Annotated in this window: 56 protein-coding genes, 1 tRNA gene and 1 pseudogene (1 of these 58 running past the window's edge); 35 read left to right on the top strand and 23 right to left on the bottom strand. The window is 53.4% G+C overall.

All coding sequences use genetic code 11. From position 1 onward, the window contains the following. Positions 1-185, top strand: partial view of a hypothetical protein gene (locus RC73_RS14670; RefSeq protein ID WP_039035346.1) — the 3' end only. It extends 247 nt beyond the left edge of the window; the window shows 185 of its 432 coding nt (coding positions 248-432); its start codon lies off the left edge, out of view; the stop codon is at positions 183-185. 163 nt (positions 186-348) lie between these two features. Here the strand turns inward: RC73_RS14670 and RC73_RS14665 are convergent, their stop codons facing one another. Next, entirely contained in the window at positions 349-1206 is an 858-nt protein-coding gene (locus RC73_RS14665) for a 23S rRNA (adenine(2030)-N(6))-methyltransferase RlmJ (RefSeq protein ID WP_039035345.1), read from the bottom strand. 152 nt (positions 1207-1358) lie between these two features. On the opposite strand from RC73_RS14665, the gene RC73_RS14660 reads away from it, so the two are divergent. From RC73_RS14660 to RC73_RS14650, 3 genes are all read left to right on the top strand, one after another. Further along, positions 1359-2096, top strand: coding sequence for a class I SAM-dependent methyltransferase (locus RC73_RS14660; protein WP_152608451.1), 738 nt, complete (start codon positions 1359-1361; stop codon positions 2094-2096). A 57-nt stretch (positions 2097-2153) separates the two neighbouring features. Then, positions 2154-2681 (top strand): DUF2937 family protein, encoded by a 528-nt coding sequence (locus RC73_RS14655; protein WP_235370014.1) that lies wholly within the window; start codon positions 2154-2156, stop codon positions 2679-2681. Between the two features lie 81 nt (positions 2682-2762). Next, entirely contained in the window at positions 2763-3236 is a 474-nt protein-coding gene (locus RC73_RS14650) for a peroxiredoxin (protein WP_039035343.1), read from the top strand. A gap of 7 nt (positions 3237-3243) precedes the next feature. Here the strand turns inward: RC73_RS14650 and RC73_RS14645 are convergent, their stop codons facing one another. The 6 genes from RC73_RS14645 to modA all read right to left on the bottom strand — a co-directional run bounded on the left by RC73_RS14645 (position 3244) and on the right by modA (position 9982). Continuing rightward, positions 3244-5169 (bottom strand): methyl-accepting chemotaxis protein, encoded by a 1926-nt coding sequence (locus RC73_RS14645; RefSeq protein WP_039035342.1) that lies wholly within the window; start codon positions 5167-5169, stop codon positions 3244-3246. Between the two features lie 80 nt (positions 5170-5249). After that, positions 5250-6566, bottom strand: a complete 1317-nt coding sequence (gene envZ / locus RC73_RS14640; protein ID WP_028780858.1) for a two-component system sensor histidine kinase EnvZ — start codon at positions 6564-6566, stop codon at positions 5250-5252. Beyond that, positions 6563-7288, bottom strand: a complete 726-nt coding sequence (gene ompR / locus RC73_RS14635; RefSeq protein ID WP_025010803.1) for an osmolarity response regulator transcription factor OmpR — start codon at positions 7286-7288, stop codon at positions 6563-6565. Before ompR ends, envZ begins: the two co-directional genes overlap by 4 nt. A gap of 135 nt (positions 7289-7423) precedes the next feature. Continuing rightward, the gene (gene modC, locus RC73_RS14630; protein WP_039035341.1) at positions 7424-8512 is read right to left on the bottom strand and encodes a molybdenum ABC transporter ATP-binding protein ModC; all 1089 of its coding nucleotides are present in this window, start codon (positions 8510-8512) and stop codon (positions 7424-7426) included. Further along, on the bottom strand, positions 8506-9198 hold the full coding sequence (gene modB, locus RC73_RS14625; protein ID WP_028780857.1) for a molybdate ABC transporter permease subunit: 693 nt from the start codon (positions 9196-9198) through the stop codon (positions 8506-8508). Before modB ends, modC begins: the two co-directional genes overlap by 7 nt. Positions 9199-9214: 16 nt before the next feature. Next, entirely contained in the window at positions 9215-9982 is a 768-nt protein-coding gene (modA, locus tag RC73_RS14620; RefSeq protein ID WP_039035340.1) for a molybdate ABC transporter substrate-binding protein, read from the bottom strand. A gap of 160 nt (positions 9983-10142) precedes the next feature. Here modA and RC73_RS14615 point away from each other — a divergent pair, with 160 nt between their 5' ends. The 4 genes from RC73_RS14615 (at position 10143) to RC73_RS14600 (ending at position 12225) form a co-directional block, all read left to right on the top strand. Next, positions 10143-10928 (top strand): TOBE domain-containing protein, encoded by a 786-nt coding sequence (locus RC73_RS14615; RefSeq protein WP_039035339.1) that lies wholly within the window; start codon positions 10143-10145, stop codon positions 10926-10928. A 127-nt stretch (positions 10929-11055) separates the two neighbouring features. Continuing rightward, complete coding sequence (greB, locus tag RC73_RS14610) at positions 11056-11550, top strand: transcription elongation factor GreB (RefSeq protein WP_039035338.1); 495 nt, start codon at positions 11056-11058, stop codon at positions 11548-11550. 72 nt (positions 11551-11622) lie between these two features. Continuing rightward, entirely contained in the window at positions 11623-11985 is a 363-nt protein-coding gene (locus RC73_RS21490) for an NINE protein (RefSeq protein WP_039035337.1), read from the top strand. A gap of 9 nt (positions 11986-11994) precedes the next feature. Further along, positions 11995-12225, top strand: a complete 231-nt coding sequence (locus tag RC73_RS14600; protein ID WP_039035336.1) for a TM2 domain-containing protein — start codon at positions 11995-11997, stop codon at positions 12223-12225. A 39-nt stretch (positions 12226-12264) separates the two neighbouring features. Here the strand turns inward: RC73_RS14600 and RC73_RS14595 are convergent, their stop codons facing one another. Beyond that, entirely contained in the window at positions 12265-12504 is a 240-nt protein-coding gene (locus tag RC73_RS14595) for a hypothetical protein (RefSeq protein WP_039035335.1), read from the bottom strand. A gap of 285 nt (positions 12505-12789) precedes the next feature. Here RC73_RS14595 and RC73_RS14590 point away from each other — a divergent pair, with 285 nt between their 5' ends. Further along, entirely contained in the window at positions 12790-13764 is a 975-nt protein-coding gene (locus RC73_RS14590; protein ID WP_052248214.1) for a ribonuclease T2 family protein, read from the top strand. Positions 13765-13770: 6 nt separating this feature from the next. Here the strand turns inward: RC73_RS14590 and RC73_RS14585 are convergent, their stop codons facing one another. The 4 genes from RC73_RS14585 to plsB form a co-directional block, all read right to left on the bottom strand. Next, a complete protein-coding gene (locus RC73_RS14585; RefSeq protein ID WP_039035334.1) occupies positions 13771-14568 on the bottom strand; it encodes a VOC family protein in 798 nt (265 codons plus the stop codon). A 588-nt stretch (positions 14569-15156) separates the two neighbouring features. Continuing rightward, a tRNA-Gly gene (locus tag RC73_RS14580) sits at positions 15157-15230 on the bottom strand. Positions 15231-15328: 98 nt separating this feature from the next. Beyond that, a complete protein-coding gene (gene mtr / locus RC73_RS14575; protein ID WP_039035333.1) occupies positions 15329-16576 on the bottom strand; it encodes a tryptophan permease in 1248 nt (415 codons plus the stop codon). After that, positions 16576-19002 (bottom strand): glycerol-3-phosphate 1-O-acyltransferase PlsB, encoded by a 2427-nt coding sequence (gene plsB / locus RC73_RS14570; RefSeq protein WP_039035355.1) that lies wholly within the window; start codon positions 19000-19002, stop codon positions 16576-16578. Before plsB ends, mtr begins: the two co-directional genes overlap by 1 nt. A gap of 262 nt (positions 19003-19264) precedes the next feature. Between plsB and lexA the strand changes: the two genes are divergently transcribed. The 6 genes and pseudogenes from lexA to RC73_RS14540 all read left to right on the top strand — a co-directional run bounded on the left by lexA (position 19265) and on the right by RC73_RS14540 (position 25031). Continuing rightward, positions 19265-19885: a transcriptional repressor LexA gene (gene lexA / locus RC73_RS14565; protein ID WP_039035332.1), complete on the top strand. Its 621-nt coding sequence runs from the start codon at positions 19265-19267 to the stop codon at positions 19883-19885. Continuing rightward, entirely contained in the window at positions 19882-20373 is a 492-nt protein-coding gene (locus tag RC73_RS14560; RefSeq protein WP_052248213.1) for a cell division inhibitor SulA, read from the top strand. Before lexA ends, RC73_RS14560 begins: the two co-directional genes overlap by 4 nt. Positions 20374-20843: 470 nt before the next feature. After that, positions 20844-21965: pseudogene (gene coxB / locus RC73_RS14555) on the top strand (cytochrome c oxidase subunit II); the annotation flags it as partial. An 18-nt stretch (positions 21966-21983) separates the two neighbouring features. Beyond that, the gene (gene ctaD / locus RC73_RS14550; RefSeq protein WP_039035330.1) at positions 21984-23594 is read left to right on the top strand and encodes a cytochrome c oxidase subunit I; all 1611 of its coding nucleotides are present in this window, start codon (positions 21984-21986) and stop codon (positions 23592-23594) included. A gap of 1 nt (position 23595) precedes the next feature. Further along, on the top strand, positions 23596-24159 hold the full coding sequence (locus RC73_RS14545; RefSeq protein WP_028780846.1) for a cytochrome c oxidase assembly protein: 564 nt from the start codon (positions 23596-23598) through the stop codon (positions 24157-24159). Beyond that, positions 24156-25031 (top strand): cytochrome c oxidase subunit 3, encoded by an 876-nt coding sequence (locus tag RC73_RS14540; protein ID WP_039035329.1) that lies wholly within the window; start codon positions 24156-24158, stop codon positions 25029-25031. The genes RC73_RS14545 and RC73_RS14540 overlap by 4 nt, the downstream gene beginning before the upstream one ends. On the opposite strand, the gene RC73_RS14535 is transcribed toward RC73_RS14540, so the two are convergent. After that, a complete protein-coding gene (locus RC73_RS14535) occupies positions 25028-25246 on the bottom strand; it encodes a DUF2909 family protein (RefSeq protein ID WP_039035353.1) in 219 nt (72 codons plus the stop codon). The genes RC73_RS14540 and RC73_RS14535 overlap by 4 nt on opposite strands. On the opposite strand from RC73_RS14535, the gene RC73_RS14530 reads away from it, so the two are divergent. The 12 genes from RC73_RS14530 to RC73_RS14475 all read left to right on the top strand — a co-directional run bounded on the left by RC73_RS14530 (position 25218) and on the right by RC73_RS14475 (position 37059). Beyond that, positions 25218-25964 carry an SURF1 family protein gene (locus tag RC73_RS14530; protein WP_152608450.1) on the top strand — a complete coding sequence of 249 codons (747 nt, stop codon included), beginning with the start codon at positions 25218-25220 and terminating at the stop codon, positions 25962-25964. The genes RC73_RS14535 and RC73_RS14530 overlap by 29 nt on opposite strands. A gap of 51 nt (positions 25965-26015) precedes the next feature. Further along, positions 26016-26558 carry a hypothetical protein gene (locus tag RC73_RS14525; RefSeq protein WP_039035328.1) on the top strand — a complete coding sequence of 181 codons (543 nt, stop codon included), beginning with the start codon at positions 26016-26018 and terminating at the stop codon, positions 26556-26558. Then, positions 26558-27541, top strand: coding sequence for a COX15/CtaA family protein (locus RC73_RS14520; RefSeq protein WP_039035327.1), 984 nt, complete (start codon positions 26558-26560; stop codon positions 27539-27541). The genes RC73_RS14525 and RC73_RS14520 overlap by 1 nt, the downstream gene beginning before the upstream one ends. A 13-nt stretch (positions 27542-27554) precedes the next feature. Further along, complete coding sequence (gene cyoE, locus RC73_RS14515) at positions 27555-28460, top strand: heme o synthase (RefSeq protein WP_039035326.1); 906 nt, start codon at positions 27555-27557, stop codon at positions 28458-28460. Between the two features lie 3 nt (positions 28461-28463). Continuing rightward, positions 28464-29111, top strand: coding sequence for an SCO family protein (locus RC73_RS14510; protein WP_039035325.1), 648 nt, complete (start codon positions 28464-28466; stop codon positions 29109-29111). 105 nt (positions 29112-29216) lie between these two features. After that, entirely contained in the window at positions 29217-29534 is a 318-nt protein-coding gene (locus RC73_RS14505) for an STAS domain-containing protein (protein WP_028780840.1), read from the top strand. Then, the gene (locus RC73_RS14500; RefSeq protein ID WP_025010825.1) at positions 29512-29874 is read left to right on the top strand and encodes a response regulator; all 363 of its coding nucleotides are present in this window, start codon (positions 29512-29514) and stop codon (positions 29872-29874) included. Before RC73_RS14505 ends, RC73_RS14500 begins: the two co-directional genes overlap by 23 nt. A gap of 21 nt (positions 29875-29895) precedes the next feature. Then, on the top strand, positions 29896-31986 hold the full coding sequence (locus tag RC73_RS14495; RefSeq protein WP_039035324.1) for a chemotaxis protein CheA: 2091 nt from the start codon (positions 29896-29898) through the stop codon (positions 31984-31986). Between the two features lie 12 nt (positions 31987-31998). Next, positions 31999-32550 (top strand): chemotaxis protein CheW, encoded by a 552-nt coding sequence (locus RC73_RS14490; protein ID WP_039035323.1) that lies wholly within the window; start codon positions 31999-32001, stop codon positions 32548-32550. Positions 32551-32568: 18 nt separating this feature from the next. Continuing rightward, the gene (locus RC73_RS21440) at positions 32569-35154 is read left to right on the top strand and encodes a methyl-accepting chemotaxis protein (protein WP_039035322.1); all 2586 of its coding nucleotides are present in this window, start codon (positions 32569-32571) and stop codon (positions 35152-35154) included. A gap of 10 nt (positions 35155-35164) precedes the next feature. Continuing rightward, complete coding sequence (locus RC73_RS14480; RefSeq protein ID WP_039035321.1) at positions 35165-36037, top strand: CheR family methyltransferase; 873 nt, start codon at positions 35165-35167, stop codon at positions 36035-36037. A 2-nt stretch (positions 36038-36039) separates the two neighbouring features. Then, the gene (locus tag RC73_RS14475; RefSeq protein WP_039035320.1) at positions 36040-37059 is read left to right on the top strand and encodes a protein-glutamate methylesterase/protein-glutamine glutaminase; all 1020 of its coding nucleotides are present in this window, start codon (positions 36040-36042) and stop codon (positions 37057-37059) included. Here RC73_RS14475 and RC73_RS14470 read toward each other — a convergent pair. After that, positions 37049-38104, bottom strand: a complete 1056-nt coding sequence (locus tag RC73_RS14470; protein WP_039035319.1) for a polysaccharide deacetylase family protein — start codon at positions 38102-38104, stop codon at positions 37049-37051. The genes RC73_RS14475 and RC73_RS14470 overlap by 11 nt on opposite strands. Before the next feature lie 19 nt (positions 38105-38123). Between RC73_RS14470 and RC73_RS14465 the strand changes: the two genes are divergently transcribed. Beyond that, positions 38124-39464 carry an MATE family efflux transporter gene (locus RC73_RS14465; RefSeq protein WP_039035318.1) on the top strand — a complete coding sequence of 447 codons (1341 nt, stop codon included), beginning with the start codon at positions 38124-38126 and terminating at the stop codon, positions 39462-39464. A gap of 58 nt (positions 39465-39522) precedes the next feature. On the opposite strand, the gene nfuA is transcribed toward RC73_RS14465, so the two are convergent. Both nfuA and RC73_RS14455 read right to left on the bottom strand, forming a co-directional pair. Further along, positions 39523-40101, bottom strand: coding sequence for a Fe-S biogenesis protein NfuA (nfuA, locus tag RC73_RS14460; protein ID WP_039035317.1), 579 nt, complete (start codon positions 40099-40101; stop codon positions 39523-39525). A gap of 194 nt (positions 40102-40295) precedes the next feature. Then, a complete protein-coding gene (locus tag RC73_RS14455) occupies positions 40296-40832 on the bottom strand; it encodes a ComF family protein (protein WP_233962971.1) in 537 nt (178 codons plus the stop codon). Positions 40833-41058: 226 nt separating this feature from the next. Between RC73_RS14455 and bioH the strand changes: the two genes are divergently transcribed. Beyond that, positions 41059-41838 (top strand): pimeloyl-ACP methyl ester esterase BioH, encoded by a 780-nt coding sequence (gene bioH, locus RC73_RS14450; RefSeq protein WP_039035315.1) that lies wholly within the window; start codon positions 41059-41061, stop codon positions 41836-41838. A gap of 37 nt (positions 41839-41875) precedes the next feature. After that, positions 41876-42376, top strand: coding sequence for a hypothetical protein (locus tag RC73_RS14445; protein ID WP_039035314.1), 501 nt, complete (start codon positions 41876-41878; stop codon positions 42374-42376). On the opposite strand, the gene RC73_RS14440 is transcribed toward RC73_RS14445, so the two are convergent. Together RC73_RS14440 and RC73_RS14435 are read right to left on the bottom strand one after the other, a co-directional pair. Further along, positions 42328-44322: an LTA synthase family protein gene (locus RC73_RS14440; protein WP_052248216.1), complete on the bottom strand. Its 1995-nt coding sequence runs from the start codon at positions 44320-44322 to the stop codon at positions 42328-42330. The two genes, RC73_RS14445 and RC73_RS14440, sit on opposite strands and share 49 nt — an antisense overlap. A gap of 338 nt (positions 44323-44660) precedes the next feature. After that, positions 44661-47003, bottom strand: coding sequence for a Tex family protein (locus tag RC73_RS14435; protein ID WP_039035313.1), 2343 nt, complete (start codon positions 47001-47003; stop codon positions 44661-44663). Between the two features lie 299 nt (positions 47004-47302). Here RC73_RS14435 and RC73_RS14430 point away from each other — a divergent pair, with 299 nt between their 5' ends. Further along, positions 47303-49453 carry a TonB-dependent receptor gene (locus RC73_RS14430; protein ID WP_039035312.1) on the top strand — a complete coding sequence of 717 codons (2151 nt, stop codon included), beginning with the start codon at positions 47303-47305 and terminating at the stop codon, positions 49451-49453. A gap of 183 nt (positions 49454-49636) precedes the next feature. Here the strand turns inward: RC73_RS14430 and gpsA are convergent, their stop codons facing one another. The 3 genes from gpsA to RC73_RS14415 form a co-directional block, all read right to left on the bottom strand. Beyond that, positions 49637-50653 (bottom strand): NAD(P)H-dependent glycerol-3-phosphate dehydrogenase, encoded by a 1017-nt coding sequence (gene gpsA / locus RC73_RS14425; protein ID WP_039035311.1) that lies wholly within the window; start codon positions 50651-50653, stop codon positions 49637-49639. Between the two features lie 7 nt (positions 50654-50660). After that, positions 50661-51146, bottom strand: a complete 486-nt coding sequence (secB, locus tag RC73_RS14420; protein ID WP_025010842.1) for a protein-export chaperone SecB — start codon at positions 51144-51146, stop codon at positions 50661-50663. Positions 51147-51351: 205 nt separating this feature from the next. Continuing rightward, positions 51352-51786 carry a rhodanese-like domain-containing protein gene (locus RC73_RS14415; protein WP_039035310.1) on the bottom strand — a complete coding sequence of 145 codons (435 nt, stop codon included), beginning with the start codon at positions 51784-51786 and terminating at the stop codon, positions 51352-51354. A 229-nt stretch (positions 51787-52015) separates the two neighbouring features. Between RC73_RS14415 and gpmM the strand changes: the two genes are divergently transcribed. The 4 genes from gpmM to RC73_RS14395 are packed head-to-tail and all read left to right on the top strand — an operon-like array spanning position 52016 to position 56706. Next, positions 52016-53557, top strand: coding sequence for a 2,3-bisphosphoglycerate-independent phosphoglycerate mutase (gene gpmM, locus RC73_RS14410; protein WP_039035309.1), 1542 nt, complete (start codon positions 52016-52018; stop codon positions 53555-53557). Positions 53558-53567: 10 nt separating this feature from the next. Next, positions 53568-54704, top strand: coding sequence for a murein hydrolase activator EnvC family protein (locus RC73_RS14405; protein ID WP_039035308.1), 1137 nt, complete (start codon positions 53568-53570; stop codon positions 54702-54704). 32 nt (positions 54705-54736) lie between these two features. Continuing rightward, positions 54737-55942, top strand: a complete 1206-nt coding sequence (locus tag RC73_RS14400; RefSeq protein ID WP_039035307.1) for a S41 family peptidase — start codon at positions 54737-54739, stop codon at positions 55940-55942. 14 nt (positions 55943-55956) lie between these two features. After that, positions 55957-56706, top strand: a complete 750-nt coding sequence (locus RC73_RS14395) for a divergent polysaccharide deacetylase family protein (RefSeq protein ID WP_039035306.1) — start codon at positions 55957-55959, stop codon at positions 56704-56706. Here the strand turns inward: RC73_RS14395 and RC73_RS14390 are convergent, their stop codons facing one another. Together RC73_RS14390 and RC73_RS14385 are read right to left on the bottom strand one after the other, a co-directional pair. Then, entirely contained in the window at positions 56707-57159 is a 453-nt protein-coding gene (locus RC73_RS14390; RefSeq protein ID WP_039035305.1) for an Rrf2 family transcriptional regulator, read from the bottom strand. A 9-nt stretch (positions 57160-57168) separates the two neighbouring features. Further along, positions 57169-57423, bottom strand: a complete 255-nt coding sequence (locus tag RC73_RS14385; RefSeq protein WP_039035350.1) for a YkgJ family cysteine cluster protein — start codon at positions 57421-57423, stop codon at positions 57169-57171. Positions 57424-57671: the final 248 nt, after the last annotated feature.

The raw sequence follows: 57671 nt of genomic DNA, 5'->3' as shown, positions 1-57671 counted from the left end.
CTTGGGCCGCCTGGGCTCAGGACCAGTGGAGCGAGCAGCCGGCTTACGATGGCCCCAACGGCATGGCGCTGCGCAATATGATGAGTATCAGCGCCTATATGATAGAGACCAATCCACAGCAGGCGCTGGCGCTCGGACTCATAGATGAGGCGACGTTGGCCGAGCTGAAAGCACTGTCGGAATAACTCACCACAGTCGCTTGTCACCACACTCGCTATCACACAGTCGCTTAGACGCCGTAAAGACCAAGGTTAACAAGCCGGGCAATTAGTACACACCTTGGTACCCGACTTAGTATCCAATCAATACCCGGTGACCCGGCCAAAAGTTTTTATGATGGAACCAAGCTTACTCGCCCACTTCCCAGGTGACAGTGACGCTGCCGCCACCCTGATTGAGCCTGGGGTGAAGCCATTCCAGCAGCTCTTCGGCCTGGGTATCCAACTGCCAGGGAGGGTTGATGACCCACAGACCCGCCGCCGTCATACCGAATTCATCCGAGTCAGGCTTGATACTCTGCTCTATCCGTAACTGCCGCCGAATGCCGCTGTCTTTCAGCTTCGTCAGCATGGCTTCGGTCTGGGCCCGATTGACGACCGGATACCAGAGCAGATACACCCCGGTGGCAAACTTGCGATAAGCTTTTATCAGGGTATCGGCCACATCCTGATAGTCACTCTTGAGCTCATAGCTGGGATCCACCAGCACCAGTGCCCGACGCTCCAGTGGCGGCACGGCGGCCAACAGGCCCTGCAGACCGTCACCGTGAACCAGCTTCACCTGACGGGCACCTTCAAAATACTCCTGCAGCAGTTCGACATCGGTATTGTGCAGCTCGTGCAGCAGCATTCTGTCCCGCTCTCTAAGGTGCATATCCACTATCGCCGGAGATCCGGGATACCAGGCCAGCTCGTCCGTGGCCTGCTCCTCATTGCCTTCATTGAAATGGCGCACCGCCTCCAGATAGGCAGTCATCGCCTGCGGCACAGTCGTTTCCTGCCAGAGCTTGCCTATACCTTCCAGATATTCCCCTGTCTTTTGGGCAAAATCATCTTCCAGCGCATAGCCACCGGCACCGGCATGGGTATCGATATAAACCAAAGGTTTATCTTTTTTCTGCAACAAGCTCAGCGCCTGCAACAAGATGGAATGTTTGAGCACATCGGCATAGTTGCCGGCATGAAAACCGTGACGGTAGCTGAGCATGGGTTCCCCAATGACTGACGGGTAAATGACCGCGGCATTATAGCGGCTCTGCCTGCGAGTTGCAGCTGAACGTATTCAGTCAGGTTGGCATTTGGCATAATGGCGCCAATTCAGCCAAGGACTCAAACACAGTGAAGCAGCCAAGCCATAGCATTTATTTTGATACCCGGGAGCCACGCCTGTGCGCTATTGCCGAGCGCTGGGGCCTGAAGCATGATGAAGACTCGGTGTTTGCCTTGGGGTTTGAGCAGGAAATGCTGACCCTTTTCAAACGTGACGAACCCAAGCTTGGCGGTATCTGTGTCGATTTTGTCGGCGGCGCCGTGGCCCACAGACGTAAATTCGGCGGCGGCCGTGGCCAGGCCATAGCCAAGGCAGTCGGTCTCAAGCAAGGCGCCTGCCCCTCTGTGGTAGATGCCACGGCCGGTCTTGGCCGTGACGCCTTTGTGCTGGCGAGCCTTGGTTGCCAAATGACTCTGATTGAACGTAACCCCTTGGTGGCAGCGCTACTGGAAGACGGTCTCAGCCGCGGTTATCGGGACAGCGAAATCGGCCCCTGGATGCAGCAAAGAATGGTGCTGCTGCACGACTCCAGTCTGGAGGCGTTGAGCCAGATAAGTCCGCGACCGGATGTGGTCTATCTGGATCCCATGTATCCTCACAGAGACAAGTCGGCACTGGTAAAAAAAGAGATGCGGGTATTTCAGACCCTGGTCGGCGCAGATACCGATGCCGACGGCTTGCTGGCCCCGGCGCTGGCACTGGCGAGCAAGCGGGTAGTGGTCAAACGGCCGGACTATGCCGAAGACCTGGCCGGGGTTAAACCCAGCACTGTTATCGCCACCAAGAAAAACCGCTTCGATGTCCATGTCAAAGCGGCGATGAACTGAGACCAAACCATACACTTGAGTCAGCAGCCATCTGGTTTGGCCGGAACTCAGGGAGGCATGATGCTTAGAACCATACGCGACTATCTCAGACTGCTGCTGTTCTTTGTGGGGGTACTGGCGGGGATTCAGCTCCCCGGCTTTGTCGATCAATATGGCAAAAGCCTGCAGGCCCACCTGAGCGAGCTCCAAACCCAATTGGCCGGGTTTCAGCGCGATGCCGACCGTTTCTTCGATGGCGATCTGGATAAGCTTATCGCCCACTATGTGACCAACAAAGATCCGGTATTTACCTCCGGCGGCGATAAGCTCAACGCCATGGTAGAACGCCGCTCCGAGTTGCAGCAGGCCTTGGCCGACTTCCGCGAGAGTCTCTACAGCCCCTACCTGCAACTGGCGTTTGCGCCACAGGCGGATATCCGCCGCGAAGTCTGGGACAACTACAGCCACAATATTCTGCTCAAGGGCGATGCCATTGCCATTGGCCTACTCAGTGGCCTGCTGCTTGCAGCCTCGGCAGAACTGCTGCTCAGCTTATGTTGGCTGGCGTTGCGGGCGCTGTTTCGGCGCCGGCCGGCTGCCGCCTGATTGCCCCTGTAGAATGTCTGTGTTTGTCCATTCCATTAACGGCTATGATGGTTTGTAATTCCCACAGAAAGGACAAATACCATGATTGCACAAGGTCAAACTCTGCCGGATGCCACTCTGAGCCAACTCGGTAAAGAGGGCATGATCAACCACAAGGTTAAGGAACTGTTTGCCGGCAAGAAGGCCGTGCTGTTTGCTGTTCCCGGTGCCTTTACCCCCACCTGCTCCGAGGCTCACCTGCCGGGTTATGTGGTGCTGGCCGATGAACTCAAGGCCAAGGGCGTCGATATTATTGCCTGTGTATCGGTCAACGATGCCTTTGTGATGAAAGCCTGGGGTGAAGCCCAAAACGCCGGTGAGATCATGATGTTGGCCGACGGAGATGGTGCCTTCACCAAGGCGCTGGGGCTGGAAATGGACACTGGCGCCTTTGGTGGCTTACGCTCACAGCGTTATGCCATGGTGATAGACGATGGCGTGGTTTCTTTGTTGAATGTGGAAGCGCCCAAGACTTTCGAAGTCAGCAAGGCCGAAACCATACTGGCGAGTCTCTAATAGCGACTCAGGCGGCTTTAATGCCGAGATTCTGTTCTATCTCGGCGACACCTGCAGCCACCTGAGAGGCGATTGCCTGCCCTTGCTCTGAGGCGGTGATCGCCTGGCTGCGCAGCTGTTCCATGGCACTGGAGAAGGATTGCAGATGCGCCAGCTGTGACTGGGCATACTCGGTACCCTGCTGAGTCCCGCTCGCCATGGCAAAAGCCTGCTGTCTCACCTCCTGCGCCAGTTGTTTCAGGCTCTCGGCTCTCTGTCTCTGCCTGTCGCTCGCCTCGGCTATGCCATCCATACTCTGCCCCAGACTCTTGTTGGCATTGGTGAGCCGATTGAGAATGGCACCTATCTCATCGAGCGAGCTCTGGGTGCGACTGGAAAGGCTGCGCACCTCATCGGCCACCACGGCAAAGCCTCGACCCTGCTCACCGGCACGGGCGGCTTCTATGGCGGCATTGAGCGCCAACAGATTAGTCTGCCCGGCAATATTACCTATCACGTCGATAATTCCCGCCACGGCCGCCACTGAATCATCCAGACTGGCAAGCGCTTGATGACACTCGGCAACGGCGGTGCGGGTTGAATCTGTGGCTTCCAGCATCTGCTGCGCTTCGAGTTCACTCTGGTGCATCTGCTCGGCGGTATTGCCGGCACGGGAGGCCAGCGCAGCTGAGCTGTCACTCACCAGTCCGGCCAATTCACTGAGCTCCAGCGTTTGCTGCCGGGCCTGATCCACCACTTGTTGGGTCTCACGGGTACTGCCGGCCATTTCACTGATTTTTTGCACCAGCGCCGATAGGCTTTGGGAGATACGTGCCAATTGCTGCCGCTGCTGTTCATCCTCGGACTCGAAACGATTCAGCAGAGCATTGAAGTGGGCGGCTATCTGGCCGGTTTCACAACGGCGACTGATATTGAGGCGCTCGCGGGTATTGGACTCACTCAGTTGACTAAAGGCGGTGTTGAGCAGCTGCAACGGCTTCACCACCCTGAGCTGCTGCAAAATCAAATAAGCCACGGCAAATAAGGCCAGCACAGCCAAAGCCAGATAGAGCCACAGCTGTAGCTCGTGTTTGAGCTTGTCGGTACGTTGTTGCTGCTCAGCGGCCATGGTCAGCAAGTTCTGCTGCAACTTGTGCATATCGGCGCGCAGCGCATCCTGCATCTGACGGTTATCCAACAGTTGCTGCTCGGTATTGGTCACTTCCTTGGCGTAGCGACTGCTCAGACTCAGAAGTTCGGCGCGGTAGCTCTCGCCTATCTCCTCGCGCTCGGGTTCATCGTCACCCAGGGCAAATTCATCGGCCTCTACTGTGCGATAGAGACCAAGTAGTGGCAAGGCGCTGAGTCTGTCATGCCAGTCGGCCAACTGGGTTATGGTGCTGTCGAGGTAAGGCTTGAGTCTTTGCTCCCGTCCGAGCAGGTAATCCTGGGTCAGCTGTGACAACTGGTAAACCAGTGGCGGAAGCTCCCGACTGAGCTGCAGATATTCATGCGCTGCTTGTGGCGCCGTTGCCAGCCCTTGATCGCCGTAATCCGCCAGGCGCTTGTTGTTATCCAACATTTCGGTTTCGGCATGGGCCAACAGCTGCCTGGGATTTCCGGCCAACTTGCCGGCGGCGCGGTATTTGCCATCCAGAGCCGTCACCAATTGCGCCAGCTCCTGTGCCAACTGTGAATCTACCGGCAAACGGTCATGAATATCATTGAGCTGGGCTCTGGCCTGCTCCAATCGCCCGGCATCGCCACTGGCGAGATACTTATCCAGATTGGCACGGATATCTACCAAAAACTCTTGCTGCAAGCCTTGCAGCGTCTGGCTCTGCAGTTCTGCCTCTTGTCTCTGTTCACTGCTCCAGAGCACCAGAGAGGCGAGCAAGGCCGCCAACAAGAGCAACAACGCCGAAGCGCCGAGAGAAAGGGTGGAAATCTTCATGGCAAACTGCGCCCAATTGATTGAACTGAGCGCAGTTTATGACTGGAGCATGACAGTTGAATGACAGACAGCGTCTATGGCTAGTCCCTTGGCAACCACACCTGAGCGTGCAACCCACCCTGAGGGCGATTGCTGAGAATGACCTTGCCTTGATGCCTGTCTATGATGCGTTTGATGATCGCCAGTCCCAGCCCTGAGCCGACGCTGCCGCGGGCGCTGTCACCTTGGGTAAAGGGCTGAAACAGCTTGGGGATCTGGCTCTCGGCAATACCCGGGCCATTGTCTTCCACACTGAAACCTATGCGGTGTTTTTCCACCTGGGAAGCGATACGGATCCAGCCGCGGCCATATCGGAAGGCGTTTTCCACCAAATTGCCGATCACCCGCTTGATGGCCAGGCTCTGCATCGGCACTTCGGGGCATTCGGCCAGTACCAGCTCTATCTCACCGACTCTGTTGCTCTCGGCCTGGGCCACTTCGCGAATTAAACGGTTGATCTGTTCCGGCTCGCGAATGCTCTCCTGATCCTGGCGGATATAGGCGATAAACTGATTGATGATGGCATCCATGTCTTCAATGTCTTTGACTATGCCCTCCTGCAGGTAGGCATCGTCGTCCACCATCATCTCGGAAGCCAGACGAATTCGGGTCAGGGGCGTTCTAAGGTCGTGGGAAATCCCCGCCATCAGCAGCGCCCTGTCCTGCTCCAGCTGTTTCATACTCTGGGACATACGGTTAAAGGCATTGGTCACTTCGACGAGCTCACTGGAGCCGGTCAGCGGCAGCGGGTCAGGGAAATTACCTCTGGAAACTGAGATAGCCGCCTTTTGCAGCCGCCGCAGCGGCCGGTTCTGTTGCCGGGCAAACCACCAACCACCGGCGACACTCAAGGCGCCTATCACCAGCAGATAGAGGTTAAGGGGCGACAGGGCATTTTCGTTCCAGCCATTGAGGGGAACCTTGATCCAGATGGAGGGAGCCTGAGGTGGGCGGATCCAGATCTGCAGCAGATTGCTCTGGGCAATACGCACTTCGGCCGGGCCACCGAGATATTCCGACATCTGGGTTGAGAGGAATCCATAGTAGGTCGCCCGCTCGATACCGGCTTCTCTGGCCTGTTTCTGGTTATAGACATGCATGCCATCGTCGCGCACCTTGGCATTGAGGGCATCCACTATGGTGAGGTGTTCACGGCCCACCTCGACCCCATCGACAAACAACAGATTGATCTGGCGGGCGATAAGCTGGTTGATCTGCTGGTAACTGGGCTTAATGAAATAAACCGTCACAGTCAAATAGGAGACCAGCTGATTGATCAGCAGCAGGCAGCCTATCAGCATTACCGTTTGGCTGAAGGCACTCCTGGGCAACAGGCGTTGCCACCAGCGCAGCTTCATTTACGGGCGGCACCATCTGGCACAAACACGTACCCCAGGCCCCAAACCGTTTGGATATAGCGCGGGTTGGCGGGATCCTTTTCAATCAGCCGCCTAAGCCGGGAAACCTGGACGTCGATGGAACGCTCCAACGCCGAATAATCGCGGCCACGAGCCAGATTCATCAGCTTGTCGCGGGACAATGGCTCCCTGGGATGAGTCACCAACACCTTAAGCACAGCAAATTCACCACTGGTGAGGGCGATGGACTCTTCGTTGTGGTACATCTCGCGGGTAGCCAGGTTGAGGCTGAACTCGCCGAAGCTGACCATCTCTTCCTGCTGTGAAGGCGCACCTGGGATCTCCTGCACCTGACGGCGCATCACCGCCTTGATCCGTGCCAGCAACTCTCTGGGGTTGAAGGGTTTTGGCAGATAGTCATCGGCGCCTAGTTCCAGACCTATGATGCGGTCGACTTCATCGCCCTTGGCGGTCAGCATCACTATCGGCAGTGGATTGCCCTGTTGCCGCAGGCGGCGACAGATGGACAGGCCATCTTCTCCCGGTAACATAAGGTCGAGTACCAGCAGGTGAAAGTTCTCCCGCTCCAGCAAGCGATCCATCTGCTCGGCATTGGCGGCGCTGCGTACCTGATAGCCTTGTTCCATCAGATAGCGCTCCAGCAAGGCCCGCAGCCTCATATCGTCATCGACAACCAGAATCTTGGAGGTTTCTTGTCCCATGGGCTATTCCTCGAGTGCCAAGCTTGCAACTTGCACAATAGTATCTAAAAAAATGGCTAAATATCTTAAATTTAGCCATTTTAATACCAAAAATCACCCGAGACTTTGTAACAGTAGTTGATCTTCTGTTGTACCTCAGTGAGAACGAGCCAAATCGGCGGCCGTGAGGCTGACCCCTTTAATCTGGGCATAGAGCGACATTCCGGGCTGCAACGCCAACTCCTCAAGGGCCCAGCGGGTAATATTGGCCCACAGTGGCATACCCGCCAACCTCAACCTGAGCTGCACATAGTCGCGGTTGTCGACCCTGCTCACCTCCTCCAGAGTTACCGGCAGGATATTGCGAATACTGCTGCCGCTCGGCACCTGCAGGCACACAGAGACCTGATTGCTGTGAACCCGCACCCGTATCGGCTTATCCTGTTTGGGTAACAGTTCATTGACCCACAAGCTGTTACCGTCGGCGAGTTGCAAACGGGTCATGGCATACTCGGGATGACTCTCGGCCACTGTGGCACTCAACAGTGAGCTTTGTTCCTGAGCACTGAGCCAGGGTCTCAGCTCGTCACTGTCCCACACCTGCTCCAGCGGGCCACTGAGGACGCAGCTGCCCTTGTCCAGCACCAGCATCTGATCCGCCAGTTGCAGAATCTCATCCAGACTGTGGCTGACATAGATAATCGGCAGCTTAAGTTCGGCGGTGAGCCTCTGTAGGTAGGGCAACAGCTCGCGCTTGCGCGGCAAGTCCAGCGATGCCAGCGGCTCATCCATCAACAGAATCTCTGGACGGGTCAGCAAGGCCCGGCCTATGGCGACCCGCTGTTTTTCCCCACCGGAGAGGGTGAAGGGAAAACGGTCGAGCAGTTTCTCCAGCCCCAGCAGTTGCACCACAGTATCAAACTCGCGGCTGTCTTTATCCTTGCGGCCATAGTTGAGATTGCCGCGCACCCGATAGTGGGGAAACAGCCTGGCATCCTGAAACACAAAGCCGGCGTTACGCCGCTCAGGTGGCAGATTGATCTTCTTTTCTTTATGAAACAACCAGCGCTCTCCCAAACGGATCTCACCGGCATCCGGCGTTGCCAAACCGCCGAGAATATTAATCAGTGAGGTCTTGCCGGCGCCCGAGCGGCCAAAGACGGCGCTGACCCCGGAGAGAGGTAACTCTGTGTCCACATCCAGCAGGGTTTGTCCCAGCTGTTGCCTGATAGTGATTTTCAGCATTGTCCCAGTGTCCTCTGTTGCGCCCGCTTGCTGAGCCATTGGGAAGCGATCAGCGAAGCCAGTGAAATCAATATCGCAATCACACACAGCCTGGCGGCCTCGGCCTCGGCGCCCGGGGTCTCGATAAAGGAGTACATAGCCAAGGGAATAGTGCGGGTTTCACCGGGTATATTGGAGACAAAAGTAATGGTGGAACCGAACTCCCCGAGGCTGCGGGCAAAGGCCAGCACCATGCCCGAGACTATGCCGGGCGCGGTCAGCGGCAGGCTGATGGTGAAGAAGACCTTGAGTCGGCCGGCGCCCAAGGTACGCGCCGCCTGCTCCAGACGCACATCCACCCCTTCAAGCGCCTGACGAATGGCACGAACCATTAACGGGAATGACACCACCGCGGCCGCCAGTGCAGCGCCGCGCCAGCTGAAACTAAAGCTGAAGCCAAAAGTGTCATAGAGCCAACCACCGAGAAAACCGCTGCGGCCCATGGAGACCAGCAATAAATACCCTATGACCACAGGCGGCAACACCAGTGGCAGGTGGATCAGGCTATCGAGCACAGACTTGCCGGGGAACTCCAGCCGCGCCAGCACCCAGGCACACAAAATACCAAGCGGCAGGCTACAGAGCACTGCCACAGTGGACACCTTGAGACTGAGCAGCAAGGCGGCCACTTCATAGTCGGTCAACAAGCTCAAAGTCAGGATCTCAGTTTACGCCAAAGCCGTATTTGGCAAATACCGCCTTGGCGGCGTCGGACTGCAGGAATTGATAGAAACCTTCGGCGCCTTTGCTGTGCTCTTTACCCACCAGCGCCATGGGATAGCTGATTGGCTTGTGAGTCTCTTGGGGGAATACCGCCAGCTGTTTTACCCCTTGGGCCACTTTGGCATCTGTGGAATAGACAATCCCCAGAGATGACTCGCCGCGTTCGACCAACGCCAAGGCACCGCGAACACTATTGGCTCTGGCCAGCAGAGGTTCGGCCTGTTGCCACAAACCCAAGTTTTCCAGCGCCTGCTTGGCATAGCGACCGGCCGGCACATGATCTGGATCGCCAACCGCCATCCGGCTGTTACCCAATGCCTGTTTGAGATCCCAGGAAGCCGAGATTTCAACCTGGTTCAGCGCACTGCCTTTCGGCGCGATCAGCACCAGCGTGTTACGCAGCAGAGTGACCCGACTATCACTGTCAATGGCCTTGTTTTCATCGAGATAGTCCATCCATTTCTGGTTGGCCGACAGAAACAGCTCGGCGGGCGCACCTTGGGCAATCTGCCGGGCCAGAGTCGAAGAGGACGCAAAAGAGAACACTGTTTCAGTGTCATGCTTGCGGTCATATTCGGCGCCCAGTTCATTCATGGCATTGGTGAGTGAGGCGGCGGCAAAGACGGTGACTTTTTCCTTGGCACTGACGTTAAAGGCCAACAATAACCCCAGAGCCAAGCTCAGGGCAGGACGGAACAGGGACTTCATAACGACTCCTTGGTGAAATGATTGCACTATTTAGATACTGCCAACGTTATATACATAGTTATATAACGATAAGCAAGCCTGTGAGCGCCAGTGAGTGATCCCTGTGGTCTTTATCAGCGCAATAAGGGAGAATAACCCCGACACTGATAAGGAATATGCCATGGACCTCAAAGCCCTGTTAACTCTCAACAATGCCGATAAACTGTTTGCCAATCCCAAGCGCATTGCACTGTTGAAGCAGATACGCATTACCGGCTCCATCAGCCAGGGGGCCAAACAGGCGGGCATCAGTTACAAGGCGGCCTGGGATGCAGTCAACGACATGAATCTGCAGGCTCCCCAGCCTGTGGTCAGCAGTGAAAAGGGTGGTAAAGGCGGTGGCGGCGCCAAGTTGACCGAGTTTGGCGAGCGTCTGCTGAAGCTCTACGAACTGATGGATCAAATGCAGGACATGGTGCTCAAGGCGCTGTTGGATGCGGCCGTTCCCATGGATAACCTACTAGATCTGATGGCCCACTTCTCGCTCAAGACCAGCGCCCGCAATCAACTGGCCGGTGAAGTCATTGCGCTCAAGGATGATTCACTCAATGACAATGTCAGGGTCAAATTGGCCGGTGGGCAGGAGATAGATGCCGCCATCACCCATGCCAGCACAGACAAACTGGGGTTGCATATCGGCAAAAAGGTATTGCTGCTGTTCAAGGCTCCCGCCGTCAGTATCCACTCGCTGCAGCAGCCCCTCAGCAGTGGCAATCGCCTCAAGGGCCAATTATTGCAAATCAAACGCGATCCCCAGCGCAGCGAAATCACCCTGGATATCGGCGGCAACGACCGCCTCTACGCTTCGGTATGCAACGACAGCATTGAGGGCTTGCCATTGACTCTGGGCGATCATCTGCAGGCCAGCTTTGAGCCGGGGCAGACACTCATCGCCTGCTTAAAATGACAAGCAAAGGCATCCTGTTTATCCCATTAGCAGAAAGGCGCACTTGCAAGCACGCCTGAGTTCTGTAAATCTTCAGCACTATTGGCATCGGCGCCTGGCGCCAACAGCAAGTTGATCGAATAAACCGATGAAAGCCCATTTGATTACCCGTAAGGGCTGGGAAGCCCTGGACAAAGAACTCAAATATTTGTGGAAGGAATACCGCCCCGAGATCACCCTCAAGGTACAAGAGGCCGCGGCTCAAGGCGACCGCTCCGAAAACGCAGATTACACCTACAACAAACGCTTACTACGGCAGATAGATCGCCGGATCCGCTATCTGGTTAAACGCCTGGAAGAGCTGAAAATAGTCGACTACTCACCGCAGCAGGAAGGAAAGGTGTTTTTCGGCGCTTGGGTCGAACTGGAAAATGACCAGGGCACTGTGGTGCGCTACCGGATTGTCGGCAAGGACGAGATAGATACCAAGAAAGGTTATATCACCATAGACTCCCCCATGGCGCGAGCTCTCATAGGAAAACAGGTTGATGATGAAGTCCAGGTGCAAACCCCATCCGGGATCAAAGAGTGGTACATCAATGTGATCCAATACCAGGCGTTTGAAACAGATGTGTCAGAATAATCTCAATTTAACAATTTGTTATTGAAAAAAATCTCAGGAAAAAGGTAGACTTCCCACGTTTGGCTCGAAGATGTGCAGGGAGATGCCTGCCGGGCCGGACGACTCAGCTTTCAACATAGGAACAAGGAAGTGCAGACTCTCAAAAAATCCGATAAGAGTTATGGCGTAGCCGTGTGCCTTTCAGGCATTTTCGGCATCTTGGGCATACACCATTTTTACTGTGGGCGTATTCTGCATGGCCTGTTTGATCTCGGTCTGGCAATAGTAGGTATTACGCTGATTTCGACAGATGATCCTACCTTGGTATTCACCGGAATAGCTGTACTGGCGGTCGATATTATCCACACAGTGATAATCACTTTTATGTTACTCGTAGGAAGCTATAAAGATGGGCAGGGTAGGCTGATCACTTACCCGGGACAAAAGTTAACTTAAGGACAAACAATGACAATCGAAAATGAGCAATTGAGCGACAAGGGTTTCGTACCTACTCTACTGCTGTGCTTCTTCCTGGGCAGCTTCGGCGTGCACCGTTTTTACACAGGTAAAATCGGTACAGGTCTGCTGATGTTACTGACCCTGGGTGGCCTGGGTATTTGGACTCTGATCGACTTTGTTCGTATCGCCATCGGTAGCTTCCGTGATGCCGAAGGTCGCCAAATCAAAGCAGCCTGATCCCTGTATGCCAGTGGCACCAGCCACTGGCATCCTTACTCACTCCTTAGAAAGCACCCTTCCATTACGTAACATCTCTTCCGCTTCTAAGCGCTCTTGCTCCCTTTGTGCCTGAGTGGTACATCTTCTTATCGGCATCCTCGAACCTGTCACTGTAACTTTTTCACAGTGGTAACCATCACTGCGCTCCACATCTGCCTGAGCCTGCTGCGATTCATCAGTACTACTACAAGCTCCCAGACACAACACCATAACTACCGAGGCAACACATCCTTTCATTCACTTTTTCCTGTAAAATTCTGCTGCATTGCCAAGCTACACAACTAATTGACAAGTAACAATTGCGCTTCATTTGCTCAACAAACACAAAGATACAAATTGGCGCCATTTATCTGCGGCCAAAAAGTCGGATATTCCGGCTATGGTGCATCAGCTCTGAGCCTTGAAGCCAAAGTTTAAGATCATCTATTTAACATAAGTTGCACTTCAAACCGATACAGATACAAAGTGTCACATGGCAAAACAAAAATCTGCATGATGACAATTTCGTCAAAGAGGAACCTTATGACCCGCTTACTGATATTATTGCTGTGGCTGTTACCTGTCGGGATCATGGCAGCCCCCTTTTCCGGTGAGTTGCTGATAGACAAGACCTGCCCGCTGTTTCAATCGAAGAACAAGGGCACTAATCCCGGGCAGCTTTACAGCAACCCCGGACAAAGGCTGGAGATAGTTGAGCGCCTCGGTCACGACACGCCCACCTGGTTCAGGGTCAAGACCTCGGCGACACAATCACCTCTGCGCTGGATTGCCGCCGATTGTGGTCAGCTGCAAGCGGGCGCACTGCCTGCTGAACCTCAAACCAAAAACGCCTGTAACCTGGCCGATAAATACGATAGCCATCTGCTGGCTCTGTCATGGCAAAACGCCTTTTGTGAGTCAAAAGGTTCCAGCAAACCCGAATGTCGCAGCCAAAGCGCCGACCGCTTCGATGCCAGTCATTTCAGCTTGCACGGCTTATGGCCCAATAAGCGCTCTTGCGGCATCAGCTATGGCTATTGCGGCAAGGTCAAACACAAGCCCGATAACTTCTGCGCTTATCCCGCCATTGAGTTGAGTGAAGCCGTATCCGAGCGCCTGGCTCAGATGATGCCCAGTCACGCCTATGGCAGTTGCCTGGAGCGGCACGAATGGTGGAAACACGGCAGTTGCAGGGATGAAAATGCCGAAACCTACTTTTCATTGGCACTCAAACTGACCACAGAGGTTAACCAGGCAACGCCTCTGCTCAACCTACTGCAACAAAACATCGGCGCCAAGATAGCGACCGATTCTTTAAGACAAGCGTTTCAGCAAAGCTTTGGCCCTTCGAGCGAACACAAGCTGAGCCTTAAATGTCACCGGGGGATGTTGACCGAAATTCAGCTCAGTCTTCCCGAAAAGATAGATGACAGCGACCTAAAGACTCTGCTGCAACAGGCACCCAGAATTGCTCCCGGCAACTGTGGTAGCCAAATCCGCATCGATGCGGCCAACTGAGAGAAATTAGAGCGCCATGGTCAGCCGAATAATACTGAAAACAGCCCCTTGCGGGTCGTTGATCACCGCAAAACGCCCCACATTGGGGATATCTGTAGGTGGCACACAAACCTTGCCGCCCAATTCGGCCGCCCGACAAGCCATCACATCACAGTCATCAACACTGAAATAAATCATCCAGTGGGGCGGCACGTCACCCCACTGCTCGGTCATTTGCAGCATACCGCCAATGCCTTCATCACAGCTGTCGCTATTGAGAAACCATTCTGTATATTCAAAATCGACAGCATTCTCACTGCGACGCATCTGCCAGTTGAACACCTTGGGATAAAAGATCTTGGCCGCTTCAGGTTGCCGACAGGCGAGCTCAACCCAGCATAGAGTGTTGGCTTCCCACTTACGCCCGGCACCGGGATGTTCGATACCCTGCCAAACCGAAAAATGGGCCCCTTCGGGATCGGTAAATAGCGCCATCTTACCGGCACAGCCAACCTCATGGGGGCCCATCAGAAGCTGACCGCCGGCGGAGCTGATGGCCTCAATACAGTGGTTAATATCCTCCACCGCAAAGTAAACCGCCCAGTGACTGGGAACCCCCTGCTGCTGTAATTCAGTAGGCAATTGATAAATGGCACCTATATCTTCATGCGCCTGCTTCAACATGGTATAGGCGCCTTCCGGCATGGGGATATCTTCAGCTTGCCAACCAAAGAGACGACAATAAAAGTGCTTGGCACTGTTCCAGTCCTGCGTCCCCAGTTCTACCCAACAGGGCTCGCCATGTCTGTATGCTGTAATCTTCATTATCCGGTTTCCAATTCTGTGTTGCGCAGTGGAGGCTGATGAAGCCGGTTCCATTTACGTTAAACACTAATAGAAATTATACCAGACTGTATAGAAAATATACGATGGCAATATCGAATTGAGAATATAAGGGTTTGACGATATACAGAAGAAAAAAGGCCGTAGCCTGTTGGTTAGCACAAACTTTCCTTGTCACGCTTCCCTATGCTGCACAATGTGCCAAACAACAGACTACGACGGAACAATGAGATGCAAAATCTCATACATAAAAAGGATGCAGGGCAATGGACACAATCCCTTTATGCGTAAGTAATACTGGCTTATCGAGAGCAGGATAACTATCAGACAAATCCCAAGAGAGTTTGGCACCCTTCCTAAAGGGGCGCTATTTAGACTCAGAAGGCCAAAATGACCCGATCCCCTTTGAGAAATATATTGCCTTTCAGTTTATTGGCTTTTACGGATAGAAAAACGAGACCGGCACCTGTGTAACTTAAATAGTCATAGGTTGCGGATAAAGCCCAGTGCAAAAAACGAATATTGATTCATGAGCTACTGGGAGCAAGTATCAACTATGACGAAACTAATTGGAGCGGGTGATGGGAATCGAACCCACGTATGCAGCTTGGGAAGCTGCCGTTCTACCATTGAACTACACCCGCACAAAACACTCGGCATGGACGATATAAATTACTGACTTTTATAGTCTTGTCAAGAAGCCGCTCTTTCATTCCTTTGAAAAAGAGAGCAGCTTCTCGCTTCAGGAATACTTAGGCAGTATACCAGCCATGGCCAACAAATGGCAGGCAGCCGTCAGTAATCCAAACAGCACCACTATGGCTATCAAAGGTGTACCGCCCGGCACACGAAAGCCCTGGCTATCGGCAAATTGTTGTCTTGAACGCCAAGCCATCAAGGCCGGCACTATGACGGCCCAAACTGTAGCCGCCAGGGCAGCAAAGCCGATAGCGACCAGGAAGCCATCGGGAAACAACATACCCAATAAAGTCGGAGGCAGGAAAGTCACCAAGGCGGTCTTGGCCCTGCCACAGCGACTGTCGTCAAAACCAAACAGATCTGCCAAATAGTCAAACAAGCCCAAGGTCACCCCAAGAAATGAAGAGGCTACCGCCAGATTGGCAAACAGAGTGAGCATGGTGTTGAGCAGCGAGTTATCCATCACCTTGGACAAGGCGCCAACCAATACGCCCATATTGCCGCCCTGAGCAATAATAGCGCCGAATTCGCCGCGGGAAATATTACCCATGGTCGCCACCAACCAACACAGGTAGATAGCCAAGGCGATAAAGGTACCTAAAAAAATCGCCTTGATAATAGTGCCCGGTTGCTTGCCGTAGTATTTCACCAGCGACGGCACATTGCCATGATAGCCAAAACTCGCCAGCCCGAAAGGAATGGCCGCCCACAGATATGAGCCATAAGAGTTCTCGCCATCAGGTAGTAACAACTTGCTGGTGTCTATGCCGATCAGCAGATTGCCTATCGCCAGAAAGAAGCTGATAATCATCCCGCCCAGCATTATAGTGGTGATCCGATCCACGGCCTTGGTACTTATCAGCACCACCAGTGCCAGCACCAGGGCAAACACCAGGGCGGCAAAGCTCTGCGGCAGGCTGATATCCATCCCTTCCAGGCTGTGATTGACTATGGAGCCGCCGCCACTGATATAGGCGTAAGTAAGGATATAGAGCACGAAGGTTATCGAAGCGCCGTTAAGCACCCGCCAGAATTGCCCCAAAGTTTCCTTGGTGAGGGTGTCAAAGCTGGCGCCGGGCTCAAAATGGAGATTGGTTTCCAGCAGCAGTAGCCCGGACATGAACATGCAAAACCACACCCCCAGCAGCATAAGCACAGAGTAGCCAAACCACATGCCGGCACCTTCTACCGGCAGCGAAAACATGCCGGCACCGACTGTGGTCCCGGCGATGATCATGGCGCCGCCCAGCAAAGACGCCTTGGCAGGCGCCGCATTCATATGATTGGCCATCAGGCCTCCTGTTCGGCGGCGACGCTGTCAACTATGGTTTGCTTGACCTGAGGACGCAGTAGCTGGTTGGCATAATCCCGGGTTCGCTCTATATCATGGCGGGTATCTTCCTTGGTGAGATACCCAAGCTCTTTGAGCTTGATACTCAAGATGCCGTAGAGTTTCTTGTCGTAAAATTCAGGGGCAGTAATCCCATGCAGCGCGCCAAGACGACTGGCCAACTTGTGGCTTTCGCGCTCCAAATCGCCACGCTCAATACCCGGGTGCGCGGCCAGCAAGTTAAAGATGATGGCGTAACGTTGAAGGGTTTCGCTCATGGTTTCGGCCAGCAACGCCAGCGGATTGATCCCGGCTTCCAGCACTCGGAAGCCATTGACTTCTTCGGCCACCAAACCTTTGGCAATGAAACGATCCAGCAGTTGATCGGCATAGGCTCTGACATCGGCCTTACCCATAAACAGCTCGGCCTGCAGCAAAGGATAGAAATCCTCAAGCACCGCTTGCATCCGAGATCGGCAGCACTGCTCTTGACGCACCAGGCAGCTGGCCAGCAAAGAAGGCACCATAAATAGGTGAATGATGTTGTTGCGATAGTAAGTCATGGTTACCGCAATCGACTCGTCGATTGAGATGATATCGCCCAGTTCATCTTCCTGAACCGTAAACTTATTCAGCTCCAGACCTTGTTGCAGCAATTGCTTACCGTCACCTTCGGCCACCGAGATGTACTGGGTGTAAGGCACTTCCTTGAGCAGATCCAAATACAAGTCCAACTGACGTTCCAACTGGTTTCGTTCCAGCGCATTCTGCTCTGAGGACAATAGTACCAAGCTGGTGAGGGTCACTGCGCTGGCAGCAGCAGCATCGTTGATATGAGTCATGACCCGATTGGCCAGAGTATTGACAGCCGGAGTCAACCAGCTGGGTTTCTGCTCGGGATCGGCTGCCACCTCTTCGCGCCAGTTAGGTGCCGCCTCACTGAGGAAATTCTGCAGCGTCACGGGCTCACCAAAGTTTACATAACCCTGACCAAAATTACCCAACTTACGCAAGGCGCCAACCACTTGCCAGACAGATTCTTTTTGCTTCTTCTTGCCGCTGAGTTCTTTGTGATAAGTGGCCACTTCCATAACGTGGTCATAGCCCAGGTACACAGGCACCAAAGTCACTGGTCGCTCAATACCCCGCAACACAGAGTTGACCGTCATCGCCAGCATCCCAGTCTTGGGCGACAACAACCGCCCGGTACGGGAGCGGCCACCTTCGGTGAAGTACTCAACCGAATAGCCTTTGGCAAACAGCTGATCCAGATACTCACGGAACACTGCAGTATAGAGTTTATTACCGTTGAAACTGCGGCGGATAAAGAAGGCACCACCACGGCGGAATATAGGCCCGGCAGGCCAGAAGTTCAGGTTGATACCGGCGGCGATATGAGGCGGAACCATACCCTGAAAATAGAGAATATAGGAGAGCAGCAAATAATCCATATGACTGCGATGGCAAGGTACATAAACTATCTCATGTCCATCATGATGCAGCTGGCGTATCTGCTCGGCGCCCTTGATGTTGATCCCCTTGTAGAGCTTGTTCCATAACCAGGTGAGGATCCGCTGGGCAATACGCACCAGGCTGTCTGAATAGTGGGCAGCAATCTCATCGAGATATTCCTCCGCCATTTCCCTGGCCCTGGCCTCGGGGATCTTCTTGGCTGCGGCTTCCTCTTTTATAGCCTTTTTAAGGGTTTCTGAACGCAACAGTTCATTAAACAGCGCTTGACGGTTGGGCAGTAATGGCCCGGTCATCACCTTACGCTGACGGCGGAAATGTACCCTGGCCACTCGCGCCAACTTATGGGCAATAGCTTTATCGGTTCCATGTTCATCGGCCATCAGCCGCAGCGAGACCGCATTGGAAAACTGCACAAAGTTGTCTCGCCCCAGGAACAAGATCATTAGAAACTTGCGCAACCAAGTGGGGTTTTCCCGCTCAAATACGGCGGCGCGCATGCTGTCATCTTCCTTACCCGGAGTTCGGCCCCAATAGAGACTCACCGGCACCAATTGAATATCCAGTTGTGGATTGGTCTGATGCAAATGAAGCAAAGAGGTGAAACAGCTGAGAAAAGGTTTATTGCCCTTGCGCTTGCCGAACAGGGGCTTTGCACCTTCCAGGCAGACGACTCTGGGAACGGTAATATCATCAACCTTGAGCGTCTCATAAGGGCAAGGCAAACCAAACTTACGGGTGACTTCCGCCAACGCCGCGATATCACTGACAGACTCCGTCTTCATCACGTAGGCCATCGGCTTGGCGAGATCCAGGTTCAAATCGGCGAAAGGATCCTGAGGCACCACAGTGGTATGCACCAGCTTGCTTTGGAGCCAGCGAAGTGATTTAAACCAGAATGAATCTTGTTTGGACATGTTTTTCAGTGTCTGAGCCACAATCAATAGCCCAATAGAATACCAGAACTTCCTGAATCTTAGCTAGGGAAGGTGCGAACCGGTCCCGGCAGCTCCTCTGGCAAATTCCTTGAACTCCACATAATTCGTAAGCCTGACTGTCCAAATCTGCCACAGGTTAAAACATTTACCCTCCCCTAAACGTTTCAATTTTGGTTAATACTTGCGCTGATCAAAATACTGTATATACTGACAGGTACTGTATGAAAAAACAGGAATCACCATGAGACCACTGACACCGCGCCAGGCACAGATTCTGGAATTGATTAAACGCAATATAGCCGACACCGGCATGCCGCCAACCCGGGCTGAAATTGCTACCCGGTTAGGCTTCAAGAGTGCCAATGCCGCAGAGGAACACCTCAAGGCACTGGCAAAGAAAGGCTGTATTGAGATCATGCCAGGCACCTCTCGTGGTATTCGCTTGTCACATGATGAACAAGCGGAGTCAGAAGCAGGTCTGCCCTTAATAGGCCAGGTCGCTGCCGGGGAACCCATACTGGCACAGGAGCATGTTGAGCAGTATTACCAGGTCGACCCTGGCATGTTCCATCCCTGCGCCGACTTCCTACTGCGGGTACGCGGCGACAGCATGAAGAACATAGGCATTCTCGAAGGTGATCTCCTGGCGGTTCACAAGGTACAAGAAGCCCGTAACGGTCAAGTCGTGGTGGCCAGGGTTGAAGACGATGTAACAGTGAAGCGTTTTGAAAAGAAAGGTAATGTGGTTTATCTACATGCCGAGAACGAGGCTTACTCCCCAATCAAAGTCGACCTGACTTTCCAGCCATTGACCATTGAAGGACTGGCGGTAGGCATAATACGCAATGGAGACTGGCTATGAGCATAATGACGGGCAACGCCCCAAGACACCCAGGCCTGTGGACAGACACCAGTATTGCCGGCAATCAGCCTTGGCAACATACCGGCATCTCCAGCTTGGCCAGCCATAGCCAGGGACGTCAGGAATTATTACGCCTCTGCCCTCAATTGGCGCAATTGAGTCAACAGGGACGCTGGATAGTCTTGATTAACGCCCCTGCCAACATAGGTTACAAGGAAACCTTAGCAAGGGCCGGTGTCAGAATGGATAGAGTTCTCTTGGTGCGCACCAAGGATGAAATCGAAGCCCTGTGGGCAACGGAAAGAGCCTTGACCAACGGCACCTCCAGTGCAGTGATCAGTTGGATAAACAGCCTGGATGCCCGTGATAACCGTCGATTGCAGCTGGTTGCCCGTAACGCCAGAGCCATGGGAATAGTGCTGGAAACAGGACGGCAGGCGAAAGAGATGGATAACCGCCTCAACGAACTTACCCGCTCCATCCATTAATTGTATGAATAAAGGCCATTCCTGGGATGGCCTTTATTCTGTGCCTTTTGGGTGCATTACCTTTCCTTGTAAATCGACGCAAAGCCGCGCTGGTCAGCCCCTCACGCAGAATTCACCTCTAGATTAACAGACGCTTTTCTTTCATACAGTTAGAAAATATCGTGATCTTGATCAATATTTAATCTACAAGTAATGTAAGAACAACGATTGTGTTATCTCCATGCAATTCGTCGTAGGTTGAACGTCCCATTTCGCTTTATAGCGAGTAAGGCCGTCGCCGGAAATGCTGAGTATATTCAGCGGTAAGTGCAACAGTGGTTACCACCTGTATACCTAGATCTAAGTGAAACCGCCGCCGCACTTTGAAGTCATCGTTGCTTTTTTGGGAACTGAAGAGTTTGCATAGAGCAAAGACTTACTGTGTGACTCTTCTTTGTAGTTGCGAATGCAATTGACAGAGGAGATGTCTTGTGAAGCAATGGCTGTGTGTTTTGCTGACCTTGTTGTGCGTCAGCTTGTTGTCTCCAGGTGCTCAGGCAGATATGCCCTTGAATATGACTCAAGGGGTAACTGAGATCAGTGGCAAGGTGTATCACCTGCACATGATCATTCTTTATATCTGCTGCGCCATAGGTTTGGTCGTATTCGGCGTGATGATCTACGCCATGATCAACCATAGAAAATCCAAAGGGGCAGTCGCGTCCCAATTCCATGAAAGTACCAAGGTAGAAATTGCCTGGACGCTTATCCCCTTCTTAATCCTTATCCTGATGGCAATCCCCGCAACCAAGACGCTGATTGCCATGGAGGATCCCAGTGATGCCGACCTGACGGTCAAGATCACCGGCTCGCAATGGAAATGGCACTACAGCTATTTCGGCGAAGACATCGACTTCTTCAGCATATTGGCAACGCCGAGGTCCCAGATAGAAGGCCAGGAAGCCAAGGGCGAGCACTACCTGCTTGAAGTCGACAAGCCGTTGGTATTGCCCATCAATCGTAAAGTCCGATTCCTGATGACCTCAGATGATGTGATCCACTCCTGGTGGGTGCCCGCCTTTGCCGTCAAAAAAGACGCCAATCCCGGTTTTATCAACGAAGCCTGGACCCGGGTGGACAAGCCGGGGATCTACCGCGGCCAATGTGCCGAGCTTTGCGGTAAAGACCACGGCTTTATGCCGATTGTGGTGCAGGTACTGGCAGAAGATGAGTTCGACGCCTGGATGGCAAAGCAGAAACAAGCCGCGGCTACGGCCGCCGAAGAAGCTCAGGCGGCCCTCAGTGAGACCATGAGCCATGATGAAGCCATGGCGCTTGGCGAACAGATCTATATGGCGCGCTGCGCCGCCTGTCATCAGCCAAACGGCGCCGGACTTCAAGGGGTGTTCCCGGCGCTCAAGGGCAGTGCTATTGCCATAGGTCCAATAGCAGCCCATCTGGACATAGTGATCCATGGCAAGACAGGCACCGCCATGCAAGCCTTCGGCAAACAGATTACCGCCAAGGAACTGGCCGCTGTGGTGACCTATGAGCGCAATGCCTGGGGCAATAACACAGGCGACACAGTGCAAGCCGCCGACGTCAATAACCACGGGCAGTAGGGGAAGAAGATGAACTCATTCAGTCAAGATGCGAAAGCCGGTGTTCAGGAAGTCACTGAACAGGAACACCAGCATCATCACGCCCCCAAGGGGATCATGCGCTGGTTGCTGACCACCAACCATAAAGATATAGGCACACTCTATCTCTGGTTCAGCTTCATCATGTTCCTAATCGGGGGCGCCATGGCCATGGTGATCCGTGCTGAATTATTCCAGCCCGGTTTGCAACTGGTCGAGCCCAATTTCTTTAACCAAATGACCACAGTACACGGTCTTATCATGGTTTTTGGTGCCGTGATGCCGGCCTTTACCGGCCTGGCCAACTGGTTGATCCCCATGATGATAGGTGCGCCGGATATGGCGCTGCCGAGGATGAACAACTGGAGCTTTTGGATTTTACCCTTCGCCTTCTTAATCCTGCTTAGCTCATTGTTTATGGAAGGCGGCGGCCCCAATTTTGGCTGGACCTTCTATGCGCCATTGTCGACAACTTATAGCGCAGACAGCACAGCCTTGTTTGTTTTTTCAATACATATCATGGGGATAAGCTCAATCATGGGGGCGATCAACGTGATAGTCACCATAGTGAATCTGCGCGCACCTGGCATGAACTGGATGAAGCTGCCCCTGTTCGTCTGGACCTGGCTTATCACCGCCTTCCTGCTGATAGCCGTCATGCCGGTATTGGCCGGGGCCGTGACCATGGTACTCACAGACAAATTCTTCGGCACCAGCTTCTTCGATGCCGCCGGCGGTGGAGATCCTGTGATGTTCCAGCATATTTTCTGGTTCTTCGGCCACCCCGAGGTGTACATAATGATCTTGCCGTCATTCGGCATCATCTCGGCCATCATTCCGGCATTCAGTCGCAAACCTTTGTTTGGCTACGCCTCAATGGTCTACGCCACCGCCAGCATCGCGATCCTCTCCTTCCTGGTGTGGGCACATCACATGTTCACCACAGGTATGCCTGTCTTTGCCGAACTCTTCTTTATGTACTGCACCATGCTGATTGCCGTGCCAACCGGGGTCAAGGTATTCAACTGGGTTGCCACCATGTGGCGGGGATCCATCAGCTTTGAAGCCCCTATGATGTTCGCCTGTGCCTTTATTATTCTCTTCACCATAGGCGGCTTCTCCGGCCTGATGTTGGCAATCACCCCAGCCGACTTCCAATACCATGACACTTACTTTGTGGTTGCCCATTTTCATTATGTGCTGGTCACCGGTGCCATCTTCTCCATCATGGCCGCCGCCTATTACTGGCTACCCAAGTGGACCGGGCATATGTACAGCGAGACCTTGGCCAAGTGGCATTTCTGGTGCTCGGTCATTTCGGTCAATGTGTTGTTCTTCCCGATGCATTTCCTCGGGCTGGCCGGTATGCCCAGACGCATCCCCGACTACTCGGTGCAGTTTGCCGATGTCAATCAGATTGTCTCCATAGGCGGTTTTGCCTTTGGCCTGTCACAGCTGATATTTCTGGTACTGGTGATCAAGTGTATTCGCGGCGGCGCCCAGGCTCCGGCCAAACCTTGGGAAGGAGCCCAGGGGCTTGAGTGGACTCTCCCAAGTCCGGCGCCTTATCACACCTTCAGCACTCCGCCGGAGATTAAGTGATATGGCAGACTCCCGCCCCGACAACCGTAAACTGGTACGCCTGCTGCTGCTTGGTGCCGTAGCCATGTTCGGCTTCGGCTTTGCCCTGGTGCCGCTCTATGATGTGCTTTGTCAGCAGTTGGGGATCAATGGCAAGACCAACACCAGCGCCGCCACTTATAGTGCCCAAGTGGATAACAGCCGCTTGGTCACTGTGGAGTTTATCTCTCAGGTGGCCAAGGGAATGCCGTGGGAGTTCAAGCCGGAAGTGACCCGTATCAAGGTGCATCCCGGCCAGTTGACCCATACCCGCTTTCTGGCCCGCAACCTGTCACACCAATACAAGATAGGTCAGGCGATCCCTTCCGTTTCACCGGGACAAGGTGCCGCCTACTTCAATAAAACCGAGTGCTTCTGTTTCAATCAGCAGCCGCTGGCTGCCGATGCCAGTGCCGAGTTGCCACTGGTGTTTTACGTGGATCCGGACCTGCCGGACTCCATCAGCACTCTGACCCTCTCTTACACCCTCTATGACATCACGGATAGACAGATATCCGATGCCCTGGAGCAAGGAGCAGCGAAATGACCAGTAAACATGAACACTATTATGTTCCGGCTCAAAGCGCCTGGCCGATTGTCGGCGCATTGGGGCTTTTCCTTATCGCCTATGGTGCCGGTACTTATGTATCCCAGCTCAAGTCTGACGGTGGCCACGGCAGTTACGTACTGCTGGCAGGAATTGCTGTCATTCTGTTCATGCTGATTGGCTGGTTCAGAAACGTGATCCATGAATCCATGAGTGGTCTCTATTCGCCACAGATGGACAGGTCATTTCGGCAGGGAATGAGTTGGTTCATCTTCTCTGAGGTGATGTTCTTTGCGGCCTTTTTCGGCGCCCTCTTCTATGCCCGTATGGTGGCCGTGCCTTGGTTGGGTGGCGCATCCAACAATGCCATGACCAACGAAGTGCTCTGGCCTGGATTCAGCGCAGGCTGGCCCTTACTGAAAACCCCGGACGGCACTGAAACCCAAGCCATGGGTTGGAATGGTTTACCCCTTTTCAACACCATTATTCTGCTTACCTCCTCTATTACCCTGCATTTTGCCCACCTGGGGTTAGAGAAAGGCAAACGCACCGCCTTAACCCTTTGGCTTGGAGTCACCATCTTGCTGGGACTGGCGTTTTTAATCTTGCAGGGAGAGGAATATGTCCATGCCTACACTGAGCTGGGGCTGACGCTGCAGTCCGGCGTTTATGGCAACACCTTCTTCCTGCTGACAGGTTTCCACGGTATGCATGTGACTCTGGGCACGCTGTTCCTGTTGGTGCTGTTTTTCAGGGTTTTAAAGGGGCACTTCAGCGCTGAGCGTCACTTTGCCTTTCAGGCCGGCAGTTGGTATTGGCACTTTGTCGATGTGGTGTGGCTATGCCTGTTTGTTTTTGTGTATGTGCTTTAGTAAGGCCGGGGATTAGGGGAAATAATCCCCAGCCCCAATGCCAGCAGCAACAAAAGAACCACCAACGCCGAAAACAGCACCCGGCGGCCAAGAAAACGGCTCATGGGAACAGATGAATCGCCGCGCACCATGATCCACAGGGCGCGACCAAGGTTGAAAATGATGAACAGCAGTAGCAGTACCAATATGACTTTAAAGAAAAAACTGACTGACATTCACTCTCCCATCCCTTGGGGGCGTTACCTTGCACTGTTATTTACTTTGGGGCTGTTTCTACTCATGGTCAAGCTGGGATTCTGGCAACTGCAGCGCGCTGAAGAAAAGCAACTATTGGCCCAGGAGATTACCGCCAGAGCGGATGCGGGGCCAAGCAGCTTTTCAGCTCTGCTGAGGCAAGACCCAGACACCCGACTCACAGGGCAGAAACTGCAGCTGAGCGCCAATGTATTGAGCGGAAAGCAATTGCTGCTGGACAACCAGGTGTATCAGGGACGCGTGGGCTACCTGTTGCTGCAACCTTTGCAAGTTGAGCCGGAGCAACCCTGGCTATTGCTGGAGCTGGGGTTTATCCCAGCCGCAGAAAAACGCAGTGAACTGCCAGAGATATTGCCATTACCGCCACGCCTCACCCTCGAAGGCCGATTGTGGCAAAAGGGCAGTAACCCACTGAGCCAAGAGCTCTTGGCCGAAGCCGGTTGGCCCAAGCGAATACAAAATCTCAACTGGCCGCAGCTCGAACACTTGCTTGGGCACAAACTGATCCCGGCCGTGTTGCAGCCGGTTCAGCTGGAAGGTGTGGACTTGCCAAGACCCTGGCAGCCATTGCCCATGCCGGCTGAAAAACACCTGGGTTATGCCCTGCAGTGGTTTTCCATGGCTGCCGCCCTGTTATTACTGCTTGTCTGGTGGCGCTGGAAACTGAATCGACACTAACCATAGGGCGAGCTGAATTCAGAACGCCCAATTACAGCAAGAGGAGCCAGGATGAACTCCCGAACCCAAAGACCACTCTTGATACTACTGCTGGCCTTTGCCCTGCCGGTGATACTGGCAAAACTGGTACTGAGCTTCGAGCTGTATCAAGGCGGAGCCACCAATAAGGGCCAGTTGCTGCCGGCTAATCTGGGTTATCAACAACTTGGGCTAGACAACCCGCTTCCCGGCCGTTGGCAAGTCCTATACCTGATACCGGCCAACTGCGATGAACTGTGCCAGGAACGACTCTACATATTACAGCAGAGCCATACGGCGCTGGGCGCCGAGATGGACAGGGTCGACACCCTGATTTTCATCAACCGGGAAAGCGACACGGAAGCTCCGCTAAACAAGGACTTTCATCGAGTCACTCTGGATAAACCTCTGACCGCCGAGAATCCATTACAGCAGCAGATGTTGGTGATAGTCGATCCTCTGGGCGCTTGGGTGTTGGCCTATCCTGTGATAGTGGGTCACCAGGGCCAACTCTTGCAGGGCAAGGCCTTGGTCAGCGACCTGCGCAAGCTGTTGAAACTCTCGAGGGTGGGCTGATGAAACTGAACTTGCTACTGAAGATGACCCTGATCTGCACTCTGACGGTCATCCTGTTGGGCGCCTACACCCGGCTGTCGGATGCCGGCCTTGGCTGCCCCGACTGGCCCGGTTGCTATGGCCATATCAAAGTGCCTTCCCAGGCCCATGAGTTGGCTCATGTCGAACGCCACTTTCCGGGACAAGAAATCGAACCCAAGAAAGCCTGGCTGGAGATGATCCACAGATACGTGGCCGGCTCGCTGGGGATTCTGGTATTACTTATTTTGATCCAGAGTTGGCGTGGCAGCGCAACCCCGAAGAAGCTACCGGGACTGATCGCCGCACTGATAGTATTTCAGGCGCTGCTGGGAATGTGGACTGTGACCATGAAACTGATGCCCGTCGTGGTCATGTCTCACCTGCTCGGGGGATTCACCCTGTTTTCGCTGCTGTTGCTGCTGTATCTCAGGCTCAGGCCTCTGCCAATCCCGGATGGCGATCCCCAAGCCCGCACCTTGGCGCCTTTGGCCATGGTGGCGCTGGCCATTGTGGTACTGCAAATTATGCTCGGCGGCTGGACCTCCTCCAACTACGCCGCCCTGGCCTGCACAGAGTTGCCTATCTGCGAAGGTGACTGGAGCAGCAACCTACGTCTGGCAGATGCCTTCTCTCCTTTTCAGGGGCAGCATCCCAGCTTTGAGTTCGGCGTATTGGATTATCACACCCGGATGACCATACATATTGCCCACCGAATAGGTGCCCTGCTGACCGCGATAGTGGTACTCACCCTGGCATTGATGCTCTGGCGCAGAGCCGACTCGAGCATGCTGAAACGCTCGGCTCTGGTACTCACCTTGGTGCTGGGATTACAGCTGTCATTGGGCCTGGCCAACGTATTGCTGCATCTGCCGCTGCCGGTGGCGGTTGCCCATAACGGCGGCGCAGCCCTGCTGCTGCTGACTTTGGTATTCATCAACTATGCGCTTTGGCGTAAAGCCTAAAGAGGGACTGTTTATGGCCAAACTACTCTCCATAGCCCAGGACGCGACCCGCACAGAGATCTCCTGGCGCGATTACCTGGAAATGACCAAGCCCAAGGTGGTAGCGCTGATGCTGCTCACCGTCCTGGTGGGCATGTGCCTGGCGTTGCCCGGTGCCGTCCCCCTACAGCCTTTGCTTGCCGGGCTAATGGGAATTGCCATGATGGCGGGCTCGGCGGCCGCCTTGAATCACCTTATCGATCGACGCATCGATGGCCTGATGGCCCGCACTTATAACCGCCCCTTACCCAAGGGACGAGTGAGCGTGAGCCGGGCCTTGAGCTTTGCCGTCTTGCTTGGAGTGGCGGGCTTTACCCTACTCTATTGGCTGGTGAATCCACTCACCGCCTGGTTGACCTGTGCCAGCCTGATTGGCTACGCCCTTATCTATACCGCCTATTTAAAGCGGGCAACCCCCCAAAATATCGTGATAGGTGGCCTTGCCGGTGCCATGCCGCCACTGCTGGGTTGGACGGCGGTAACCAATGACTTTCACGGCCACGCCTGGCTGTTGGTGATCATTATTTTCACCTGGACTCCGCCTCATTTCTGGGCCTTGGCCATTCACCGTCAAAAAGAGTACGCCAAGGTGGATATCCCCATGCTGCCTGTGACTCACGGGGTGGAATTTACCAAGACCTGTATTCTGCTCTACACCCTTCTGCTGGCCATCGCCTGCTTATTGCCGGTTTTGGTTGGCTTGAGTGGCCCCGTCTATCTGCTGGCTTCCACCATTCTCAGTTGCCTGTTTATCTACAAGGCCTGGCAACTCAAGTTTGCCGATCGTCCCGGGCTGGCGATGGCCGTGTTCCGTTTCTCTATCTATCAGCTGATGCTGCTGTTTATTGCCCTGCTGGTGGATCATTACCTCTGGAGTTGAATCATGAAGAAACGCATCTTGGTGGCGGGGATTTTGCTCATAGGTCTTGGCGGTTTGGCCAGTGTACAGCTGTTTCACCGACCTTCGTCTCAGCCGCCGCAGGCATTGCAAACCAGCTTTCAATATGAAACCCCAAGACCACTGCAACCTTTTGAGTTGCAGGACCAAAACGGCCATCAATTCGATAATGACAAGCTAAAACAGCAATGGAGTCTAATTTTCGCCGGTTACACCTCCTGCCCGGACGTATGTCCCACCACCCTTGGCAAACTCAGTGCCGTCTACCCGAAACTGGCACAAGTGGCACCAATACAGGTGATACTGCTCAGTGTCGACCCTGAGCGTGACAGCCAAAGCAAACTCAAGGATTACCTGGCCTTCTTTAATCCCGAGTTCATAGGTTTGCGAGCCGAGCACCCGGCATTACTGCCCTTCAGCCGCGATCTGGGCCTGGTGTATTCACTGGTCGGCGATGGCCCTGACTACCAAGTGGATCACAGCGCCTCTTTGATCCTGATCTCGCCCGACGGCCGCCGCTACGCCACCATCAAGCCCAGTTCACAGACACCCGGACAACTGCCGCAAATCCGCAACGATGAACTGCTGGCCGACTTTCGCACTCTGGTTACTCAGTATCAAGGGCCTCACTAACCCCCTAAAGAGCCTAGTCATTCATATACCATTTTTTCTTTTGAAAAGAGGCAGAAGTGAAATTTGCCGACTATCTTTTGTGTGTTGGGAAAACAGGGAAGCACTATGTCCATCGACACACTGGCACTGGGTTCAGAGATCAGCATTCGCAATATTCAGCCACTCTACCAAAAACTATTGGAGCTCTTGCATCGGGTCGATGAATTGATCCTGGATGCCGGTGAGTTGCACAAGGTGGATACTGCCGGCGCCCAGTTGCTGTACCTGTTTGCTCTGAGTTGCGACAAGCGAGGGTTGAAACTGTCATGGCAACAGGCTCAACCCACCTTTATCGCTCAACTGACGCGCCTGGGGATCAGGATCCCGACACTCGATTCGGATTTTGAAAAGGAAACGCTCAATGAAGACAATCCTCGCAGTTGATGATTCAGCCTCCATGCGGCAAATGGTGAGCTTTACTCTCAAGACAGCAGGTTTCGACGTGACCGAAGCCAACAATGGCGAGGAAGCGTTGAAAGTAGCCCAAGGCAGAGAGTTTGACCTGGTGATATCGGACGTCAACATGCCAATTATGGATGGTATCGAGCTGATACGTAACTTGCGCGAGCTGCCCAACTACAAGTTTGTGCCCATGTTGATGCTGACCACAGAGTCGACCACAGACAAGAAGCAACAGGGACGAGCCGCCGGAGCCACCGGTTGGATAGTCAAACCCTTCAACCCGGATCAGCTGTTGGCCACGGTTCGCAAAGTATTGGGTTAGCCTCCGGCAAGGAGCGGATATATGGACATAGATCTGAGCCAATTCACCCAGGTGTTCTTTGAAGAAAGCCTCGAAGGCCTGGAGGTCATGGAATCTGAGCTGCTGAAACTGAACGTGCAGCAACCGGATCCGGAAACCATAAATACCATTTTTCGTGCCGCCCATTCGATTAAGGGAGGCAGCGCCACTTTTGGTTTCAACCAGGTCGCCGGATTCACCCACTTGCTGGAAACCCTGTTGGATGAAATCCGTGATGGCCGCCGGGAAATGACCGCCAATCATCAGGATATGTTGCTCTTGTCGGTGGATCTGCTGCGCAACATGCTGCAGGCCTTGATGGCAGGTCAAAGCTTTGAATCGCCCCAGCAACAAGAGCTGGAAAACCGCTTCAATCAGGAGCTGTCCGAAGTTGCCGGGGTCGAAGATGCGCCGGATAACGCCTGCCAAAACAATGAAAAGTCAGCAGCCAAAGTATCAGAAACCAAAGAGTCTGAAACCAAAGATATTGGGCTCAGCTGGCAGATAGATTTCCATGCCGGCGCCGACATTCTCAGATGCGGCAACGACCCCATTTTGATGTTCAACGAACTCGCCGAGCTGGGTGAGCTAAAAGTCAGCCTGCCAGCGCAGGAACTGCCAGAGTTTGAAGACCTGGACCCCGAATCCTGCCGTCTGTATTGGCAACTGCAACTCAACACAGAGGCGCCACTTGAGCGGATAAAAGAGGTGTTTGAGTGGGTCGAGGACGACTGTGAAATCCATTATCAGCAGTTACCCGCCAAGGCACAGCTTGTCGAAGGTGTCTCACCGCAGGAACAAGCCCCCCTCTCGACTTCTGTCCCTGCCTCCCAAGAGACACAGGTCGCAGCCCCCACAGCCAAAGTGGAGTCCGGCAAGGCTGTTGCCAAAACGGCGGAAACCAGTTCTATCCGGGTCAGCACCGACAAGATAGACATGCTGATCAATATGGTGGGTGAGCTAGTGATCACCCAAGCTATGTTGGGGCAGATAGGCCAACAGGAACGCATTGACGATAACGCCCTGCTGTCACTGCAACAGGGGCTGGAGCAATTGGCCAATCACACCCGGGATCTGCAGGAAAGCGTGATGCAGATCCGCATGCTGCCTATCAGCTTCGCCTTCAACCGTTTTCCCCGCTTGGTACGCGATATAGGTCAGCAGCTGGGCAAGAAAGTCGAGCTGCTCCTCAAAGGTGAGGAGACAGAGCTGGACAAGACTGTGATGGAGAAAATTGTCGACCCCATGGTGCATCTGGTACGTAACTCTTTGGATCACGGCATTGAATCCCCAGCAGTGCGCAGCGCCAAGGGTAAACCGGAAACCGGCAGGATCACCCTCAACGCCTTCCATCAAGGCGGCAATATCGTCATAGAAATCACCGACGACGGCGCAGGATTGGATACCGGCAGAATTCTCGCCAAGGCCAGAGATAAAGGCTTGGTCGGCGCTGAAGAAGAACTCAGCACAGAGGCGATTCAGCAACTCATCTTTAAACCCGGCTTTTCTACCGCCGACAGCGTCTCCGACCTCTCTGGCCGGGGCGTGGGTATGGATGTGGTCAAACGCAACATTCAAGCACTCAGCGGCAGTGTAGAGCTGGCCTCAACGCCCGGCAAGGGGAGCCGTTTTACCATTCGTTTGCCTTTAACCCTGGCCATTCTCGACGGCCAGTTGGTGAGGGTCGGCGAGCATACTTATGTGGTGCCGCTGGTCTCCATCTATGAGTCGCTGCAAGTGGAAAGCAGCAAGGTCAACAAGCTGTCTGAAGAGCACGAAGTGATCCGCCTGCGAGACGAGTACCTGCCAGTCATCCGCGTTTATCAGCAGTTCAATCACCAGGCTCAGGCCAAAGAGGTCAAAGAGGGGCTGGTGATGGTGGTGGACAACAACAACCAAAAAGTCGGCCTGCTGGTCGATGAGTTGCTGGCGCAGCAACAAGTGGTGATCAAGAGTCTGGAAGACAACTACGCCAAAGTGCCCGGGGTGTCCGGCGCCACCATTCTCGGTGACGGCCGGGTGGCACTGATAGTGGATATTCCCGGACTCGTAGCCATGTCTGGCCTCAATCAAACTCAGGAACATGCAGCCTAGAAGGGAAGCGCAATGACAGAATCCAACCCTGCAACATCGGCAGCTGCGGAAGATCATTCACAGCAATACCTCACCTTTATGATGGCCGATGAGGAATATGGTGTCGATATTCTCTCGGTGCAGGAGATCCGTGGCTGGGAAGCAACCACGGTGATTCCCAATGCACCGCCCCATGTCAAAGGGGTGATCAATCTGCGCGGCACCATAGTCCCCATCATAGATCTGCGCCAAAGATTCGGTATCAAGACCCTGGCATATGGCCCAACCACAGTAGTGATAGTGCTGAAGGTGCGCCTGGATAAACAGCACAAGGTGATGGGCATAGTGGTGGATGCCGTTTCCGATGTTTTCAGTATCACCCAGAGCGAGATCCGCAGTGCGCCCGATTTTGGCCAGGACACGGACATGCGTTTCATCCATGGGCTCACCTGTGTGGCCGATAAGATGGTCATACTATTGAATATCAATATGTTACTCGGTAATGAAGTGCTGCCGGATGCATCACAACTTTCCAGTTTGCTGCAGCAACTGGACTTGGAACAGCCTCAGGCTGCCAACCTTTAAGACATCGAGGAAAGAAGAATGGATGCCGCCAATGCCAACCTAATCAACAGCAATCCCTGGAATCTGCTTGGCTTAATCACGGGCATCGCCGTGATGGCGCTCATGCTGCTAGGCCAGGATCCCAATATCATTATTATTCTGCAGGGCGTCACCCTGGTTTGCATACTGCTTGGGCTATTGCACTCACTCAAGCACAAAGGCACCCTGGATAGCGCCATCAACCAACTGCAGCGGTTGCTGAAAGACGGCACGCAGCAGTTTGCCGAGCTTGATCTGCCGGGCTGGAAGCCACTGCTGGACGAGCTCAGCCGTTGGCGTCAGAGCCAGCAACAGCAGCAAGCCATTCTCAAGGCTCTGGATATCTGCCAGGCCAATGTGATGGTGGCCAATCCAGCCGGTGACATTCTCTACTTCAACCACTCGCTGCAACAAACCATGCGGGACGCCGAGGCCGACATTCAAGAGGTATTGCCCAAATTCCAGGCCGACAAGCTGCAAGGTGCCAATATGGATGTTTTCCACCGCAACCCTGAGCATCAAAGGAAATTGATCGCCGGCTTGGAGCAGGTTTACTCGACTCAGATCAAGGTAGGTCGTCGCACCTTCAGCCTGATAGCTTCGCCGGTATTCGACGAAAACAAGCAGCGTATTGCCACTGTGGTCGAATGGCAAGATCTCACCGAAGCCCTTAGCAAACAACAATTGGAGCTGCAAAGCGCTACAGAGAACACCCGCATCAAGCAGGCTCTCAATGTCTGCCAGGCCAATGTGATGGTCGCCGATAGCGACTACAAGATCATCTACCTGAACGACTCACTGAATGAAATGCTGGCCGGCAATGAGCAAAAGCTGCAACAGGAGTTGCAGGCCTTCAACATGAGCAAGCTGATTGGCAGCAATATCGATATCTTCCATCGCCATCCTGAGCATCAGCGACAATTGCTGGACCAGCTCACCGACAGCTATAACACCCGCATCAAGGTAGCCGGGCTGACATTCAACCTGATTGCCACCCCGGTATTTGAGCAGGGCAAGCGTACCGGCACAGTAGTGGAGTGGCAGGATATCACCGCCAGCCTGGCCAGAGAGCAGCAGGAAAAACAGCTGGCGGCCGAAAATGCTCGCATTCGTCAGGCATTGGATAATGTCAGTTCAAATACCATGGTGGCGGATAACGACGGCAATATCATCTACCTCAACCAGGCTGTGCAGCAGATGTTTCAAGCAGCCGAGAAAGATATTCTTCGCGATCTGCCCAAGTTCAATGCCGACAAACTGCTGGGACAAAATATCGATGGTTTCCACAAGGTCCCCAGTCACCAGCGCAATATTCTCGCCGGATTAACCGAGACCTACGACAGCCAGCTGCAAGTCGGTGGCCGTACCTTCAGAATCATTGCCAACCCGATACTGGACGCGGAACAGGGACGAATTGGCACTGTGGTTGAATGGGCCGATCGTACCGATGAGGTAGCCATAGAGCAGGAGATTGATGCCATTATCACGGCGGCCAACGACGGTGATCTGAGCCGCCGCCTGGATATTCATAACAAGGAAGGCTTCTTCCTTAATCTTTCCAACGGCCTTAACCGCTTGGTCGGCATCGCCGACAATGTCATTTCCAAAGTCGCCGATATCTTCGATGGCCTGGCCAAGGGGCAACTGGATCATAAACTCGACGGCGAATATCAGGGTCAGTTTGCCAAGCTGCAGCAAGATGCCAACGCCACCATCAGCAAGTTGACCGAAGTGATTGGGGGTATCAATGACTCGGCCAATACCGTCACCTCTGGAGCCGAAGAGATAGCTCAGGGCAACGCCGATCTTAGCCAGCGTACCGAAGAGCAGGCCGCCTCCCTGGAACAAACCGCCTCCAGCATGGAGCAGATGACGGCCACTGTGAAACAAAGCGCCGAAAATGCCACTCTAGCCAACAACTTAGCCCAGCAGGCCAGCGAGAAAGCTGGCGAAGGTGGCAAGGTAGTCAAACAGGCCGTCAGTGCCATGGAGGAGATCAACACCTCGAGCAAGCGCATTGCCGACATCATCAGCGTGATAGATGAAATCGCCTTCCAAACCAACCTGCTGGCGCTGAATGCTGCGGTCGAGGCAGCCAGAGCCGGAGAACAGGGCCGTGGTTTTGCCGTAGTGGCCGGAGAGGTACGTAACCTGGCACAGCGCAGCGCCGGTGCTGCCAAAGAGATCAAAGAACTTATCCGCGACAGCGTCAACAAGGTTACGGATGGCACCCAGTTGGTCAATCAATCCGGTGAAACCCTGCAGGAGATAGTGCAAGCCGTCTCTAAAGTTGCCGACATGATCAACCAGATCAGCATAGCCGCCGAGCAGCAATCGGTTGGGATCCAGGAGGTCAATAAGGCTGTGTCGCAGATGGATGAAATGACCCAGCAAAACGCCGCCCTGGTGGAACAGGTCTCGGCAGCCGGTGATGCCATGGCAGAACAGGCCAGGAGCATGAAGCGTCAATTGGGCTTCTTCAATACCGCTAATCTGGAAAAGGGCGCCCACAAGCCCCTGACCCTGATCGCCGGGGATAAGTCTCCCAAGATCCGTGTCAGTTCAGAAGAGTGGAGCGAGTTCTAGGAGACACTGATTGAGCTTCGATGAAGAGAAGGCATTCCCGATGACAGCAGCGGACTTTGGTATTATCCGCGAGCTGGCCTATCAACATACAGGGATAGTGTTACCCGAGCGCAAGCGTCATATGGTGTATTCCAGGCTCAGCCGCCGACTGCGACTACTGCGGCTGACCAATTTCGGTGATTATTGTCTCAAGCTACAAAGAGACCCTCTGGAACTGGCGCCCTTTATCAACGCGCTGACCACCAATCTGACCGCTTTTTTCCGGGAGCGGCACCACTTCAATTTTCTGGAAACCGAGCTGGTGCCCTATTGGCAGCAACGCAAACAGCGCAGGCTGAGAGTTTGGTCGGCGGCCTGTTCCAGCGGTGAAGAGCCCTACAGCATAGCCATGACCTTGGCAGAGCACTTTCCCGCCGCCTCGGGCTGGGATCTGAAAATATTGGCAACCGATCTCGATACCAATGTGTTGGCCAGAGCCGAAGCCGGAGTTTATCCCCTGACAGGGCTGGAGGCCATCCCCAAGCGGCAGCACCATTATCTGCAGAGCAGAGCGGAAGAGTTCAGCATTAGCAGCCAGATAAAAAAACTGATCTTCTTCAAACAACTCAACTTACTGGAACCCTGGCCAATGCAGGGCCCGTTCGATGCTATTTTCTGCCGTAATGTGCTGATTTATTTCGATCAGAGTACCAAGCAGAAGATAGTGGCCGGTTTCAGAAAACTCCTGGCCGATGATGGCGTGTTGTTTATCGGCCACTCGGAAAGCCTGACCAATATCTCCCGTGAGTTTGAAACCGTCGCCCAGACCACCTATCGCCTGCGGCATCAGAACTCAATTCTGCCGCGACAGTCCCACGCATCAGGAAGTAAGGAGTCATATTGATCATGGTAAGAGTACTGGTTATCGACGACTCGGCACTAGTGCGCCAGTTGCTGAGTCATATGCTCAGCCAGGCCAAAGACATTATGGTCGTCGGCTGCGCCGAAGACCCCTATAAAGCCAGAGAGATGATTAAAGTACTGCAGCCGGATGTGTTGACCCTGGATGTGGAAATGCCCAAGATGGATGGCCTGGCCTTTCTACGTAACTTGATGCGTCTAAGACCCATGCCTGTGGTGATGGTGTCGTCCTTAACCGAGCGCGGCGCCGATGTGACCTTAGAGGCCTTGTCCCTCGGGGCGGTCGACTTTATCGCCAAACCTAAACAGGACTTGACCAACAGGCTACTGGACTATCAGCAAGAGCTGATCGATAAGGTGCATCTGGCCGCCGCCAGTCATGTCACCCCGCAATATGGCAGCTCGGCGCCGCTCAGCAGCGATGCCAAACTCAAGCACCGCATCATAGCCATAGGCGCTTCCACCGGCGGTACTGAAGCCATTCAACGGGTAGTGGCGCCGCTGCCGGAAAATACCCCCCCCATAGTCATAGCCCAGCATATTCCCGCGACCTTCAGCGCTTCATTTGCCCGCCGCCTCAACCAACACGCCAGAATGGAAGTGATAGAGGCTCAGGGCGGGGAAAAATTGACTCAGGGCGTTGCCTATCTGGCACCTGGCCATGCGCACTTGGTTGTTGAACGTCGCGGTGCACATATCTACACCAGACTGCTGGACACAGAAACCGTCAACCGCCACAAACCCTCGGTGGACGTGCTGTTCAACAGCATTGCCGAGATTGCCGCTAAGTCGGCGATAGGGGTGATTCTCACGGGCATGGGTAAAGACGGTGCGGCCGGCCTGCTGAAAATGTGTCAAGCGGGAGCACACACCATAGCCCAGGATGAGGCCAGTTCCGTGGTATGGGGTATGCCGGGCTCGGCAGTGGCACTCAATGCCTGCAACGAGCAGTTGCCACTGGCGAATATCCCGGCCAGGTTGTTGCAATTACTGACTACTCCTTGACCCAGCTGCCGTCATCCTTTGGCCTAACCCATGCTTGGGAAAACCAATAATAGCTACCGTGACGTTTACTGGGAGCAGTACAGTTGTATCTGGATCGCCCCGGCGGCAAGTCCAGTTCAGCCTGAATTCGGAAACGATTCGCCGACAACCATTGAGGTTTCTTGGCGCCCTGCCCCTGCACATAACACATGAGCTGCGACTGATTGATATCGCTCATGTCCAAAGTCACCTCAAGTTCAGGCCGCCACTGGCCCATGGGTAACTCAGGGTTACTGGGGGAGATGGCCTGCACCGGCATATTCAGGCTATGCAGTTTCACCTTGAGAGCATTCATATCGGCATAGGCGCCGGCCACGGGGAATCGCGGCAAAGAGGTCAAAGCAGAGTGAAGGCCTGCCGCACCGGACTGCTGCCCCAAGCCAACAAATCCCAGTCGCTGCAACAAGGCCTCCAACTGGCTGTTATATTCGCCGTAGGGATAGGCGATTATCTTCAGATTGTCGCCGGTTTCTTTGGCAATTTGGGCCTCGGTCGCCAGTAGATTGGCTTCGATTCTCGCCAGCCACTGCTCCTCGGTTTCGGTGGCATAGCGGCGGATCAGATGCTCATGCCCCCAACTGTGATTGGCAATCTCGGCGCCTTCTGCCGCCAGTGTTCTGAGCTGCTCCCAGCTCATCATCTCACGATAACCCTTTTCTATCGGTTCTATTGCCACAAACAGTGTGTAAGGAAAACCAAACTCTTTCAGTATTGGGTGCGCCGCCTCGGCAATACTGAGGTAACCGTCATCGAAGGTGATGGCAACCGTTCTCGGTGCCAGCGCTTGAGACTGACGAATCGCCTCTATCACTTGGGTCAGCGGCACCACGTTGAAATCATGATCAGCCAGATACTGCATCTGTTCCCGAAACTGGGCCGGAGTCACACTGGTACTGGCCGGCGAGCTGTCAGAAACATGGTGATACTGTAGAATGACTGCCGCCAGGGTGGGCGAACTTATCAGCCCAAGACAACTGCAGAGCAAAAAGCACAGCTTTTTCAACATCATTAACCTCTGAGAAATTATGACCACCAGCATTGGCCTGTTCGACAGGCAAAAAAACCGCCAGCTGTTTGCACTGGCGCTTCCAATGATACTGTCCAACATCACAGTGCCGCTACTGGGTCTGGTGGATACGGCTGTCATAGGGCACTTGAGTGACGCCTATTATCTCGGGGGCGTCGCCGTTGGTTCGACCATTATAACACTGCTGTTCTGGTTGCTGGGGTTTCTGCGTATGGCTACCACGGGCCTGGTTGCCCAAGCCTATGGCGCCGATGACAAACCACGGCAACTGCAGCTGTTGTTGCAAGCCGGCTCGCTGGCACTTTTCCTCGGCTTGATGGCTCTGCTGTTGCAAGGGCCGATACTCAGCCTGGCCGCCAGTTTCTCCGATGCCAGTGAGCAAGTCAGCCACTACGCTGCCAGCTACTTTTCCATTCGTATCTGGTCGGCCCCGTTTGCACTACTGAACCTGTCTCTACTTGGCTGGCTGCTGGGCCGTCAACAACCCAAGGCCGCCATGTGGCAGTTGATCATCGCCAACTGCGCCAATATAGCTCTGGATCTGCTGTTTGTTATAGGTTTGGGTTGGGGCGTGGAAGGCGCGGCCCTGGCATCCGTCATCGCCGATATGACAGCCTGTGCCGTAGCCTGTACTATGGTGTTGCGCCAGTTAAAACAGTTCAATGTGCCGCCTATTGCTGAGCTACTCGGGCAGTTACATCCCCGTGACTTTAGTCGCCTCTTGAGCCTGAATCTGGATATCTTTATCCGCAGCTTGTGTTTGCAGGCCACCTTCGCCTTTATGACCTTCAAGGGAGCCGGGCTCGGCGATGAAACTGTCGCAGCCAATGCCGTGTTATTGAATATGTTGCTGCTGATTTCTTACGCTTTGGACGGTATTGCCTACTATGCAGAGGCCGAAGTGGGCCGAGCTATGGGACAAAAACACTTGGATGCACTCAGGCAAGCGGTCGCCTTGGCGTTTAGCTGGTCGGCCATCATAGCCCTGGGCTTCAGCGGCTGTTTCTGGATTTTCGGTGAGCAGCTCATCGGCATGCTGACCAATATTCCCGAGGTTCGCCACACCGCCGTGCTCTACCTGCCATGGCTTATCGTCCTGCCGCTGCTGGCATTTGCTTCCTATCTATTTGACGGTGTCTATATTGGTGCCACCAAGGGTAAAGTGATGCGTAACAGCATGATTTTCGCCAGCTTGGCAGTATTTTTCCCGGTCTGGTTCATACTGCAACCTCTGGGTAACCATGCTCTATGGGTTGCGATGAGTGCCTTTATGCTGGCGCGTAGCCTGAGTCTCGGGCTGCACTTTCTCTGGCGCCAACACCACTTTATCCAGGCCTGATGGCAATAAAAAAGGACAGTTCAATACTGTCCTTTTCTTTGGCAGCCAAATACCAGAATTACTGGTAAGAATGGTCGCCATGTTGGTGATCAGTTACATCACGAACACCGGTTAATTCACCGGGGAAACGCTCCAACAGCTGAGTCTCAATACCGTCTTTCAGGGTCACATCGACCATGGAGCAACCGTTACAACCACCGCCAAACTGCAGTACCGCCACGCCGTCGTCCGTGATCTCCACCAACATGATGTGACCGCCGTGGCTGGCCAGCTGGGGATTAATCTCGGCCTGGATCATATACTCCAAGCGCTCGGTCAGTGAAGCATCATCAGACACTTTACGCATCTTGGCGTTGGGCGCTTTCAGAGTCAGTTGTGAGCCCAACTGATCGGCTACCAGGTCAATACTGGCTTCTTCCAGGAAAGGGGCGCTCTTTTCATCGACCATGGCCTTAAAGCCATTGAATTCCAACTCGATATCGTCGGCTTCAACCGCATCCGGTGGGCAATATGAAACGCCACATTCGGCCTGAGGAGTCCCAGGGCTGATAACAAAGACCCGAATATGAGTGCCTTCCGGCTGACCATCCAGGAGTTTAACAAAGTGCGCCTGAGCTGCTTCGGAAATGGTAATCATGACAACCTGCTCCGTCAGGGTAAACCTGAGTAAATTAGTAAGAATTAGCGATATCATACTCCGACTGTCATGCGCTTTGTAGTCCCGAAAGCGATAGAGCTGAGTTTTTTGTTGTCGGGATCTCGATTTTATCTTCCACAATTTCAAGTCGAATCTTGATATTTAGCTGACACATACTTACCACCTTTAGCCGCTCAGGAGCTATGACTCAATCCGGGCGCTTCTGCTCTGGCCAGGCACCACACCTGTATGTCCGGTGACCAGGGAGCCAGAGCCCTGGCAGCTTCCCGGATAGTGGTGCCTGTCGTCACCACATCATCCACCAACACCAATCGTTGCCACTGTAACTCTCCGCTCACGGCAAACGCCTTGGCCAGATTACGCCTGCGAGCCTTGCCACTTAGACCGGCCTGGGGTGCGGTATCTGCTACCCGCAGCAGCAAAGAGTCCACCAACGGCAACGCTAACTCTTGACTCAACATAGATGCAATCACCCAGGCCTGATTAAAGCCCCGCTGTTGCAACCTCGCCGGATGCAAAGGAACAGGCACCAAGACCTGGGGCCAACAGATAAGTCCGGCGGTCGCCAACGTCCTTACTCTGCAAGACAAGGCCCGAACCAATGCCGGCAGCGGGGCAAAATCCTGCTGGTATTTGACTCGGCCGACAAGTGGCCCCAATGCCGAGTGGTAGCTGGCCGGAGCCACCACAGGGATAGGATTGTGTTTCATACAAGAACCACAATAGCGACCAATAACAACCAACTCCCGGCCACAGCCGAGGCAGATAGGTTGTCGGTAGCAACTGGCAGCAAGACAACAGGCACACAACCCCTGACTAGATGATGGGATCTGCTGATGACACAAGAGGCAACGGTTGGGTAAACTGGCGGCCAATAGGGCCCGGCATCCTGCCAATAGAGGGCTCCACATAACGAATCTTCCATGAGGTGTTTCAGTGAGTCTGCATATCGAAAGCCAGGGACAGGGACGGGATCTGATCTTGCTCCACGGTTGGGGCGTCAACAGTGCCGTTTTTCATCCCCTGCTGCCTGGGTTATCTCAGTATAGAGTCCACAGTGTCGACCTGCCGGGATTTGGTTTTAGCCAAACCATTGACGGGGAACTAGACGACTGGGTGGACGCCCTGGTGGCAGCTCTGCCCACACAGGCAGTATGGTTGGGCTGGTCGCTTGGTGGCCTGGTTGCCACCCGGGTAGCTCAGCGCTTTCCAGAGCGAGTTACCGGGCTTATCACAGTCGCCTCTTCTCCCTGCTTTATGGCCAGGAGCGATAACCAATGGCCTGGAATAGCACCTAATGTGCTGACTCAGTTTGCCGAACAACTGCAACAGGATCTGCAGCGAACCATAGAAAAGTTTCTGGCGATCCAAGCTATGGGCAGCGATAGCGCCCGCGACGATATTCGCACCATTCGCGAGCTGGTTCTGGCGCGGCCGCTACCCAATGAACAGGCTCTGGCGCAAGGCTTGGAGATGTTGGCCAAGGTGGATCTACGCCCCGGACTGGAGCGACTCGCCCTTCCCTGGCTCAGGGTTTGGGGCAGGCTGGATGGGCTGGTGCCCAGAAGAGTCGCGAACCTCTTGCCGGGTAACACATCAACCACAGATTTACTGCTGCCCAAGGCATCACACGCCCCCTTTATTTCCCATCCTCAGGAGTTTATTGAAGGGCTAAATAACTGGCTAACAGAGAAAGACTTTAATTCCTTGCCCTGATTGACTATTATTTGGTCAGCAATGTAAGGAATGCCCTATGCAGCTCGTCTCACACTATCCACAGGTACCGATCGCGACCAGTAATCCCGCGACAGATGCTGCTCGGGTAGAGAGCCAGCAAAGACCGCCGGTCATTCCGCCGCAGCAACCCAGTAAAGGCCATGAAGAAAGGGCCTTCAACCCGCAGCACGAGCGCACTGCAGACTCGGCGCAGCAACAGGCCAGACTGGCCGACAGAGTCCAGGAGCGCCAACAACAATCCGGTCAACAACAGCAGCAAGAGCAAAAGCGGCGCCAAGGCAGTAAGCCTCTGCTGCTGAATCTACTCAGCAAGCCGGCTCTGGATCGCCGCGATATACGTAACCGTCAGTTTGAAGCTTCTACGTATCTCAAACCCACAGTTGTATTAAATAATGGGCCTCACCCCATGCCGAATGAAGCACCGCAGTTTTATCGCGAGCTGGGGCAGAGAATCGATACCTTCTACCATCAATGCACCGAGCCTATGCCTGCAGCCGGTATCTCTGCACTGGCTTGATCCATGGGCGGCAGCTTATACAAACCTTCCTGATACGCCACGCTACCCCATAGTGCCAACCCAAGCGCCGTGCGAGCCATTGATTCAGAGAGTGGCGCGGCGTGCAGTTGCTCCCTAACTGGATCGTAATCAAAGGTCGCAGGCGCTTTCTCCGGCTGCAATATAGTGACTTTGTTATCCTGCATATAAGCAAAGTTTTTGTTGTACTGCATCAAGGCCCTGCCCGGCCAGTTATCGGGCATCTTTGACAAATCTCTTCCCAACATGGGGTAGGTGGCATCGATGCCGGCCAAAGACAACAGCGTTGGCGGCAGATCTATCTGACTCACTACCCGCGGGTCCCGCTTAGCCGTTATCCCTTCACCCAATAATAAGCCGGGGATCCTGAATCTGGGCACTGGCACCAAAGACGCCCCGGAAACCCGACTGTCATGATCGGCCACCACCAGAAACAGGGTATCACGCCAATAGTCAGCCTCTTTCGCCAATCGAAAAAACTCACCTATGGCGTAATCGGCATACTTGGCAGCATTGTTGCGGGTCTGTTTTGGCTGTTCATACAGTTCAATACGGCCATCAGGGAATTCAAAGGGATCATGATTGCTGGAGCTGAACACCAGGCTAAAGAAAGGTTTGCCCTCGGCATGAAGGCGCTTGAACTCAGAGTCGGCCTTGCGCATTAGATCTTCATCTGAAGCCCCCCAGGAGCCGACAAAGGCAGGTTTAGGATAGTCTTTCTGGTCGACTATGGTGCTAAAGCCATTGCCGAGAAAAAAGCTGCGCATATTGTCAAAATGGCTTTCACCACCGTAGATAAAGGAGGTGGAATACCCTTGAGCCTGCAGCAATGCAGCAAGACTGAAGAAACCACTTTGACTCTTGCCGAGTTTCACCACAGAACGCGCCGGCGTGGGGGTAAAACCAGTGGTCACCGCCTCTATGCCTCGAACTGAACGTGTACCCGTGGCATACAGACTCTCGAAATACCAGCCTTCATTGGCCAGGGCGTCCAGATTAGGTGTCAGTGGTAAGCCCCCCAAACTGCCAACGAAACGAGCACCCAGGCTCTCCTGCAATATGATGACTATATTCTTGGGTTTACCACGATAGCTGGCCTGGTTCTGACTCAAGCTGGGATATTTGTCTGATATAAAGTCAGCCGGCGCACGACCAGTCTCCTGGCGAATTATTTGATAGATCTCCTTTCTGTCCATATCGCCATAGATCCACGATGTGTCGGCCTCGTTATTCATTTGGCTGATAGCAAAAGCCAGCGAGTAACCTGAATTGACCACCAACGAGTTAACGAGTGGATCATCGGCGAAGGCCACCATGGCCGGATTCAAAGGCCTGTGACCAAGAGTGGATCTGGCCCCCGCCAAGGACAAGACAATGATCAGCACACCAAGTATCGGACGCCAATACCACTTGGGGAAACGACAATTGCGACAGAGGTAACCTGAGAGTTTCCAACCGCTCCAAAGGATGGCTCCAGACAAAACCACGGAAAGGATCAACTCCAGCTTGCGGCCACTCCAAAGCATGGAAAGCACTTCTTTGGGGTAAATAAGATACTCAACATAGAGGCGATTTGGTCTGACACCATACTCTTCAATAAAGGAGGGTGTAGACAACTCCAAGAACAGCAAATACCAAAGCCCGAGAGTCAACCACAGACGCTGTATCCAAGACCAGCAACGTCCGAGCCAATGTTCGCCGCCAAACAAGGCTGTACCCAGTGCCACAACACCCCAGAGCCAACAAAGCATGGCCACATCTACCCGCAGCCCCTGCAACAACAGATGAGTCCAACCACCAACGGCTGCTACCCGTTCATATTGCCAAAGCCCCAGCCCAATTCGACTCAACATCAGGCATAACAGAGCCAATAAACTGAAAGTCAGTACACTACGAAACGGTCCAGTAAATTTAAAACGAGAAAACATCATTTCCAGGGTTCCTCACCACTCTTTTGCCTTGGCGTTTGTTAAAAAATTGACAATTTACCGCACGCCAACCCCCAGAAAGAGCCGATTTGCCGCGCAATTATGACAGAAAGGATAAGATAAAGTTTCATTAACATTTGTTTGTTATTGGCTATAGCACCTGAGGGTGAAGCCGTTCGCAAAAGATGGGGAAAAGTGTCAGAACTCATGATTAGCGGGAAACGACATTATTGGTTCGAGTGCTAGCAACAGAAAATCGCGTATAAAAAAATCCCCCGATAATTATCGAGGGATTCATCAACTGTCGGACTGTTAATAGGTATTCAACAACTTGTCGATCAGTTTTTCTTCAACTTGGCAAAGGCATCGGCAAACGCATTGCCCATGGCGGCATTCACTGGCTGTGGCTTGGCGGCAGGACGTTGTTTGCCCTGACCAGATTTATTGCCCTTGGCCTGCGGCTTACCTGCTCTTTGTTGTGGCTTGCCTGGCTCAATCTTTTCGTCCAGGCGCATCGACAGTCCTATACGCTTACGCTCAATATCTACCTCCATGACCTTTACCTTGACCACATCACCGGCCTTAACCACGGTATGAGGATCGCTGACAAACTTGTCGGTCAATGAAGAGATGTGCACCAGTCCATCCTGATGCACGCCGATATCGACAAAGGCACCAAAGTTAGTGACATTGGTCACCACGCCTTCGAGGATCATCTCAGGTTTGAGGTCCTTTAGCGCCTCAACCCCATCTTTGAATTTGGCTGTCTTGAACTCGCCTCGGGGGTCACGTCCCGGCTTATCCAACTCTTTGAGGATATCCGTTACTGTCGGCAGACCGAATGCGTCTGTGATGAATTCGGCCGGATTGATACTGTTCAGCAGATCGCTGTTACCTATCAGTTCAGCAACCGGTTTACCCTTAAGCTTGGCGATATTTTCCACCAGCGAATAGGCTTCGGGGTGAACGGCCGATGCATCCAGCGGGTTACTGCCTTCACGGATCCGCAGGAAGCCGGCGGCCTGTTCGAAGGCCTTGGGCCCCAGACGTGGCACCTTGAGTAGTTCTTTACGGTCGTTGAAGCGGCCGTGTTCGTCGCGATATTCCACCAGATTTTTGGCTAAGGTGCGGTTAAGACCGGCCACCTGGCTCAGCAGCGGCATGGAAGCCATATTCACATCGACACCGACGCCGTTTACACAGTCTTCAACCACGGCTTCCAAAGAAGCCGACAGCTGACTTTGGCTGACATCATGTTGATACTGACCCACACCAATGGACTTAGGTTCAATCTTAACCAACTCCGCCAGCGGATCCTGCAGCCGTCTGGCGATGGACACGGCGCCGCGCAGTGAAACATCGAGATCAGGAAACTCATTGGCCGCCAACTCAGAGGCCGAATAGACAGAGGCTCCGGCTTCACTGACCATCACCTTAGTGATGCCGGGGTTGCTGTCTTTGACCATGGCAATCACTTCAGCGGCCAGCTTGTCGGTTTCACGGGAAGCCGTGCCGTTACCTATGGCGATCAGCTCCACCTTGTGCATATTGACCAGATTAGCCAGAGTGCGTATCGACTTGTCCCACTGGTTTTGCGGCGCATGAGGGAAGATAGTGGTATGGCCCACCAGCTTGCCTGTGTCGTTGACCACCGCCACCTTAACTCCGGTACGCAGCCCGGGATCCAGCCCCATGGTAGCCTTGGCTCCGGCGGGAGGCGCCATCAGTAAGTCACCCAGGTTACGGGCAAAGACTTTAATCGCCTCGGTTTCCGCCGCTTCGCGCATTCTGGCGATAAACTCGGTTTCCATCTGCAGGGCGATTTTGATCCGCCAAGTGGCTGTGACAACCGTCTTCAGCCAGTTATCCAGAGCGCTGTCACTCAGCTTAAGACGCAAGTGCTCAGCGATAATCACCTCACAATAGCTCCCCGCTTTGGCTTCTGCCTCAGGGTCGGCATTCATCGACAGACTCAACACGCCTTCATTGCGGCCGCGCAGCATAGCCAGCGCCCGGTGAGAAGGCACAGAGCTGAGTTTTTCAGTGTGCTCAAAATAGTCGCGGAACTTAGCGCCTTCCTTCTCCTTGCCGGAGATCAGTCGGCTTTCAATGACAGCCGACTGTTGCAGGTGGTTACGCACCTTGGCCAGCAGCTCGGCATCTTCGGCGATCCGCTCCATCAGGATATAACGGGCACCATCCAACACCGCCTTGGCGTCGGTAAAACCGGCTTCCGGATTGAGATAGGCCTCGGCGGCCTGCTCAGGATCCATGGCGGCGCTGCCGGCGGCGGCATAGAGGGCATCGGCCAAGGGCTCAATACCGGCTTCAATAGCAATTTGGCCCTTGGTACGACGCTTGGGTTTATAGGGCAAGTACAGATCTTCGAGCCGGGTCTTGCTGTCGGCTTCATTGATGGCGTGCTTCAGCTCGGCGGTCAGTTTTCCCTGAGCCTCAATCGAGGAGAGGATCACCTGACGCCGATCGTTAAGCTCCCGTAGATAACCTAGACGAGAGTGCAGGTTACGCAGCTGGGTATCATCCAGCCCCCCCGTCACCTCTTTGCGGTAGCGGGCAACAAAAGGCACTGTTGCACCTTCATCCAGCAAGCTGATGGTAGCAGCAACCTGCTGCTCACGAACATTCAGCTCCTGGGCAATAATCTGAGCAATATTATGCATAGTAAGGATCTGTTGGATTGACAAAATTCAGATGCGCCAACCATACCACAGGCAGCCTGAAAGTTTCATAGCCGGAGAGCGAGATTCCAGCCTTTAGTCAGCTAATCACATCCCAGGTTTAGCTCCTTGACACTCTTTACAAAAATTCATCACAGCTATGGACAGAGAAAACCAGCCTATTTTATACTCCTTAGCCGTTATGCAAATAACAATGATTTGTATTTATTAACTTGGCAAGGAGAGCCGGAAACCGCAAACCAATAAGCCGTCTTCCAAGATGGCAAACATTAGGAATAACGATGAAATTCACTCGCTCCCTCGTCGCTCTGTCAGTACTTTCCGGGCTGGCTGCCCAGGCGGCTTACGCCAAAGAGCCCCAAATGGAAACCATGGTCATCACTTCCAGTCGGATGGAAAAACCACTCAGTGCCATCCCCAATACTGTGACCGTCATAGACCAGGAACAGCTCAAGCAACAGTTGGCCACCACCCGGGACTTGTCGACCATTTTGGGCAACCTGGCCCCCAGCTTCTCCCCCAGCCGCCAGAAAATGACCAATACAGGTGAAACCCTGCGTGGCCGCGCCCCACTCATCATGATAGATGGCGTGCCTCAGTCAAACCCTCTGCGCAGTGGTGGTCGTTCAGGCCAAACCATAGATCCCATGATGATAGAACGAATTGAAATTATCCATGGAGCCAACGCCATGCACGGCCTTGGTGCTCAGGGCGGCATCATCAACTACATCACCAAGAAACCCAGCGGCGACAACGAAAGTCGGGTAAGTTTTGATCTGTCCACCCCCACCAGCTTCGAGTCCGATAGCCTGAGCTTTGGTGCCAACTATGCCTTCTCCGGCCAAAGCGGCAACCTGGATATGCTGGGTTCAGTGGGATACCACAGCAATGGCGTTTACTATGATGCCAACGATGATGTCATAGGTGTCGACACCACCCAGGGCGAGTCGATGGACAGCCAGAGCAAGGACTTCTTCCTCAAGTTGGGCTATGAGTTCAGCGAGTCGCGACTGGAGCTGATGGTCAACCACTACGATATGGACAACAATGGTGACTGGATGCCGGTCAAAGGTAATGTCGCCACAGATACTCCAACGTCGGCGGTGAAACAGAAACAACCCTGGCAGGCTGCCAACAACAAGGTCACCACCAGCAGTCTCACCTATAAGCACCGCAACATCGCCGGGCAGCAGTTGGAGCTGCAACTGTTCAACCAGAACTTCAAGGGTGTCTATGGCGGTGGCTGTTTCGGCAGCTTCTATGATCCGGCCTTCGAAGGTGCTGCGAATCTGACGACCTGTGATACCGGCGCCAATGGCGAGCAGTACTTCTATGATCAGTCACGCAACAAGTCCAACAAGTGGGGCCTCAAGGCATCGATGATCGCTAATAACCTCGCCGACAGCGGTGTGGATCTGGCCTATGGGGTAGACCTTTTCAGCGATACCACAGAGCAGGATCTGGTACAGACCGGACGCTCCTGGGTACCCGAGACCCGTTACGACAATATCGCCCCCTATGCCCAGTTGAGCTTCTCACCTTTGGATGCCCTGACTATTTCCGGCGGCGTTCGTTATGAATATGCCAAACTCAAGGTCGATGATTTCCAAACCCTATGGGCCTCTGGCCACAAACAGGTTGCCGGTGGCGAACCGGATTTTAATGAAACCCTGTTCAATATAGGTGCCAGTTATAACTTCACCTCAGCGCTGCGCCTCTATACCAGTTACAGCCAAGGTTTTGGCATGGCCGACATAGGACGAATTCTGCGTGACGGCAACAGCTTCCCGGATCAAAACCCCAGTGTGGAAGGCTCCTTGACGCTGGAGCCCGTGGTCACAGACAACTATGAACTGGGCTTGGACTATCAAGGCGAGTTGTTGGCAGCCAAGCTGGCCCTGTATCGCTCCGAGGCCAAACTGGGTGCCCGTTTAGCCCTGAATGAAGACGGCTTCTACAATGTGAAACGGGAAAAGAGCGTGATCCAGGGACTGGAAGCCAATGTCACGGCTTACCTGGGTAATGACGACGATCTGGGGCTGAACCTGGCGCTGCAACAAGGGGAGTATGACTCCAATAAAGATGGCAGCACAGACACAGATCTCGACGGCGCCAACATAGCACCCAATCGTCTCAACCTATTCTGGGAACACAGGTTCGATGCCGAGATGAGTGGGCGGATTCAGGCCAACTACTATATGGACCGTAGCTTCAAAAAGGCCAATGGTGAAGAGTACGCCGAGTTTGACGGCTATATCACGGTTGATGCCTCCTTCTCTATGCCCTTATACCAAGGCACTTTGACATTGGGGCTACAGAATCTGCTGAATAAAGACTACTACAGTTACTACTCACAGACTATGGCTAACAACAATCGTTACTTCAAGGGCATGGGCCGTACTGTCAGCATAGGCTTCAGCTTGCCGTTTTGAGGAAACTTTCATCAGGGTTACTGTCGGTAACCCTCATAAAAAGCCAGTTCAATAACTGGCTTTTGCTCATAATCGGGTACTGCGCCAGCAGCTTTGGGCTGCATGTTAAGTCGTGCTCGCTGGAAGCGAGAACCATAAAAAAAGGACGCTGTTCTAGCATCCTTTTCCTGGATTGGAGATGACTCAGTCTGCCGAGGTTTCCGACTTTTTCTCTCTGGCCAGCAGTTCTTTGGCCGCATCAATAGGCGATTTGCCCTGATACAACACTTGATAGATCTGCTCGGTGATCGGCATCTCGACTCCCAAGCGCTTGGCCAGGGTGTAGACCTCTTTGGTGTTGCGGTAACCTTCAACCACCTGACCGATTTCGGCCTGGGCAGTATCGACATCACAACCCTTACCCAATGCCAAACCAAAGCGACGGTTGCGCGATTGGTTATCGGTACAGGTCAGCACCAGGTCCCCAAGACCCGCCATTCCCATAAAGGTAGAAGCATGGGCGCCCAGGGCTTCCCCCAGACGGCTCAACTCCACCAAACCACGGGTGATCAGGGCAGTACGGGCATTGGCACCAAAGCCAATACCATCGGACATACCGGCACCTATGGCGATGACATTCTTGACCGCGCCACCGAGTTGCAGGCCGATAAAATCGTCATTAGCATACACTCTCAGACGTTTGGGGCTGTGCAACAATTCCACCAGATCTTCGGTAAACTCGGCATCGGTACCGGCCACTGAGATGGCGGTTGGTAACCCTGCCGCCAGCTCTTTGGCAAAAGTCGGTCCGGACAATACCGCCAGCGGATATTTCTCCCCCAGCACATCGCGGGCAACATCCTGCAACAGGCGGCCACTTTCCGGCTCCAGCCCCTTGGTAGCCCAAATGATGCGGGCATCATCACGCAGCAGAGGCTTGGCCTGAGCCAGCACTTCGGCGAAGACATGACTTGGCACCACCACCAGAATATTTCGCGACGCCGCCAATGCTTTGGCCAGATCGGCCTCCATCACCAGGGAGTCGGGAAAGGCTATTCCGGGAAGAAAGGCTTGGTTACTGCGCTCGGCAGCGAGTTTAGCCACATGCTCGGGTTCATGCCCCCACAACAGGGTACTGTGTCCATTGCTGGCCAAAGAAATGGCAAGGGCGGTGCCATAAGAGCCCGCCCCCAATACCGTTATTTCGGCAGTGTCTTTCATCGGCTGATTACGCGTTTGCTTCTTCGGCCGGAGCTTGCTCGGCGGCGGCTTGACGCTGCTGCACATACTGAGCGAACAGGGCGTCGAAGTTCACAGGTGCCAGGTTCAGCTGTGGGAAAGTACCACGGGATACCAGGCTGGCCACAGTTTCACGGGCATAAGGGAACAGGATATTAGGGCAGTAAGCGCCCAGAGAATGAGCCAGTTGAGGATCGCTCAGACCAGAGATAGAGAAGATACCGGCTTGTTGTACTTCACACAGGAAAGCTGTTTCTTCACCATTTTTGGCGGTCACAGTCAGTGACAGTACTACTTCAAAAACGTCGTCGGCCAACTTGGCGCTACGGGTATCCAGATCCAACTTAACTTCAGGATTCCACTCTTTCTGGAATACCGCTGGGCTGTTAGGAGTTTCGAAAGAAACGTCCTTGATGTACACACGTTGAATGTTGAACTGTGGGGCTTGTTGTTCGTTGTTTGCTACTTCAGCCATAATTCCTACCTATCCATTTAGTCTCGGCTTGCAATGAGCCGGTGTTTAGGGTGTATGTTACTCGGGTCGATTGTGACTCCCAGTCATCATCCCTGCTATTCATCTGTTCAGCGCCGGAACAGAACTCAGGATGCCGGTTGCCACTTCTGTATGGCCACTCTACTAACAGAGCGGCGCCAAATGCAATGACAACCGCCGACACTCATTATCTTTTGCTTTTGGATACAGGCATATTTGCTGCCTGCCAATCACCCATACCACCTTTGAGGTTAAAGACTTTTTCAAAGCCTTGCTTAACCAAAATCTGAGCCGCTTGAGATGAGGTCATGCCAGCGTTGCATACCAGTATAATGGGTGTGGTTTTGTACTTTTCAAGGTTGGACGCCTGATTATTTTTGATATCGGCCATGGGTACATTCTGAGCATTGAGAATGTGTCCCTTACGAAAATCGTCTTTGGCTCGCACATCTATCACCTTGGCGTCTTCCTTATTCATCAGGAAAATCGCCTGCTGATGATCTACGCTTTTAACCTTGGAAAAACCGGATTTGAACAGGGTTACAATCACGGCGATAAACAACCCCGCCCAGGCCAGGCTCAGCATGGGGTGGGCTTTAAGAAACTCTATATATTCCTGCATTTTTTACTGCCTGTTATCTATTGGGCCATATTAGGACAAGCGCAGAGTATACCCAGAGGCCAGGCAGATTGCAGCTGTTTCGCCGCAGTTTTGCCCCTTGAGTCGGCGTTAAATCGCGACCCTTCCAATTGTCGCAATCGGGGTAAATGGCTTTTGCCCCCAGGGCAGACGTAGTAATATTTAACCAATTTCAGATTTGACCGACTCTTTCAACTTTACAGGTATCAACATGAACACAAGCAAACGTCCTTTGGCACTGCTTATTCTGGACGGCTGGGGTTATCGTGAAGGCACGCATATGAATGCCGTACATCATGCCAACACTCCGGTTCTCGACAGACTCAACGCCGAATACGCCCACAGTTTGATTTCCGGCTCAGGTAAAGATGTAGGTTTGCCTGACGGGCAGATGGGTAACTCTGAAGTGGGTCATATCAATATTGGTTCCGGCCGTATCGTTTATCAGGAACTGACCCGCATCAGCAAGGCCATTGAAGATGGCGAATTTGAGCAAACTCAAGCACTGATCGAGGCTGTCGACGCCGCCATCAAAACAGACGGCGCAGTACACATCATGGGGCTGTTGTCACCCGGCGGTGTTCACAGCCATGAAGATCATCTTGAAGCCATGTGCCGCATGGCCGTCAAACGTGGTGCCAAGCAGGTTTACCTGCACGCCTTCCTCGATGGGCGCGATACCCCGCCACGCAGTGCTAAAGCCAGTCTGGAACACTTCGACAAGCTGTTTGCCGAATTAGGCCGAGGTCGCATAGCCTCCATCGTTGGCCGCTACTACGCCATGGACAGGGACAATCGCTGGGACCGAGTCTCCCAAGCCTACGATCTGATCACTCAAGGTGAGGGTAACTACAGTGCCGACTCTGCCGTAACCGCATTGGAAGCTGCCTACGGCCGCGATGAAAACGATGAGTTTGTTGCCGCAACAGCGATTCTGGATCAAGGTAAGGCCACAAAGCTGCACGATGGCGATGCGCTAATTTTCATGAACTTCCGTGCCGACCGCGCCAGACAGATCACCCGCGCCTTCGTCAATCCGGACTTCAATGGTTTTGAACGCGCAGTGACGCCCAAGGTCAACTTTGTCATGCTCACAGAGTATGCCGCCGATATCAAGGCTCCGGTAGCCTTCCCATCGGAAGACCTGGTCAACACCCTGGGCGAGGTACTGCAGAATCGCGGTCTGACCCAGCTGCGTATTTCTGAAACCGAGAAATATGCCCACGTAACCTTCTTCTTCAACGGCGGCAAAGAACAACCATTCGAGGGTGAAGACCGTATTCTGATCAACTCGCCCAAAGTCGCCACCTACGACTTGCAACCCGAGATGAGTTCGACAGAACTGACAGATAAGTTAGTTGAAGCTATTGAATCAACTAAATATGATGTCATTATCTGTAACTATCCCAACGGTGACATGGTTGGCCATACCGGCAAGTTTGATGCTGCGGTCAAGGCTTGCGAAGCTGTAGATGCCTGCATAGGCCGAGTAGTGGACGCACTGGCCAAGGTAGATGGTGAGTGCATCATCACTGCCGACCATGGCAATGCCGAGCAGATGGTGGACGAAACCACGGGCCAGGCTCATACCGCCCACACCAGTGAGCTGGTGCCCTTTATCTATGTCGGCCGCAAGGCCACAATCGATGAAGGTGGCCGCCTGAGTGATATCGCCCCAACCATGCTGACACTAATGGGACAGAGCATTCCTGACGAAATGACAGGGCGTCCGTTAATCCATACAAAAGAGTAACACTGACCCGGTGCAGAAGCGTATTTTAGCCAAAGCCAGCATACTTGCTGGCTTTCTCGTGTTTTCCTCTCAGCTGCAGGCATCCGATCTGGAGCGGCGTCAGTCCGAGTTAAAGGCACTGCAATCCCAGATCACCGCTCAGCAAAATGCCCTGAGAGACACAGGCAAACAACGGGAAAAACTGCTGCAACTGCTGAAAAAAGACGAACAGGCTATTGCCGATGCCGCCCGTAAGGTCAACCACACAGAAAATGCCCTCCGCGATACCGAAAAACGCCTTGCAGACCTGAAACAAAGAGCCGTACAACTGGACAAGCTCAAAGAAAGCCAACAGCAAACCCTGGCCAAGCAACTGACCAGCGCCTATCTCGCCGGAAATCATGACTACAGCAAGATGCTGCTCAACCAGCAAGACCCGGCCACCATAGAACGAATGCTGGCTTACTATGAATACCTCAACAAGGCCAGAATGCAGGCCATAGAACAACTGAAACAGACCCGTCAGGAATTATCGGCAGTACAGCAGAGCGAGCAGCAGGAACGCAATAGACTCAACCAGCTGGTACTGGATCAGAAGGCTCAATCCAAACGCCTCAATCAAGAACAGGATCAACGACAGCAAACACTGAAGGAACTGCAACGCACCATCAGTAGTAAGGCCTCGGAGCTGGAGCAACTGCAGATAGAAGAAGCCTCACTGAAGCGGGTTGTCGAGCAAGCTCTGGCCGCTATGCGCGATAGCCCCAGCATGGAAGGGTTGGCCAAGTCCCGTGGCGCCCTCAACTGGCCCACCAAGGGCAGGATCAAAAACAGCTTTGGCAGTCAGCGCTCCGGCAGTGTGCGCTGGAAAGGTGTCATGCTGTCTGCTCCAGAGGGCCAGTCTGTCAGTGCCGTAGCCGCAGGTAAGGTGATCTATGCCGATTGGCTGCGCGGTTTTGGTATGGTGCTGGTTGTCGACCACGGCAAAGGTTATATGAGCCTTTATGGCCACGCCCAGACATTGCTGAAAGATGCAGGCGATTCAGTCAAGGCCGGCGAAGCCGTGGCACTGGTAGGACGTTCCGGAGGACAAACCGAGCCTGGCCTATACTTTGAAATAAGGCATAAGGGGCAAGCTGTCGACCCGGCAAATTACTGTCGGCGCTAATCATCAGCCCCCGGTACTTCAAAGGGGGCAACATGGGCAACTCTATTCGCAACCTGCTGTATATCGGCTTGGGTATCATCATGGGAGTCTCTCTCAGCCTGGCCAGCCACGAAAACTTTCCCAAACCCAGTCACACCCACGAGCTTTCATTATTGCTGGATGTGATGGATACAGTGGAAACCTACTACGTCAGGGATATCAGCCGCAAAGAGCTTGTCGATGCCGCCATTGAAGGCATATTCCAACATCTCGACCCTTATTCCGGCTTTCTGAAACCGGAGCAGATGAGCAGCCTCAGAGACAGCAACCGTGGGGAATACTTCGGCTACGGCTTTGAAGTGTCCACCGAAGGGGAAAAGCTCAGAATTATCGCGCCCTTTCCCGGTTCTCCGGCCGAACAAGCCGGGATCATGGCCGGCGATATTGTTACTGCCGTCAATGGTGAGAGTATTGCCAAGCAGTCTCTGGAAGAGGTGCTTAGCCAAATAAAGCAATTCAGCAGCAGCAACCGTGAGTTATCACTACAGCTGCATCATGCTCACTCGGATGTCAGCTTTGAAGTCAGCCTCAAACCGGCCACTATCAGCATCCACTCTGTGCTTGGGAAAATGCTCACTAACGACATTGGCTATATTCGCCTGGCAAGTTTTCAGGAAGATTCGACCCGCGACATAGTCCACCAGTTGAGCGAATGGCAACAGCAGTCACTAAATGGTTTGATTCTGGATTTGCGCAACAATCCCGGAGGCTTGCTGGATCAGGCGATTCGGATAGCGGATCTATTTCTGGATAAGGGCCGCATAGTCGCTACCGAAGGACGCTTTTTCGATGCCAACTCAGATTACTATGCATCTCCGCAAACCATGCTTGCCGGCGTGCCCATATTAGTACTGATCAATCGCGGTTCAGCTTCAGCATCCGAAGTACTGGCCGCAGCGCTGCAGGAGAACAACCGTGCCAAGGTGATAGGTGAAACCAGCTTCGGTAAAGGCACAGTACAAAGCCTGATCCCAACACTTATCGATGGTAATACCATCAAGCTGACCATAGCCCGATATACCACACCCAAGGGCCAGGATATTAACGCCAAAGGGGTGGAACCCGATATAAAAATCGCACCCAATACTGTTTCCGATAACAAAACTGTGCCTATAATCGACCTCATATCTCCCCATGCAGATACCGCCAGCGATAGAGCCATCAACTCGGCGGTGGCATGGATACAATCAAATAAATAAAATTAATATAAAACGTGCGCTATTGTTTCTACTTACTACTGCTGGTCGTAAGTTGCTCTCCCGCGTGGGGAGCCAGACTGGCAATCGTCATCGATGATATTGGCTACCGCCATACAGATGAGGCCGCCCTGTCCTTGCCTTCAGCCGTGACCTTGTCTGTATTGCCACATACCCCACTCGGGCAACAACTGGCTCGCCAGGCTCACAGCAAGGGCCACGAAATCATGGTGCACCTCCCTATGCAGGCGCTTAACGGCAAGGCCATGGGGCCTGGTGGACTCAACAACCAGATGTCAGAAACCGAGTTTAAAGCAACTCTCAAACAAGCCTTGCAGAGTGTGCCCTTTGCCAGGGGAAGTAACAACCATATGGGGAGTTTGTTGACTCAACTCGAGCAACCTATGGGCTGGTTAATGGAAGTATTGCTACAGGAAGAGCACTTCTTTATTGACAGTGTTACTACCCGCTACACTAAAGCTGGCGAGAAGGCCGATGCCTTGGGTGTTCCGCTGCTCAGACGTCAGGTATTCTTGGATAATCAACTAACCGAACAGGCTTTCGAAAGACAGTTGGACTTGGCAATAGCCAAGGCCCAAAGCGAAGGTGAAGCCTTGATGATAGCTCACCCTTACCCAGAGAGTATGCAATTCCTCAAGAAGAGACTGCCAGAGCTGGCAAAGATAGGAGTCACTCTGGTGCCTGTATCTAACTTACTGCCAATCTCTTTGGCCCAGAAGCAGAATACCAGCGGTGAAAAACTCTAATCAGAGTTGTAATACAGGGATTTCCAGATCCGGCAGCAAGGCTCGCAGCTCCTGTTGGTTACTGACAATGTCTGCCAGGGTATAACGGTCGAGCACAGCCAGATAGGCATCCACAGCTTGAGCCAAGACCCCTTTCAACTGACAAGCAGGAGTCAGCCGACAATAAGGCTTGCTGCAATCAATAGGCGCCAGTGAATTTTCCAGTGCCCGCACCAGCTCGCCGACATTGATCAGCTCCGGAGTCATCCCCAAACGAAAACCACCGCTCTTGCCGCGTATTGTTTGCAAATATCCCAGCTTACCCAGGTGATGTACTATCTTGGAGACATGATTAGGTGAAAGATCAAAAACCTCTGTGATCTCTGCGATTCGAAATAAAGTCTCACGCTCCGGTTGAATTGCCAGATACATAAGAGTTCTTATTCCAAAATCTGTATAACGCGTTAACTGCATCTTTCACCTTCAGAAAGAGGTTTCCACCTCTAAAGAGCCTATCAGCCAGAGCGCCTCTTCGTTGCTGTTACCACATACATCTACCGATGCGGAGAAATCACTACACACATCGGGACGTTCAGGGGAACCAAAGAGGCGACATAAATTGTTGTCATCAAGTTGCACACAACGAACCCCTGCAGGTTTACCTTGCGGCATCCCAGGAATGGCACTGCTGATGGAGGGTGCAATACAACAGGCACCGCAACCGATACGACAATCCACAATCATCACCTGTAATAGAATATGACTATTATAACGACAAAAAAATTTCGGTTAAGTACCCAAGTCACAGACTCAAACGAATCCTACAGCCAAAGCGAATATAACGATAGCACTTATGCATTCTCAATCGTCAACCTCAAGAACCGGGATATTCCTGACCTATAAGGATAACTCTGTAAATTTGCAGAAAAGAATCAAAACGAAAAAAGCCTCATCTTTCGATGAGGCTTTCTCTTTAAGTTGGCGGA

It is taken from the genome of Shewanella sp. ECSMB14102, assembly GCF_000813075.1.
Classification (GTDB): Bacteria; Pseudomonadota; Gammaproteobacteria; order Enterobacterales; family Shewanellaceae; genus Shewanella; species Shewanella indica.
Note: the sequence above shows the minus strand (reverse complement) of the source record. Positions and strands in the feature narration are given on the sequence as shown.

Coding starts and splice junctions, on each gene's coding strand:
- RC73_RS14615 (WP_039035339.1), top strand. CDS start 10,143: ATGGACCTCAAAGCCCTGTTAACTCTCAACAATGCCGATAAACTGTTT.
- greB (WP_039035338.1), top strand. CDS start 11,056: ATGAAAGCCCATTTGATTACCCGTAAGGGCTGGGAAGCCCTGGACAAA.
- modA (WP_039035340.1), bottom strand. CDS start 9,982: ATGAAGTCCCTGTTCCGTCCTGCCCTGAGCTTGGCTCTGGGGTTATTG.
- RC73_RS14560 (WP_052248213.1), top strand. CDS start 19,882: ATGAGCATAATGACGGGCAACGCCCCAAGACACCCAGGCCTGTGGACA.
- RC73_RS14430 (WP_039035312.1), top strand. CDS start 47,303: ATGAAATTCACTCGCTCCCTCGTCGCTCTGTCAGTACTTTCCGGGCTG.
- envZ (WP_028780858.1), bottom strand. CDS start 6,566: ATGAAGCTGCGCTGGTGGCAACGCCTGTTGCCCAGGAGTGCCTTCAGC.
- nfuA (WP_039035317.1), bottom strand. CDS start 40,101: ATGATTACCATTTCCGAAGCAGCTCAGGCGCACTTTGTTAAACTCCTG.
- RC73_RS14525 (WP_039035328.1), top strand. CDS start 26,016: ATGAACTCCCGAACCCAAAGACCACTCTTGATACTACTGCTGGCCTTT.
- gpsA (WP_039035311.1), bottom strand. CDS start 50,653: ATGAAAGACACTGCCGAAATAACGGTATTGGGGGCGGGCTCTTATGGC.
- RC73_RS14665 (WP_039035345.1), bottom strand. CDS start 1,206: ATGCTCAGCTACCGTCACGGTTTTCATGCCGGCAACTATGCCGATGTG.
- RC73_RS14435 (WP_039035313.1), bottom strand. CDS start 47,003: ATGCATAATATTGCTCAGATTATTGCCCAGGAGCTGAATGTTCGTGAG.
- RC73_RS14445 (WP_039035314.1), top strand. CDS start 41,876: ATGCAGCTCGTCTCACACTATCCACAGGTACCGATCGCGACCAGTAAT.
- RC73_RS14490 (WP_039035323.1), top strand. CDS start 31,999: ATGACAGAATCCAACCCTGCAACATCGGCAGCTGCGGAAGATCATTCA.
- RC73_RS14655 (WP_235370014.1), top strand. CDS start 2,154: ATGATGCTTAGAACCATACGCGACTATCTCAGACTGCTGCTGTTCTTT.
- RC73_RS14440 (WP_052248216.1), bottom strand. CDS start 44,322: ATGTTTTCTCGTTTTAAATTTACTGGACCGTTTCGTAGTGTACTGACT.
- RC73_RS14595 (WP_039035335.1), bottom strand. CDS start 12,504: ATGAAAGGATGTGTTGCCTCGGTAGTTATGGTGTTGTGTCTGGGAGCT.
- cyoE (WP_039035326.1), top strand. CDS start 27,555: ATGGCCAAACTACTCTCCATAGCCCAGGACGCGACCCGCACAGAGATC.
- RC73_RS14645 (WP_039035342.1), bottom strand. CDS start 5,169: ATGAAGATTTCCACCCTTTCTCTCGGCGCTTCGGCGTTGTTGCTCTTG.
- RC73_RS14415 (WP_039035310.1), bottom strand. CDS start 51,786: ATGCAGGAATATATAGAGTTTCTTAAAGCCCACCCCATGCTGAGCCTG.
- ompR (WP_025010803.1), bottom strand. CDS start 7,288: ATGGGACAAGAAACCTCCAAGATTCTGGTTGTCGATGACGATATGAGG.
- RC73_RS14585 (WP_039035334.1), bottom strand. CDS start 14,568: ATGAAGATTACAGCATACAGACATGGCGAGCCCTGTTGGGTAGAACTG.
- RC73_RS14520 (WP_039035327.1), top strand. CDS start 26,558: ATGAAACTGAACTTGCTACTGAAGATGACCCTGATCTGCACTCTGACG.
- RC73_RS14390 (WP_039035305.1), bottom strand. CDS start 57,159: ATGCAGTTAACGCGTTATACAGATTTTGGAATAAGAACTCTTATGTAT.
- RC73_RS14590 (WP_052248214.1), top strand. CDS start 12,790: ATGACCCGCTTACTGATATTATTGCTGTGGCTGTTACCTGTCGGGATC.
- mtr (WP_039035333.1), bottom strand. CDS start 16,576: ATGGCCAATCATATGAATGCGGCGCCTGCCAAGGCGTCTTTGCTGGGC.
- RC73_RS14540 (WP_039035329.1), top strand. CDS start 24,156: ATGACCAGTAAACATGAACACTATTATGTTCCGGCTCAAAGCGCCTGG.
- RC73_RS14500 (WP_025010825.1), top strand. CDS start 29,512: ATGAAGACAATCCTCGCAGTTGATGATTCAGCCTCCATGCGGCAAATG.
- RC73_RS14530 (WP_152608450.1), top strand. CDS start 25,218: ATGACTTTAAAGAAAAAACTGACTGACATTCACTCTCCCATCCCTTGG.
- RC73_RS14535 (WP_039035353.1), bottom strand. CDS start 25,246: ATGTCAGTCAGTTTTTTCTTTAAAGTCATATTGGTACTGCTACTGCTG.
- ctaD (WP_039035330.1), top strand. CDS start 21,984: ATGAACTCATTCAGTCAAGATGCGAAAGCCGGTGTTCAGGAAGTCACT.
- gpmM (WP_039035309.1), top strand. CDS start 52,016: ATGAACACAAGCAAACGTCCTTTGGCACTGCTTATTCTGGACGGCTGG.
- RC73_RS14475 (WP_039035320.1), top strand. CDS start 36,040: ATGGTAAGAGTACTGGTTATCGACGACTCGGCACTAGTGCGCCAGTTG.
- plsB (WP_039035355.1), bottom strand. CDS start 19,002: ATGTCCAAACAAGATTCATTCTGGTTTAAATCACTTCGCTGGCTCCAA.
- RC73_RS21440 (WP_039035322.1), top strand. CDS start 32,569: ATGGATGCCGCCAATGCCAACCTAATCAACAGCAATCCCTGGAATCTG.
- RC73_RS14470 (WP_039035319.1), bottom strand. CDS start 38,104: ATGTTGAAAAAGCTGTGCTTTTTGCTCTGCAGTTGTCTTGGGCTGATA.
- RC73_RS14465 (WP_039035318.1), top strand. CDS start 38,124: ATGACCACCAGCATTGGCCTGTTCGACAGGCAAAAAAACCGCCAGCTG.
- modC (WP_039035341.1), bottom strand. CDS start 8,512: ATGCTGAAAATCACTATCAGGCAACAGCTGGGACAAACCCTGCTGGAT.
- RC73_RS14505 (WP_028780840.1), top strand. CDS start 29,217: ATGTCCATCGACACACTGGCACTGGGTTCAGAGATCAGCATTCGCAAT.
- RC73_RS14455 (WP_233962971.1), bottom strand. CDS start 40,832: ATGAAACACAATCCTATCCCTGTGGTGGCTCCGGCCAGCTACCACTCG.
- RC73_RS14545 (WP_028780846.1), top strand. CDS start 23,596: ATGGCAGACTCCCGCCCCGACAACCGTAAACTGGTACGCCTGCTGCTG.
- RC73_RS14600 (WP_039035336.1), top strand. CDS start 11,995: ATGACAATCGAAAATGAGCAATTGAGCGACAAGGGTTTCGTACCTACT.
- lexA (WP_039035332.1), top strand. CDS start 19,265: ATGAGACCACTGACACCGCGCCAGGCACAGATTCTGGAATTGATTAAA.
- RC73_RS14495 (WP_039035324.1), top strand. CDS start 29,896: ATGGACATAGATCTGAGCCAATTCACCCAGGTGTTCTTTGAAGAAAGC.
- RC73_RS14510 (WP_039035325.1), top strand. CDS start 28,464: ATGAAGAAACGCATCTTGGTGGCGGGGATTTTGCTCATAGGTCTTGGC.
- RC73_RS14400 (WP_039035307.1), top strand. CDS start 54,737: ATGGGCAACTCTATTCGCAACCTGCTGTATATCGGCTTGGGTATCATC.
- RC73_RS14650 (WP_039035343.1), top strand. CDS start 2,763: ATGATTGCACAAGGTCAAACTCTGCCGGATGCCACTCTGAGCCAACTC.
- secB (WP_025010842.1), bottom strand. CDS start 51,146: ATGGCTGAAGTAGCAAACAACGAACAACAAGCCCCACAGTTCAACATT.